General features: G+C 72.7%; 56 protein-coding genes, 2 pseudogenes and 1 riboswitch (1 of these 59 cut by a window edge). Of the genes and pseudogenes, 24 read left to right on the plus strand and 34 right to left on the minus strand.

Going from position 1 to position 54,874, the window contains the following annotated elements; genetic code table 11:
* The 6 genes from nadC to RM590_RS03730 form a co-directional block, all read right to left on the minus strand.
* On the minus strand, nucleotides 1–965 hold the 5' portion of the coding sequence (gene nadC / locus RM590_RS03705; protein ID WP_311702898.1) for a carboxylating nicotinate-nucleotide diphosphorylase. Its footprint begins 85 nt before the window's first position; only the first 965 of its 1,050 coding nucleotides appear in the window; it begins with the start codon at nucleotides 963–965; the stop codon falls past the left edge of the window.
* The gene (locus RM590_RS03710; protein WP_311702899.1) at nucleotides 962–2,677 is read right to left on the minus strand and encodes an L-aspartate oxidase; all 1,716 of its coding nucleotides are present in this window, start codon (nucleotides 2,675–2,677) and stop codon (nucleotides 962–964) included. The genes nadC and RM590_RS03710 overlap by 4 nt, the downstream gene beginning before the upstream one ends.
* The gene (gene panC / locus RM590_RS03715; RefSeq protein WP_311702900.1) at nucleotides 2,674–3,546 is read right to left on the minus strand and encodes a pantoate--beta-alanine ligase; all 873 of its coding nucleotides are present in this window, start codon (nucleotides 3,544–3,546) and stop codon (nucleotides 2,674–2,676) included. The genes RM590_RS03710 and panC overlap by 4 nt, the downstream gene beginning before the upstream one ends.
* The gene (locus tag RM590_RS03720; protein ID WP_311702901.1) at nucleotides 3,543–4,484 is read right to left on the minus strand and encodes a Rossmann-like and DUF2520 domain-containing protein; all 942 of its coding nucleotides are present in this window, start codon (nucleotides 4,482–4,484) and stop codon (nucleotides 3,543–3,545) included. Before RM590_RS03720 ends, panC begins: the two co-directional genes overlap by 4 nt.
* Nucleotides 4,485–4,593: 109 nt before the next feature.
* The gene (locus RM590_RS03725) at nucleotides 4,594–5,271 is read right to left on the minus strand and encodes a response regulator transcription factor (protein WP_311702902.1); all 678 of its coding nucleotides are present in this window, start codon (nucleotides 5,269–5,271) and stop codon (nucleotides 4,594–4,596) included.
* 28 nt (nucleotides 5,272–5,299) lie between these two features.
* Complete coding sequence (locus tag RM590_RS03730; protein WP_311702903.1) at nucleotides 5,300–6,511, minus strand: sensor histidine kinase; 1,212 nt, start codon at nucleotides 6,509–6,511, stop codon at nucleotides 5,300–5,302.
* A gap of 99 nt (nucleotides 6,512–6,610) precedes the next feature.
* Here RM590_RS03730 and RM590_RS03735 point away from each other — a divergent pair, with 99 nt between their 5' ends.
* The gene (locus RM590_RS03735) at nucleotides 6,611–7,594 is read left to right on the plus strand and encodes an SAM-dependent methyltransferase (protein ID WP_311702904.1); all 984 of its coding nucleotides are present in this window, start codon (nucleotides 6,611–6,613) and stop codon (nucleotides 7,592–7,594) included.
* Nucleotides 7,595–7,608: 14 nt separating this feature from the next.
* Here the strand turns inward: RM590_RS03735 and RM590_RS03740 are convergent, their stop codons facing one another.
* Entirely contained in the window at nucleotides 7,609–8,799 is a 1,191-nt protein-coding gene (locus tag RM590_RS03740) for an NADH-quinone oxidoreductase subunit D (RefSeq protein WP_311702905.1), read from the minus strand.
* 104 nt (nucleotides 8,800–8,903) lie between these two features.
* On the opposite strand from RM590_RS03740, the gene RM590_RS03745 reads away from it, so the two are divergent.
* Together RM590_RS03745 and RM590_RS03750 are read left to right on the plus strand one after the other, a co-directional pair.
* Nucleotides 8,904–9,416: a PH domain-containing protein gene (locus RM590_RS03745; RefSeq protein WP_311702906.1), complete on the plus strand. Its 513-nt coding sequence runs from the start codon at nucleotides 8,904–8,906 to the stop codon at nucleotides 9,414–9,416.
* Entirely contained in the window at nucleotides 9,416–10,753 is a 1,338-nt protein-coding gene (locus tag RM590_RS03750) for a PH domain-containing protein (RefSeq protein ID WP_311702907.1), read from the plus strand. Before RM590_RS03745 ends, RM590_RS03750 begins: the two co-directional genes overlap by 1 nt.
* 48 nt (nucleotides 10,754–10,801) lie before the next feature.
* Here RM590_RS03750 and RM590_RS03755 read toward each other — a convergent pair whose 3' ends face one another.
* The 8 genes from RM590_RS03755 to folP all read right to left on the minus strand — a co-directional run bounded on the left by RM590_RS03755 (nucleotide 10,802) and on the right by folP (nucleotide 17,160).
* The gene (locus RM590_RS03755; protein ID WP_311702908.1) at nucleotides 10,802–11,149 is read right to left on the minus strand and encodes a hypothetical protein; all 348 of its coding nucleotides are present in this window, start codon (nucleotides 11,147–11,149) and stop codon (nucleotides 10,802–10,804) included.
* Entirely contained in the window at nucleotides 11,146–11,787 is a 642-nt protein-coding gene (locus RM590_RS03760) for a hypothetical protein (protein WP_311702909.1), read from the minus strand. Before RM590_RS03760 ends, RM590_RS03755 begins: the two co-directional genes overlap by 4 nt.
* Complete coding sequence (locus tag RM590_RS03765; RefSeq protein WP_311702910.1) at nucleotides 11,784–13,148, minus strand: hypothetical protein; 1,365 nt, start codon at nucleotides 13,146–13,148, stop codon at nucleotides 11,784–11,786. The genes RM590_RS03760 and RM590_RS03765 overlap by 4 nt, the downstream gene beginning before the upstream one ends.
* A 36-nt stretch (nucleotides 13,149–13,184) precedes the next feature.
* On the minus strand, nucleotides 13,185–14,669 hold the full coding sequence (locus RM590_RS03770; protein WP_311702911.1) for a hypothetical protein: 1,485 nt from the start codon (nucleotides 14,667–14,669) through the stop codon (nucleotides 13,185–13,187).
* A complete protein-coding gene (locus RM590_RS03775; protein ID WP_311702912.1) occupies nucleotides 14,669–14,956 on the minus strand; it encodes a hypothetical protein in 288 nt (95 codons plus the stop codon). Before RM590_RS03775 ends, RM590_RS03770 begins: the two co-directional genes overlap by 1 nt.
* A gap of 43 nt (nucleotides 14,957–14,999) precedes the next feature.
* Nucleotides 15,000–15,740 carry a hypothetical protein gene (locus RM590_RS03780; RefSeq protein WP_311702913.1) on the minus strand — a complete coding sequence of 247 codons (741 nt, stop codon included), beginning with the start codon at nucleotides 15,738–15,740 and terminating at the stop codon, nucleotides 15,000–15,002.
* Between the two features lie 68 nt (nucleotides 15,741–15,808).
* On the minus strand, nucleotides 15,809–16,294 hold the full coding sequence (locus RM590_RS03785; protein ID WP_311702914.1) for a nuclear transport factor 2 family protein: 486 nt from the start codon (nucleotides 16,292–16,294) through the stop codon (nucleotides 15,809–15,811).
* Nucleotides 16,291–17,160, minus strand: a complete 870-nt coding sequence (gene folP / locus RM590_RS03790) for a dihydropteroate synthase (protein ID WP_311702915.1) — start codon at nucleotides 17,158–17,160, stop codon at nucleotides 16,291–16,293. Before folP ends, RM590_RS03785 begins: the two co-directional genes overlap by 4 nt.
* Before the next feature lie 170 nt (nucleotides 17,161–17,330).
* Between folP and folB the strand changes: the two genes are divergently transcribed.
* The 3 genes from folB to RM590_RS03805 all read left to right on the plus strand — a co-directional run bounded on the left by folB (nucleotide 17,331) and on the right by RM590_RS03805 (nucleotide 18,893).
* The gene (folB, locus tag RM590_RS03795; RefSeq protein ID WP_311702916.1) at nucleotides 17,331–17,690 is read left to right on the plus strand and encodes a dihydroneopterin aldolase; all 360 of its coding nucleotides are present in this window, start codon (nucleotides 17,331–17,333) and stop codon (nucleotides 17,688–17,690) included.
* Nucleotides 17,687–18,298 (plus strand): 2-amino-4-hydroxy-6-hydroxymethyldihydropteridine diphosphokinase, encoded by a 612-nt coding sequence (gene folK / locus RM590_RS03800; RefSeq protein WP_311702917.1) that lies wholly within the window; start codon nucleotides 17,687–17,689, stop codon nucleotides 18,296–18,298. Before folB ends, folK begins: the two co-directional genes overlap by 4 nt.
* Nucleotides 18,299–18,386: 88 nt before the next feature.
* A complete protein-coding gene (locus tag RM590_RS03805) occupies nucleotides 18,387–18,893 on the plus strand; it encodes a DUF3180 family protein (RefSeq protein WP_311702918.1) in 507 nt (168 codons plus the stop codon).
* A 16-nt stretch (nucleotides 18,894–18,909) separates the two neighbouring features.
* Here the strand turns inward: RM590_RS03805 and RM590_RS03810 are convergent, their stop codons facing one another.
* On the minus strand, nucleotides 18,910–20,085 hold the full coding sequence (locus tag RM590_RS03810; RefSeq protein WP_311702919.1) for an ABC transporter ATP-binding protein: 1,176 nt from the start codon (nucleotides 20,083–20,085) through the stop codon (nucleotides 18,910–18,912).
* 41 nt (nucleotides 20,086–20,126) lie between these two features.
* Here RM590_RS03810 and RM590_RS03815 point away from each other — a divergent pair, with 41 nt between their 5' ends.
* The 4 genes from RM590_RS03815 to RM590_RS03830 all read left to right on the plus strand — a co-directional run bounded on the left by RM590_RS03815 (nucleotide 20,127) and on the right by RM590_RS03830 (nucleotide 23,361).
* Complete coding sequence (locus tag RM590_RS03815; protein WP_311702920.1) at nucleotides 20,127–20,858, plus strand: ABC transporter permease; 732 nt, start codon at nucleotides 20,127–20,129, stop codon at nucleotides 20,856–20,858.
* Between the two features lies 1 nt (nucleotide 20,859).
* On the plus strand, nucleotides 20,860–21,588 hold the full coding sequence (locus tag RM590_RS03820) for an ABC transporter permease (RefSeq protein ID WP_311702921.1): 729 nt from the start codon (nucleotides 20,860–20,862) through the stop codon (nucleotides 21,586–21,588).
* Entirely contained in the window at nucleotides 21,585–22,556 is a 972-nt protein-coding gene (locus tag RM590_RS03825) for an ABC transporter substrate-binding protein (protein WP_311702922.1), read from the plus strand. The genes RM590_RS03820 and RM590_RS03825 overlap by 4 nt, the downstream gene beginning before the upstream one ends.
* 109 nt (nucleotides 22,557–22,665) lie before the next feature.
* The gene (locus tag RM590_RS03830; RefSeq protein ID WP_311702923.1) at nucleotides 22,666–23,361 is read left to right on the plus strand and encodes a hypothetical protein; all 696 of its coding nucleotides are present in this window, start codon (nucleotides 22,666–22,668) and stop codon (nucleotides 23,359–23,361) included.
* On the opposite strand, the gene folE is transcribed toward RM590_RS03830, so the two are convergent.
* The 6 genes from folE to dacB all read right to left on the minus strand — a co-directional run bounded on the left by folE (nucleotide 23,345) and on the right by dacB (nucleotide 30,676).
* Nucleotides 23,345–23,962, minus strand: coding sequence for a GTP cyclohydrolase I FolE (gene folE / locus RM590_RS03835; RefSeq protein WP_311702924.1), 618 nt, complete (start codon nucleotides 23,960–23,962; stop codon nucleotides 23,345–23,347). The genes RM590_RS03830 and folE overlap by 17 nt on opposite strands.
* Nucleotides 23,963–24,080: 118 nt before the next feature.
* Nucleotides 24,081–26,081 (minus strand): ATP-dependent zinc metalloprotease FtsH, encoded by a 2,001-nt coding sequence (gene ftsH, locus RM590_RS03840; protein ID WP_311703396.1) that lies wholly within the window; start codon nucleotides 26,079–26,081, stop codon nucleotides 24,081–24,083.
* A gap of 217 nt (nucleotides 26,082–26,298) precedes the next feature.
* Complete coding sequence (hpt, locus tag RM590_RS03845; protein ID WP_311702925.1) at nucleotides 26,299–26,853, minus strand: hypoxanthine phosphoribosyltransferase; 555 nt, start codon at nucleotides 26,851–26,853, stop codon at nucleotides 26,299–26,301.
* Nucleotides 26,854–26,869: 16 nt separating this feature from the next.
* Nucleotides 26,870–27,907, minus strand: coding sequence for a tRNA lysidine(34) synthetase TilS (tilS, locus tag RM590_RS03850; protein ID WP_311702926.1), 1,038 nt, complete (start codon nucleotides 27,905–27,907; stop codon nucleotides 26,870–26,872).
* Nucleotides 27,908–28,065: 158 nt separating this feature from the next.
* Nucleotides 28,066–29,211, minus strand: a complete 1,146-nt coding sequence (locus RM590_RS03855; protein ID WP_311702927.1) for a zinc-dependent metalloprotease — start codon at nucleotides 29,209–29,211, stop codon at nucleotides 28,066–28,068.
* Between the two features lie 64 nt (nucleotides 29,212–29,275).
* Complete coding sequence (gene dacB / locus RM590_RS03860) at nucleotides 29,276–30,676, minus strand: D-alanyl-D-alanine carboxypeptidase/D-alanyl-D-alanine endopeptidase (RefSeq protein ID WP_311702928.1); 1,401 nt, start codon at nucleotides 30,674–30,676, stop codon at nucleotides 29,276–29,278.
* A gap of 109 nt (nucleotides 30,677–30,785) precedes the next feature.
* Between dacB and RM590_RS03865 the strand changes: the two genes are divergently transcribed.
* The gene (locus RM590_RS03865; RefSeq protein ID WP_311702929.1) at nucleotides 30,786–31,280 is read left to right on the plus strand and encodes an inorganic diphosphatase; all 495 of its coding nucleotides are present in this window, start codon (nucleotides 30,786–30,788) and stop codon (nucleotides 31,278–31,280) included.
* A 29-nt stretch (nucleotides 31,281–31,309) separates the two neighbouring features.
* Nucleotides 31,310–31,373, plus strand: a riboswitch (guanidine-III (ykkC-III) riboswitch).
* Nucleotides 31,374–31,382: 9 nt separating this feature from the next.
* Complete coding sequence (locus RM590_RS03870) at nucleotides 31,383–31,697, plus strand: DMT family transporter (protein ID WP_311702930.1); 315 nt, start codon at nucleotides 31,383–31,385, stop codon at nucleotides 31,695–31,697.
* Nucleotides 31,698–31,761: 64 nt separating this feature from the next.
* Here the strand turns inward: RM590_RS03870 and RM590_RS03875 are convergent, their stop codons facing one another.
* The 4 genes from RM590_RS03875 to RM590_RS03890 form a co-directional block, all read right to left on the minus strand.
* Nucleotides 31,762–33,369, minus strand: a complete 1,608-nt coding sequence (locus RM590_RS03875) for a threonine/serine exporter family protein (protein WP_311702931.1) — start codon at nucleotides 33,367–33,369, stop codon at nucleotides 31,762–31,764.
* A gap of 124 nt (nucleotides 33,370–33,493) precedes the next feature.
* Nucleotides 33,494–34,252: a MerR family transcriptional regulator gene (locus tag RM590_RS03880; RefSeq protein WP_311702932.1), complete on the minus strand. Its 759-nt coding sequence runs from the start codon at nucleotides 34,250–34,252 to the stop codon at nucleotides 33,494–33,496.
* A 78-nt stretch (nucleotides 34,253–34,330) separates the two neighbouring features.
* Nucleotides 34,331–34,780, minus strand: a complete 450-nt coding sequence (locus RM590_RS03885; protein ID WP_311702933.1) for a hypothetical protein — start codon at nucleotides 34,778–34,780, stop codon at nucleotides 34,331–34,333.
* Between the two features lie 291 nt (nucleotides 34,781–35,071).
* A complete protein-coding gene (locus RM590_RS03890) occupies nucleotides 35,072–35,983 on the minus strand; it encodes an ABC transporter ATP-binding protein (RefSeq protein ID WP_311702934.1) in 912 nt (303 codons plus the stop codon).
* Between the two features lie 108 nt (nucleotides 35,984–36,091).
* Between RM590_RS03890 and RM590_RS03895 the strand changes: the two genes are divergently transcribed.
* Nucleotides 36,092–37,543, plus strand: a complete 1,452-nt coding sequence (locus RM590_RS03895) for a histidine kinase (protein ID WP_311702935.1) — start codon at nucleotides 36,092–36,094, stop codon at nucleotides 37,541–37,543.
* An 18-nt stretch (nucleotides 37,544–37,561) separates the two neighbouring features.
* Nucleotides 37,562–38,227: a response regulator transcription factor gene (locus RM590_RS03900; RefSeq protein ID WP_311703397.1), complete on the plus strand. Its 666-nt coding sequence runs from the start codon at nucleotides 37,562–37,564 to the stop codon at nucleotides 38,225–38,227.
* On the opposite strand, the gene RM590_RS03905 is transcribed toward RM590_RS03900, so the two are convergent.
* Together RM590_RS03905 and RM590_RS03910 are read right to left on the minus strand one after the other, a co-directional pair.
* Nucleotides 38,228–39,046, minus strand: coding sequence for an ABC transporter permease (locus RM590_RS03905; RefSeq protein WP_311702936.1), 819 nt, complete (start codon nucleotides 39,044–39,046; stop codon nucleotides 38,228–38,230). It lies immediately after the preceding gene.
* Nucleotides 39,043–40,033: pseudogene (locus RM590_RS03910) on the minus strand (ATP-binding cassette domain-containing protein). The gene RM590_RS03905 and the pseudogene RM590_RS03910 overlap by 4 nt, the downstream one beginning before the upstream one ends.
* Before the next feature lie 166 nt (nucleotides 40,034–40,199).
* Here RM590_RS03910 and RM590_RS03915 point away from each other — a divergent pair.
* On the plus strand, nucleotides 40,200–40,811 hold the full coding sequence (locus tag RM590_RS03915) for a PadR family transcriptional regulator (protein WP_311702937.1): 612 nt from the start codon (nucleotides 40,200–40,202) through the stop codon (nucleotides 40,809–40,811).
* 81 nt (nucleotides 40,812–40,892) lie between these two features.
* Here the strand turns inward: RM590_RS03915 and RM590_RS03920 are convergent, their stop codons facing one another.
* A complete protein-coding gene (locus RM590_RS03920; RefSeq protein WP_311703398.1) occupies nucleotides 40,893–41,732 on the minus strand; it encodes a helix-turn-helix domain-containing protein in 840 nt (279 codons plus the stop codon).
* 354 nt (nucleotides 41,733–42,086) lie between these two features.
* On the opposite strand from RM590_RS03920, the gene RM590_RS03925 reads away from it, so the two are divergent.
* Complete coding sequence (locus RM590_RS03925; protein ID WP_311703399.1) at nucleotides 42,087–42,599, plus strand: ATP-binding protein; 513 nt, start codon at nucleotides 42,087–42,089, stop codon at nucleotides 42,597–42,599.
* Nucleotides 42,600–42,752: 153 nt separating this feature from the next.
* Here the strand turns inward: RM590_RS03925 and RM590_RS03930 are convergent, their stop codons facing one another.
* From RM590_RS03930 to RM590_RS03945, 4 genes are all read right to left on the minus strand, one after another.
* On the minus strand, nucleotides 42,753–42,989 hold the full coding sequence (locus RM590_RS03930; protein WP_311702938.1) for a DUF397 domain-containing protein: 237 nt from the start codon (nucleotides 42,987–42,989) through the stop codon (nucleotides 42,753–42,755).
* Between the two features lie 232 nt (nucleotides 42,990–43,221).
* Nucleotides 43,222–44,388 (minus strand): CobW family GTP-binding protein, encoded by a 1,167-nt coding sequence (locus RM590_RS03935; RefSeq protein WP_311702939.1) that lies wholly within the window; start codon nucleotides 44,386–44,388, stop codon nucleotides 43,222–43,224.
* Complete coding sequence (locus RM590_RS03940; RefSeq protein ID WP_311702940.1) at nucleotides 44,388–44,642, minus strand: type B 50S ribosomal protein L31; 255 nt, start codon at nucleotides 44,640–44,642, stop codon at nucleotides 44,388–44,390. The genes RM590_RS03935 and RM590_RS03940 overlap by 1 nt, the downstream gene beginning before the upstream one ends.
* A gap of 186 nt (nucleotides 44,643–44,828) precedes the next feature.
* Nucleotides 44,829–45,911 carry a glycoside hydrolase family 43 protein gene (locus RM590_RS03945; protein ID WP_311702941.1) on the minus strand — a complete coding sequence of 361 codons (1,083 nt, stop codon included), beginning with the start codon at nucleotides 45,909–45,911 and terminating at the stop codon, nucleotides 44,829–44,831.
* 208 nt (nucleotides 45,912–46,119) lie between these two features.
* On the opposite strand from RM590_RS03945, the gene RM590_RS03950 reads away from it, so the two are divergent.
* From RM590_RS03950 to RM590_RS03960, 3 genes are all read left to right on the plus strand, one after another.
* The gene (locus tag RM590_RS03950) at nucleotides 46,120–46,695 is read left to right on the plus strand and encodes a hypothetical protein (RefSeq protein WP_311702942.1); all 576 of its coding nucleotides are present in this window, start codon (nucleotides 46,120–46,122) and stop codon (nucleotides 46,693–46,695) included.
* Nucleotides 46,692–47,588 (plus strand): hypothetical protein, encoded by an 897-nt coding sequence (locus RM590_RS03955; protein WP_311702943.1) that lies wholly within the window; start codon nucleotides 46,692–46,694, stop codon nucleotides 47,586–47,588. Before RM590_RS03950 ends, RM590_RS03955 begins: the two co-directional genes overlap by 4 nt.
* 114 nt (nucleotides 47,589–47,702) lie before the next feature.
* Nucleotides 47,703–48,596, plus strand: a complete 894-nt coding sequence (locus RM590_RS03960) for a DUF3048 domain-containing protein (protein WP_394813797.1) — start codon at nucleotides 47,703–47,705, stop codon at nucleotides 48,594–48,596.
* Here the strand turns inward: RM590_RS03960 and RM590_RS03965 are convergent.
* Nucleotides 48,526–49,749, minus strand: coding sequence for an MFS transporter (locus tag RM590_RS03965; protein WP_311702945.1), 1,224 nt, complete (start codon nucleotides 49,747–49,749; stop codon nucleotides 48,526–48,528). The genes RM590_RS03960 and RM590_RS03965 overlap by 71 nt on opposite strands.
* A gap of 65 nt (nucleotides 49,750–49,814) precedes the next feature.
* Here RM590_RS03965 and RM590_RS03970 point away from each other — a divergent pair, with 65 nt between their 5' ends.
* From RM590_RS03970 to RM590_RS03990, 5 genes and pseudogenes are all read left to right on the plus strand, one after another.
* Complete coding sequence (locus RM590_RS03970; RefSeq protein WP_311702946.1) at nucleotides 49,815–50,774, plus strand: ArsR/SmtB family transcription factor; 960 nt, start codon at nucleotides 49,815–49,817, stop codon at nucleotides 50,772–50,774.
* A gap of 46 nt (nucleotides 50,775–50,820) precedes the next feature.
* Nucleotides 50,821–52,710, plus strand: a complete 1,890-nt coding sequence (locus RM590_RS03975) for an ABC transporter ATP-binding protein (RefSeq protein ID WP_311702947.1) — start codon at nucleotides 50,821–50,823, stop codon at nucleotides 52,708–52,710.
* A gap of 77 nt (nucleotides 52,711–52,787) precedes the next feature.
* A pseudogene (gene mreB / locus RM590_RS03980) lies at nucleotides 52,788–53,780 on the plus strand (rod shape-determining protein MreB); the annotation flags it as partial.
* Nucleotides 53,781–54,012: 232 nt separating this feature from the next.
* Nucleotides 54,013–54,468, plus strand: coding sequence for a fluoride efflux transporter FluC (locus tag RM590_RS03985; protein ID WP_311702948.1), 456 nt, complete (start codon nucleotides 54,013–54,015; stop codon nucleotides 54,466–54,468).
* Nucleotides 54,465–54,821, plus strand: coding sequence for a fluoride efflux transporter FluC (locus RM590_RS03990; protein WP_311702949.1), 357 nt, complete (start codon nucleotides 54,465–54,467; stop codon nucleotides 54,819–54,821). The genes RM590_RS03985 and RM590_RS03990 overlap by 4 nt, the downstream gene beginning before the upstream one ends.
* The last annotated feature ends 53 nt before the right edge of the window (nucleotides 54,822–54,874 follow it).

Genomic DNA, 54,874 nt, shown 5'->3' on the forward strand with positions numbered 1-54,874 from the left:
ACCCCGGCTTCGGCGTAGGCGCGGGCGTTGTCGAGGGTGAGGCGGCCGGACGATTCGAGGGTGGCGCGGCCGGCGACCAGCGCCACGGCCTCCTTGGTGCCGTCGGGCGTGAAGTTGTCCAGGAGGATCAGCTCGGCGCCCTCGGCGAGCACGGGCTCGATCTGGTCGAGGCGGTCGACCTCGACCTCGACGGGCACGCCCGGGAACTCATGGCGGACCCGGGCGAACGCCTCGGCGACACCGCCGGCGGCGATGACGTGGTTGTCCTTGATCAGCGCGACGTCCGACAGCGACATGCGGTGGTTGACCCCGCCGCCGCAGCGCACGGCGTACTTCTCCAGCGCGCGCAGGCCCGGGGTGGTCTTGCGGGTGTCCCGCACCCGCGCCTTGGTGCCCGCCAGGGCGTCCGCCCAGGCGCGGGTGGCGGTGGCGATGCCGGAGAGGCGGCAGAGCAGGTTGAGAGCGCTGCGCTCGCCGGTGAGCAGGTCCCGGGTGCGGGCGGTGACGGACAGCAGGACCCGGCCGGCCTCGACGCGGTCGCCGTCGGCCACGTGCCGTTCCACCTCGAACTCGTCGGTGCACACGATGGACAGCACGGCCTCGGCGACGTGCAGCCCGGCGACGGTGCCGGCCTGGCGGGCGACGAAGTCGGCGGTGGCCACGGCGTCCTCGGGGATGGTCGCCACGGTGGTGACGTCCACGCCGTTGTCCAGGTCCTCCTCGACGGCCAGGTGCGCGATGTCCTCCACCAGCACCGGGTCCAGGCCGCCGGCCGCCAGCAGGTCGGCGAGGTCGGGGTCGAGGCCGCACTCCAGCGGGTCGTGGGCCGGGCCCGCGTCCTCGGCGGCGCAGCCGCAGCCCGCGCCACAGCCTCCGGCGGGCTCCTCTGTGTCGCCCGGCCTGGCGCCGATCGGCAGCAGGGTGAGCTCCACGGGCTGGGCGCGGGGGGTGTCGGGGCTGGTCACGACGTGCTCGGTCTCCTCAGTGGCGACCGCGCCGTTGCCGGGAACGCGGTCGTGTCGGTGGTGTGGATGCCGAGGGCCGAGCCCTCGGCGGCTGGGCGCAGGGTGACGACGAGATGGCGGCCCCACCGGGCATCGTCCCGCTCCGGATGGTCCTCGCGCCAGTGACAGCCGCGGGTCTCGGCGCGAAGCCGGGCGGCGGCGACCAGAACACGGGCGACCAGATGCAGGTTAGCCGTCTCCCAGGTGTCCGCGCCGGGCTCCGCCGGCTTGCGGTCGGCGTCGGTGGCCAGCCCGTCCAGCGCCTCGGCGGCGGCGGCCAGGCTCGCGTCGGAACGCAGCACCCCCGCGCCGCCGGTCATGACGCGCTGGATCGCGGCGCGGGCCTCGGGAGGCAGCAGGCCGGGGCCCTCCGCGACCGGCGGCGGAACGGCGGCGGTGCGCTCGGAGTCGTCGGCCAGGACGGCGGCGGCGATGCGTTCGGCGAAGACCAGGCCCTCCAGCAACGAGTTGGAGGCCAGGCGGTTGGCGCCGTGCACGCCGGTGCACGCCGTCTCGCCACAGGCGTACAGGCCGGGCACGGTGGTGCGGCCGGACAGGTCGGTGCGCACCCCGCCCGAGGCGTGGTGCGCGGCCGGGGAGACCGGGATCGGCTCGGTCACCGGGTCGATGCCGTGGGAGCGGCAGGCGGCCAGGATGGTGGGGAAGCGGCGCTCCCACATCGGCGCCCCGAAGTGCCGGGCGTCCAGGTACATGTGGTCGGCGCCCTGCTCCAGCATCCGCCGGATGATGGCCTTGGCGACGATGTCGCGCGGCGCCAGCTCGGCCAGCTCGTGGGTGCCGAGCATGAACCGGATGCCGTCCGCGTCCACCAGGTGGGCGCCCTCGCCGCGCACCGCCTCGGAGATCAGCGGCTGCTGGCCCTCGGCGTCCGGGCCCAGGAACAGCACCGTCGGGTGGAACTGCACGAACTCCAGATCCGACACCTCGGCGCCGGCGCGCAGCGCCAGGGCGACGCCGTCGCCGGTGGAGACGGGCGGGTTGGTGGTAGCGGAGAACACCTGGCCCATGCCGCCGGTGGCCAGCACCATGGCCGGGGCCCGGACGGCGCCGACGCCGTCGTGGCGACCCTCGCCCATCACGTGCAGGGTCACCCCGGCCGCCCGGCCCTCGGCGTCCTTGAGCAGGTCCAGGGCCAGGGCGTTCTCAACGGTCTCGATCCCGGCCGCCCGCACGGCCGCCACCAGGGCCCGGGAGATCTCCGCGCCGGTGGCGTCGCCCCCGGCGTGCGCGATGCGGCGCCGGTGGTGGCCGCCCTCGCGGGTGAGGGCGAGCCCGCCGTCGGGATCCGCGTCGAACCGGGCGCCCAGGGCGATCAGCCGCCGCACCGCGCCGGGACCCTCGGTCACCAGGGTGTCGACGGCCGTCTCGTCGCACAGCCCGGCGCCGGCGACCAGCGTGTCCGCCAGGTGCTGGGCGGGGCTGTCGCCGTCGCCCAGCGCCGCGGCGATGCCGCCCTGCGCCCAGCGGGTGGAGCCGTCGTCCAGCCGGGCCTTGGTGACGATGACGGTGCGCCGGCCGGCCGCCGCGCAGCGCAGCGCGGCGGTGAGCCCGGCGACTCCGGAGCCGACGACGACCACGTCCGCCGCGATGGACCACCCGGGCGCGGGGGCGGGCAGGGCGGCGGGCATGGGTATGCCGGCGACGGTGGTCATGCCGCGCCTCCGGGGGTGCCGAGGGTGAGGCGCGCGTTGTCGATCAGGCGGGTGGTGCCGACCCGGGCGGCCACGGCCATGATCGCCTCGCCGGCGTGGGTGTCGGGGACCTCGGTGAGGTCTGCTGGGTCGAGCAGGGCCAGATAGTCGAGGTCGAGCGGTGGATCCAGCGCCGCGGCCGCCGCCAGCACCGCGCCGGCGGCGGCCCGGGCGCCGGCGGCCGTGGTCTCCGCGCCGCCGGCCGCGAGGGCGCGGGACAGCGCGAGGGCGGTGGCGCGTTCCGGCGGGGAGAGGTAGCGGTTGCGGCTGGAGCGGGCGAGGCCGTCGGGCTCCCGGACGGTGGCGACGGGAACGATTCCCACCGGGAAGTCGAGATCGGCGACCATGCGGCGGATGAGGGCGAGCTGCTGAGCGTCCTTCTCGCCGAACGTCGCGACGTCCGGGCGGGTGAGGTGCAGCATCTTGGCGACGACGGTCAGCACGCCGTCGAAGTGCCCGGGGCGCGCGGCGCCCTCCAGCCGCTCGCCCATCGGGCCCGCGGCGATCCGGACCAGCGGGGCGCCGGCCGGGTACATCACGTCGTCGGTGGGGGCGAAGACCAGGTCGGCGCCCGCCTCCTGGGCGAGCTTCACATCCGCCTCCAGCGTCCGCGGGTAGCGGTCGAAGTCCTCCCCGGCGCCGAACTGGAGCGGGTTCACATACACGGTGACGACGATCTGCCCGGCCGGGCCGACGCGTTCGCGGGCGGCCCTGATGTTCGCGGCGTGGCCCTCGTGCAGGGCGCCCAGGGTCATCACCACGGCGCGGGCAGCGCCCGGGGTGTACAGCGCGTGCAGCTCCTCGGCGCGGCGCGCCACGGCTATCGTCATCGTTCTCCTCCGTCCGCGCCCTCGGCCCCGTCCGCGAGGACGCCGAGCAACGCCTCGGCCAGCTCCGGTTTGAGCAGACCGTGGTCCAGGGCGCGGTCCGCGGTGACGCGGGCCATCGCCAGGTAGCCGGGCAGCGCGTGCGGGGCGTGCTCGCGAAGCTCGGCGACGTGGGCGGCGACCGTTCCGGCGTCGCCGCGGGCGACGGGGCCGGTCAGGGCGGCGTCGCCGGAGCGCAGGGCGTTGTCCAGGGCGGCGCCGAGCAGCGGGCCGAGCATCCGGTCGGGGGCGCCGACGCCCGCCGTGCGCAGCAGCTCCAGGGCCTGGGCGACGAGGGTCACCAGGTGGTTGGCGCCCAGCGCGAGGGCCGCGTGGTACAGCGGGCGGGCGCTCTCCTCGATCCACTCGGGCTCGCCGCCCATCTCGATGACCAGCGCCTCCGCGGCGAGCCGCAGCTCGGCCGGGGCGGTCACGCCGAACGAGCAGCCGGCCAGCCGCTGCACGTCGACGGCCGTGCCGGTGAACGTCATCACCGGGTGCAGCGCCAGCGGCAGCGCCCCGGCGCGCAGGGCGGGGTCGAGAACGGCGGTGCCGTAACGGCCCGAGCAGTGCACCACCAACTGCCCCGGGCGGACGGCCCCGGTCTCGGCCAGCCCGGCGACCAGGCCGGGCAGGGCGTCGTCGGGCACGGTGAGCAGGACCAGGTCGGCGCGGGCCAGCACCTCGTCGGGGGCGACCAGCGGCACCCCGGGCAGCAGCGTCTCGGCGCGGCGGCGGGAGGCGTCGGACACCCCGGAGGCGGCCACCGGGCGGTGTCCGGCCAGGCTCAGCGACGCGGCGAGCGCGGGACCGACCCGGCCGGCTCCGACGACGCCGACGCGGAGCCGGGCGGGGCGGTCCCGCGCCTCGGTCGTCCGGGGGGCGTTGGCGGCGTCGTTCACTGCGGGAAGTGCCTCTTTCGGTCGAGCGTTCCGGTCCATGAGTCCGGTACCGGACGTCGCTCCATGCTACGGCGGGCCGCCGCCCGGCGGGGGGCGCGCGGAGACGCCGTCAGCGCCCGCCGGCGCGCACCAGGCCGGTCTCGTAGGCGAGAACGACGGCCTGCACGCGGTCGCGCAGGCCCAACTTCGCGAGTATGCGGCCGACATGGGTCTTGACCGTGGCCTCGGAGACGAACAGCGCCTTGGCGATCTCGCCGTTGGACAGCCCCTGCGCGATCCGCATCAGCACCTCCCGCTCCCGGTCGGTGAGCTGGTCCAGCTCGGGGTGCGGGCTCTGGTCGGGGACGGGCAGCATCGTGACGAAGCGGTCCAGCAGCCGGCGGGTGGTGGACGGCGCGACCACCGCGTCCCCGCTGTGCACGGCGCGGATCGCGGCCAGCAGCTCGTCCGGCGGCACGTCCTTGAGCATGAAGCCGGCCGCGCCCGCCTTGAGCCCGGAGAAGGCGTACTCGTCGAGGTCGAAGGTGGTGAGGATCAGCACCTTCGGATCGCCCGGCCCGCCCTGGCCGCCCTCGCAGATGCGCCGGGTGGCCTCGACCCCGTCCAGGCGGGGCATGCGGACGTCCATCAGCACCACGTCGATCGCGGTGGACCGCAGCACCTCCAGCGCCTCCAGGCCGTCCCCGGCCTCCGCCGCGACCTCCATGTCGGGCTGGGCGGCGAGCACCATCTTGAATCCGGTGCGCAGCAGCACCTGGTCATCCACGAGCATCACGCGGATCGGCATGGGTCTTCCCCCTTGGCGTTCGTGTCGGTCATTGGCCGCCCGTCAGCGGCAGCGTGGCACTGATCCGGAACCCGCCGCCCGGGCGGGGGCCCGCCACCAGCACGCCGCCGACCATGCCGACGCGCTCCCGCATGCCGATCAGGCCCTGACCCAGGCCGTCGGCGCCGCGCTCCTCGTACAGCTCGCGCTGCGCTCCCCGCCCGTCGTCCTCGGCGAGCACGGTGAGCGCGTCGCTGCCGTACTCCAGTCTGACGGTCGCGCCGACCTCGGGGCCGCCGTGCTTGCGCGAATTCGTCAGCGCCTCCTGCACGATGCGGTACGCGGTCAGCTCCACGCCGCTGGGCAGCGGCCGGGGGGTGCCGTCTATCCGGAAGTCCACCGGCAGCCCGGTGTCCCGCACCTGGTCCACCAGATCGGCGAGCTGCTCCACGCCGGGCTGCGGCACATAGTCCTGCGCGGCGGCCGAGCCGTCCTCGCTGCGCAGCACGCCCAGCAGCCGGCGCATCTCGGTCAGCGCCTGGCGGCCGGTGCCGGATATCGTCTGGAGGGCGCTGCGGGTCTGCTCGGGCGCGGTGTCCAGGACGTAGGCGGCGCCGTCGGCCTGCACGACCATCACCGACACGTTGTGCGCGACGACGTCGTGCAGCTCGCGGGCGATGCGGGCGCGTTCGGCGGCGACGGCCATCCGGGCCTGGGTCTCGCGCTCCTGCTCCAGCCGGTGGGCACGCTGCTCCAGCTCGGCGTAGTACGCCCGGCGGGTGCGCAGCGAGTCGCCCAGCACCCAGGCGAGGCAGAACGCGATGGCGAGGAAGATCGCCCCGACGGCCGTCTCGGTCGCGGATTCCTCGCGGGACCGGTCCGGCCAGCGCATCGCGGAGACGGCGGGCGCGGCCAGCGACAGGGCCAGCGCGAGCCGGGAGGGCCAGCGCGCGGGGCGGGAGGCGACGGTGAAAGTGATGATGAGGAAGGCGAAGTTCGACGGGAGGGGCGGCACGTCGGCCAGCACCTGGAACAGGCCCGTCGCGATGGCCAGCAGCAGCATCCGCTCCGGCCAGCGGCGGCGCAGCAGCACGACGACGCCCAGCAGCGCGGCGGCGACCAGGCCGGGCACCTCCGGTCCCGTATACCCGCCCTCCTCCGGCAGGGCGATGGTCATGAAGGACAGGAGCAGCAGTACGAACGCCCAGAAGCCGTCCACCCACGTGGGGTGGCGGCGGAGGAATTCGTAAAGCCGGTTCACGTAACCCAGAGTAGGCAACGTGTGCGGCTCGGGAGTCAACCGGACGGCCGATACGTGAAGCCGTCAACTACTCCTCAAGGTGGACGATGGGTGGGGACGATGGTCAGGGACGAGGGTGAGCCGGTCGGCTGGCGGGCCGCGGCGGAGCGGGCGCTGTACGGCCCGGCGGGGTTCTTCGTGCGGGAGGCGCCCGCGGCGCACTTCCGCACGGCGGTGCACGCCTCGCCGCTGTTCGCCGGGGCGGTGGCGCGCCTGCTGGAGCGGGTGGACGAGGCGCTGGGCCGGCCCCGGGAGCTGGCGTTCGTGGACGTCGGGGCCGGCCGGGGCGAGCTGGTCGCGGGGGTCCTGGCGGCGCTGCCCGCCGGGGTGGCGGCCCGGCTGCGCCCGTGCGCCGTGGAGCGCGCCGCCCGCCCGCCGGGGCTGGACCCGCTGATCGAGTGGCGCGCCGAGCCGCCGCCGGACGCGGTGGGGCTGCTGTTCGCCAACGAGTGGCTGGACAACGTTCCGCTGGACGTCGCCGAGACCGGGCCCGACGGGGTGGCCCGCCAGGTGCTGGTGGACGCCGCCGGCGAGGAGCGGCTGGGCCCGCCGGTCACCGGGGCCGACGCGGAGTGGCTGCGGCGCTGGTGGCCGCTGTCCGGGGAACCGGGGGCGCGCGCCGAGATCGGGCTGCCGCGCGACGTGGCGTGGGCCGGGGCGGTGGCGAGCCTGGCGCGGGGGCTGGCGGTCGCCGTCGACTACGCGCACACCCGGGAGCGGCGCCCGCCGCTGGGGACGCTCACCGGCTACCGCGACGGCCGGTTGGTGCGGCCGGTGCCGGACGGAAGCTGCGATCTGACGGCGCATGTGGCGCTCGACGCGTGCGCCGGCCCGGGCGCCGTGCTGCTGCCGCAGCGCGCCGCGCTCCACGCGCTGGGCGTGAACGGCGCGCGCCCCCCGCTGGCGCTCGCGCGTGAGAACCCGGCGGCGTATCTGCGGGCGCTCGGCCGCGCCGGCGAGGCGGGCGAGCTCACCGATCCGGCCGGGCTGGGCGGCTTCACCTGGCTGGTGCAGCCGGTGGGCATCCCGAGCCCGCTCAACTGAACGGGCGCCGGGCGCTACTTGTCGATGTCGCCGACCACGAAGAAGAACGACCCCAGGATCGCGACCATGTCGGCCACCAGCGTGCCGGGCAGCAACTCGCTCAGCGCCTGGATGTTGTTGAACGAGGCGGACCGCAACTTCAGCCGGTACGGCGTCTTCTCACCCTTGGACACCAGGTAGTACCCGTTGATGCCCAGCGGGTTCTCCGTCCAGGCGTAGGTGGCGCCCTCCGGCGCCTTGAGCACCTTGGGCAGGCGCTGGTTGACCGGGCCGGGCGGCAGCTCGGCCAGCCGGTCCAGACAGGCGTCGGCGAGCTCCAGCGCGTTCTTCGTCTGGTCGAGCAGCACCTCGAACCGGGCCAGGCAGTCCCCGGCGTCCCGGGTAACCACCCGCAGCACGTCGCCCAGTTCGCCATAGGCGAGATACGGCTCGTCGCGCCGCAGGTCGAAGTCGACGCCGCTGGCCCGCGCGATCGGCCCGGACACCCCGTACGCGTGCACGGTCTTCGCGTCCAGCACGCCGACGCCCCGGGTCCGGCCGCGGAACACCTCGTTCCCCAGCACCAGATCGTCGAACCGCCCCATCCCGGCGCGCACCGCCGCGACGGCTCCCCGGGCGCGGTCCGTCCAGCCGGCCGGCAGCTCCTCCTTGAGGCCGCCCACCCGGTTGAACATGTAGTGGATCCGGCCGCCGGAGACCTCCTCCATGACGTGCTGAAGTCCCTCGCGCTCGGTGAACGCGTAGAAGATCGGCGTGATGCCGCCCAGTTCAAGCGGATAGGAGCCGAGGAACATCAGGTGGTTGAGGGCCCGGTTCAGCTCGGCCAGCAGCGTGCGCAGCCACACGGCGCGCTCGGGCACCTCCATGCCGAGCATCCGCTCGACCGCCAGCACCACGCCCAGCTCGTTGGAGAACGCGGACAGCCAGTCGTGCCGGTTCGCGAGAACGATGATCTGCCGGTAGTCGCGCGCCTCGAACAGCTTCTCCGCGCCCCGGTGCATATAGCCGACCACCGGCTCGGCCGCCGAGATGCGCTCCCCGTCGAGCACCAGACGCAACCGCAGCACGCCGTGCGTAGCGGGGTGCTGGGGCCCGATGTTGAGCACCATGTCGGTGCTCTCCGCGGTGCCGGCCGCGCCGCCCCCGATGCCGACCGTCGTGTGCGTGGTGCCCGTGCTGCCGCCGCTGCCCGTGGTGTCCGCCATCACGTCTCCCAGTCTCCGTCGCCCGCCGCGCGGCGGGCCATCGGGCGTCACCGCGCCAGTCTTCCACTCTCCCGCCCCGGGCGAAGCTCGTAAGCTTGACGGCTATGGACACGGTGGCTGAGGGACCGCGGCCGGACGGGGGGTCCGAGGCGACCGGCGAGGAGTGGCGGCCGGTGCAGCCCGCGCTGCTGCGGATGCGGCGGCTGGTGCTGGCGCTGTGGGCCGCCCCGCTGGTGCTGGTGGCCGCCGGGCTGCCGCCGCTGCTGGGCGCCGCCGCCTGGGCGCTGCCCGCGGTGCCGCTGCTCGGCGCGGCGCTGTGGGGCTGGCGGGCGCTCGGCCGCAACTGGCGTTCCTGGCGCTATCTGGAGCGCGACGACGACCTGCTGATCAGCCGGGGCGTGCTGTGGCGGCAGCTCACGGTGGTCCCCTACGGGCGCATGCAGCTCGTCGAGGTCACCTCCGGCCCGCTGGACCGGAGGTTCGGCCTGGCGCGGCTCCAGTTGCACACCGCCGCCGCGGCCACCGACGCGACCATCCCGGGCCTGTCCCCCGCCGAGGCGGAGCGGCTGCGGGACCGGCTCACGGAGCTGGGCGAGGCCCGTTCGGCGGGACTGTGATGCCCACCGACGGCGCGGAGTTCCCGGCCGGGCAGGGGAAGCGGCTGCACCCGCTCACGCCGTGGCGGCGCGCCTGGGCGCCGCTGGCCGGCCTGTTCGCCGTCTTCGTGCAGAACGCCGAGGAGCTGCGCGAGTGGGGCGACTCCCTCGGCCTGGGCTGGCTGCTCCTGATGCTGTTCGCGGTGCTCGCCTGCGCGGCCGGCTACGGCTATCTGTCCTGGCGCGTCACCCGTTATCTGGTCACCGACACCGAGCTGCGCATCCGCACCGGGCTGCTGTTCCGGCGCGCGGCCCATCTGCGCCTGGACCGCATCCAGGCCATCGACATCACCCGGCCGCTGCTGGCCCGGGCGCTGGGCGTGGCCAAGCTCAAGATGGACGTCGTCGGCTCCGGCTCGGCGGACGAGCTGGCGTTCCTCGACGAGAACGAGGCGCGGGACCTCCGCGCCGAGCTGCTCGCGCGCGCCGCCGGCATCGCGCCCGAGGCGGCGCCCACCGCGGGCGAGGCCCCGGCCCAGGAGCTGTACCGCACCGACTCCCGCACGCTGGCCTGGTCGCTGGCGCTGCTCGGCAGCACCTGGGGGTTCCTGCTGACGGCCGCGGTCGTCACGCCGCTGATCTGGACGGCGACCTCCAGCGTCTTCGCCGCCGCGCTCGTCGTGCTGCCGATGCTCGCCGCCGTGTGGCGGGTCAGCCTCGGCAGCTTCCTCACCCAGTACGACTGGACGGTGAGCGAGTCCCCGGACGGGCTGCGGCTCGACCACGGCCTGCTGCAACGGGAGCACGCCACCGTTCCGCCCGGCCGCGTGCAGTCCGTGCGGATCCTGGAGCCGCTGCTGTGGCGGCCGCGCGGCTGGGTGCGCGTCGAGCTGGAGGTCGCCGGCGGGGGCAACGAGGGCGGCCTGCTGCTCCCGGTCGCCCCCCGCCCGGTGGCCGCCGCCCTGATCGCCCGCATCCTGCCCGCGGTGGACATCGACGAGGCGGTCGCCGCCGTGCGCCCCACGCCCCGCCGCGCGCGCTGGGCGATCCCGGTGTGGCGCGTCGGCTACGGCCACGGCGTCACGGAGGCGGTCTTCGTGGCGCGCCACGGCCGGCTGCGCCGGGTGCACACGCTGGTGCCGCACGCCAAGGTGCAGAGCGTCCGGCTCACCCAGGGGCCCTGGTCGCAGCGGCTGGGCCTGGCCCATATCCATGTGGACCACGGGGCGAACGGCACGGCGACGGCCCGCCTCCAGGACGCGGACTACGCCGCCCGCGAGGTGGCCGCCCAGGCCACCCGTTCCCGGCTGGGCCGCCGCACCGCCGCCCCGGAGCGGTGGCTGACCGGACGAAGCTGACGGGCGGCGGGACGGGGTCCCGCCGCCCGCGCGATCGTGCCGAGAGCGTTACGAGGTCTGGCCGCCGCCCGCCGCGACCAGCTTCAGCAGGGCCTCGGCGGCCGTCTTCACGTGGCTGGTGTCGCCCGGCAGCACGAAGATGCCGCGCGCGCCCCAGCCGGGGGAGACGTTGTACTTGGTGCCGTTGACCGTGAGGGCGACCGTCTTGCCGCGGGTGAACCGCACGAGGTTCCCCGAGATCTGGGACAGCGGCGCGCTGTCGATGGGCTGCTGGTCGCTGCCGAGCAGGGTCAGCACACCCTTGTCGACGACCACGAAGCCGTGCTGGGCGACGGGCTTCAGCCCCTTGCCGATCTGCACCTGGTCGAAGACGTACTCCGGCTCCGCGCTGCTCATGACTCGCCTCCTGGCGATTCGTTGGGAGTGATGGTCAGGGTGGCCGCCATCTCGTCGGCGGTCTCCACCATCGCCGAGCCGATCGCCGGGGTGAACCAGGTGACGGTGAACTCGACGAAGCCCTTGTCGTAGCCCGGGGGCAGCACGTAGTACGAGATGTACTCCGTGAGCATGTTGCGCCCGTCGTCGCCCGGCTCGTTGTGCACCAGCTCGTGCACTCGGCAGGTAGGGCCGGCGGGCAGGTCGATAACGCTGATCCCGGGCTGGCGGAAGCGGTACGGCTGTGGCTGGCGCGCCAGTTCGGCCATGGCCTCCACGGTGCGGTGCCCCGAAGGCGCGGGCACCGGCGCCACGAACGCGGTGATCTGCACCAGGGGCCGCAGATCGGGCGCCTCCGGGGGCACGAAAACGACGACGGGCGATGCCTCTCGCTCCAGCGCGCCGTCGCGTATCGCCTTCAGCTCCGGGTACGCGCCCTCGGCGTACTCCTGGTCGATCTCCCCGCCGCGGTCGGCGATCGCCTGGGCGGCCTGCTCCGCCACATCCGGAGACTTCATGTCGAGCTGAATCCAGTGCTCCGGCGGGTAGTCGAACCCGGCCACCCACTCGGTGCTGGATTTGCTCAGGGTGTGGGTCACAGCGTCGCCGCTCCTTCTCCTCCGTTTGACGGCATTCCCCGGAACTCCACGTTCGATACCGGGGCGGGGGGCACCATGCGGTTCAACGACCATTTCCGAACGGCGCCCCGAACCACATATGGTGCGAATCCAATGGCGAACGACAGGCCGAACATGATGTAGTACGGCGGCCATTCGATGTCCGCCCTCACCGCACCGATGAACATGGGATAGACACCGAACGCGGCCACGGACGGGGAGAACACCGAGATGGCGAAGGTGTCGTTCAGCGCGTAGTTGGCCATGCGGAACCGCTTCGCGGTGTGGTCCCGTTCCTGCCGACCAGGGAAGGCGCCGAGCGCCTGCCGCCGCAGGTTCAGCCCCACGGCAGCGCAGAAGGCGCGCAGGTGCGTCAGCTGCGGATCGCCGGCGAACCATGTGTCCCAGTGCAGGAACGCCTGCACCACCTCGCGCCCGTCGGTCAGCGCCACGCCCCAGGGCCGCCCGTTGTCCTCCAGGACCACGACCTCCCGCAGGCCGAGCACGGGATCGGCGGGCGGTTGAATCAAACGCTTGACGTTCTGCGCGGTGCGCAGCTCCAGTGCGTCCCCGACCAGCCGGATCGAGGCCCGTTTCCGGAACACCACGGGGACCGGAACGCCGGGGCTCGGCCGCAACTCGGCGACGGCCGGCTTCTCCCGGCGGGCGCTGAGGATGCCCAGCAGCAGTGACCACCCGGCCTCCAGCAACGCGAATGCGAGGAATGCCCCGGCGACCATCACCTGCCCGGCGCGGTCGCCAATGCCGCCGGTGAAGAAGGTCGCCAGCACCAGCACGACGAGCTGAGCGAATGCCAGAATCGTGAGCAGGGGTGAGCCGGCCATCCGAGGCCCGGGGCGTAGCGTGCCGGCGAACCGCCGCGCCCTCGGCGGCTCCTTGACCGATTCGTGGACGGGCACGCCGAAGTGCCGCAGGAACGGCCCCATTCCCGAGAGCTCCAGGAACTCCTCGGCCTTGAAGTTGTTCTTGACAGCGGGGAATGTGTCGGGGCGGTCCATCGTGATGACGGCGGCGCCATTGGGTACCCAGTCGCTCAGCGCGAGGCAGGCGAGTGCCTGCCCCGCGCTGTCGCACAGGTGCAGACAGCCGCCGAGGTTGTTGATGGGGCCCTTGCTTATGCCCAGCCAGCCGTTACGGGCAGCCGAAGGACAGAGACTGCCCTTGACGTGGACCGCCGAGGCGACCCCCTGCGGGCCCAGCGGCCAGGAGTGGGTACGGTCCCCCCGCACCACCAACTGGCCACCCTCGACCGTAATCCGCGCTCGCCGCAGCACACCCCAGCGGACCAGCGGACGTTGCCCGGCAAACAAGGCCGGCTGCACCGTATTCACTGAACGAGGGCCTCGCTCTCGCTGTCGTCAGTACGAACCGGCTGGCACCGGGTCGCTCACCAGTGTGTTCTCACCATCCCCAAGACCCGGCCAGTTCCACAGGGAGTCCACACCCTCCACTTCGAACAGACCAAAGTTGCCCGAGGCGGCGCCGAGGGCCGCGGAACCGGCCACGACACCACTGGCCGCACCCAGGCCGCCTACATCGGCGCCCGCGTTCGCGGCGCGGCCCAGCGCCAAGGCGTCCGAGGCGATGTCGGCCTGACCCAGGAACTGGTGCATGCCGCCCTGAAGGGCACTGCCGAAACCGGACTGGCCGATGGTGGACCCAATGTTCCGAATACCGGAAAAGCCCTGGCCGAGCGCGCTACCCCAGTTGTTGGTGGTGATGGTGCGCCAGTTCTGCACCATCTCACCGCCGAGGCCACCGAAAGCTTCCCGGCCCCAGCCGAGCAGGCCGGACGGGCGCGTGAACGTCTGGCCCGCCCGGGCCGCCAAGTCGGCGCCGTCGCCGACGATGCTCGCGGCGTGGGCGTTCCGCGCGGCCCGGTTTCCGGCGGTGGAGATCCGCATCACGTTACGGAAGGCGTCCATGCGCGCGAGCGAGCCCGCGCGGCCCACCGTCGAGGTCAGGGCACGGCCCACGCCAAAGGTCACGATGCCGATGATATCCAGCGCGAAGTTGAGCCACTTGCCCTGGAGGGCGTTGCCGATCGCCGAGAAGATTCCCGCCACCAGCGCGATGGTGCCCAGGATGCCGGCCAGCGCCTGGCCGATGACCGGGATCCAGCCGACGAGCAAGGCGAGCACCCCGCAGATGGCGGCGATCCTCCCGGCCCATTCGCCGATCATGATCAGGAAGTCCCGGAGACCGTCGAAGAACGCGCCGACGTGGTCCCAGAAGCCGTCCTTCAGCCCGTCACCGCCGATGAAGTCACCGATGGCGTCGGCCGCCCGCTGGGCGGCGGCGTCCTTGTCCTCGACGATCTGCCGGATCCTGCCGCGCAGCCGGTTCAACTCGGCCTGGGCGTTCTCCATCTGGCTCTGGAGGCTGGTGACCTGGTCGTTGGCCGCGTCCGCGGCGTCCTCGTTGTCCTCCTCGGCCGCGGCGTCGTCGGCCTCCTGCTGCGCCGTGTCGATCCGGGGGCCGAGGCTGTCGAGCTGGTCCTGAACGGTCTGGGCCTGGGTGCGCAGGGTCAGGCTCTCGTTCTGCGCCTCCTCGAGCGCCGGCCAGTAGCCGTTGAGCGCGTCGGCGGCGGCGTCGTAGCGGCCCCAGGCATTCCATATGTCGTCGGAGAGCTCGGTGGCCTTCTCCCGGAACGCCTCACCCGCGGGGGACTGCCAGCCGTCCTGGGTGTTGGTCACCTCGCCCAGCAGGTCCTTGGCCCGCTGGATCGCGTCCGCGGTGCTCCGGTAGCGCCGGGCGGCCTCCTGCACCATCTCCCAGTCGCCGGGGACCGGGTCGCTCCCGTCCTCGGTCAGCGGGTACCAGTCGGCGGGGCGGGTAGCCATCAGCTTCCCCCCTCAAGCGCGTTGACGAGCTCGCGCTCAAGGCCGTCATAGCCGTCCGCGGCTTGCTGCGCCTTCTCGACGAAGCTCTGCAGACCTTCCATCAGCTTGTTGCGGTGAACTCGCCAGTTCTCCGCGAACTGCTCCAGCTCGTGGGCCAGATCGTCATGGCTGACGTCCTCGGCGTAGTCGGACGCGATGTCCTCGGAGTGCTCGAACTCCGTGGCGACCTGTCGCAGCTTCGTGGCCAGGTCGCGGACATCATCGACGGTAACTGTGAGGTCGGCCATTCCCCCTCTTTCTCAACTCGCGGGTCAGGTCAGCCGCCCGCTACTAGGACCACCGGAACGAACCGGCTATGGCATCGAACATCTGCACCTGCGCGTCCGCGAGTTCGGGCAGCGGGGCGCTGAACGTCAGCACCAGCCACGCGGTCGAATTGGGGACGGGCAGATAGAACTCCAGCAATGTGTTGGGACGCTCCTGCGGCTGCCCCAGTTCCTTGGAGTCCTCGCTGAGTTCCTGCCGGCGGCAGCGCACCGCCTCGCCGGAGAGAAGCTTCACGATGGAGACGTCCGCGTCGTTCTTGTGCTTGCTCCGCAGTCCGTCGGCCAGCAGCTCCGCTGGCATCGGCCCGGGCAGCGACGGGTCTTCCGGCTCCGCGGTGACCAGGAGGCTGGCCGGGATCGGCACGCCGAGCGTCGCATGTGTGGAGAGGTAGATCTCGATGGCGCCCCGCTCGGCGGCGGTGTTCATGACGTTGGTCAGCAGATCGCGCAACTCGTGCCGCTTGGTGGCGAATTCATCGCGATTCGGATAGGCGTGATCCACCAGGGCCCGCACCGACTTCAGCCGCTTCTCCTCCGAGCGCAGCGGCACGCGGAACCAGTCGGTCGGGGTGATCATGCGGTAACTCTTGGGCGGCTTGGCGGTCTCGGCCTCGGGCTTGGCCCCGGCCTCGTCCCCGGTCGTCTCCTCCGCCTCGCTCGCCGCCTCCGGCTGGCCGCCCTCGGCCTCGTCCCTCACACGTCCATCCGCCAGCGCCACGCGGAACTCCCCGGTTCTTGCAGCCACGAAACATATTTTGTGGTGACCGTATCCAATCAGCGGACAGCCGGGCAACGGGGGCGTGCGGGGCGCGGTCAGCCGATCTCGGTGACTCCGCCGTCCCCTTCCCCGTCGGCCTCCTCGCCTTCTTCTTCCTCCCGGTCGATCAGCACGGGAGAGCCATGGTGCGACCACACTTTCCACACGCCGCCCTCGGTGCGCCGGAAGACGTTCGTCGCGACGACGAGGCCGCCCACGAGCGGGCCCGCCGTGCCGTCCTCCTCCGCCGGGCCGCCGCTCAGGATGTTCTCCGTGCAGGTCACCAGCGCCGTGTCGCCCAGCACCGACACCTCGACATCCGTCAGGAAGAACTGGATGTACTCGGTGTTCGCCATGATCAGCGCGTAGGAACGGATCACCTCGCCCCGGCCGTTGATCACCGGCCAGCCCGGATGCACGACGCTGACGTCCGTATCCAGCCAGTGCTCGGCCATCGCGTCCAGGTCGCCCTGCTCCAGGGCGTCGTAGAGCGCGGTGTTGGCCGCCTCCACCGCCTCGATGTCCGTCCGGGCGCCGCTCATGACGCGAAGCCCTCCGGGTCCCGCGTCGCCGCCACCACCCGCACCGCGTCGGCGCTGGCCCGCACTTCGTGCACCCGCACCGCCCAGGCGCCCGCCGCGGCGGCCAGCGCCGAGACGGCCGCCGTCGCCGCGTCGCGGTCGCGCGCGGGTGGTGGCGCGCCGCCCGGCCCGGCCAGCACCCGGCCGAGGAACCGCTTGCGGGAGGCGGCGATGAGCAGCGGCGCGTCGAGCTCCGCGCGCAGCCGCGCCATGTCGGCCATCAGCGTCAGGTCGTGCTCCGCGCGCTTGGCGAAGCCGAGCCCGGGATCGACGACGATCCGGTCGGCGGCGATGCCGCCCGCCACGGCCCGCGCCAGGCTGTCGCGCAGCTCGGCGATCACCTCGCCGGTGACGTCCGCGTAGACCGCGCGGTCGTTCATGTCGACGCTCTGGCCGCGCCAGTGCATGACGACGAACGGCACCCCCGCGTCGGCCACCACCGGCACCATCCGCGCGTCGGCCCGGCCGCCGCTGACGTCGTTCACCAGGCGGGCCCCGGCCGCCACCGACTGCTCGGCCACGGAGGCCCGCATCGTGTCCACGCTCACCACGACGCCGCGCTCCGCCAGCTCCCGCACGACCGGGATGACCCGGCGCAGCTCCTCGGCCTCGTCCACCCGGGTCGCGCCCGGCCGGGTCGACTCGCCGCCGACATCGACCAGATCGGCGCCCTCGGCCACCAGGTCCAGGCCACGTTTGACCGCGGCCTCGGCGTCGAACCAGCGTCCGCCGTCCGAGAAGGAGTCCGGTGTGACATTGACCACCCCCATGACCGCGCAGCGGTCCCACCGGGGCAGACCGGTCACCTGGCCGTGCGAAAGGCTCATGGCACCAGGGTAGGGGCAGGGCCTATCCGGAGTCCCCGCCACCGGCTGCCGTCCGGCGGGAACAGCGAACGGGCGGGTGGTGCTGACCAAGTGGCCCGGGTGTCGCAGGTAGATTCGAATCCCCGGGTGGCCCGTGCCGGCCGACCGCCGACCGAAGGGGAGTGATCACCGTGGACCGCATCGCGCTGCGCGGCCTGCGCGCCAAGGGCTTCCACGGGGTGCTCCCCCGGGAGCGCGCCGAGGGACAGCCGTTCGTCGTCGACGTCGTCCTCGGCGTCGACACCCGTCCCGCGGCCGAGACCGACGACCTGGCCCGGACGGTGGACTACGGCGTGGTGGCCGAGGAGATCACCGCCGTCATCGCCGGTCCGCCCTGTGATCTGCTGGAGACGCTGGCCCAGCGCATCGCCGATCAGTGCCTGACGCACCACGCGGTGCTGGAGGCCGAGGTGACAGTGCACAAGCCGCGGGCGCCGATCTCCGTTCCCTTCGACGACGTGACCCTCACCATCAAGCGGAGCCGAGCATGACCCCCAGTAATGCCGCGTCATCCCCCGATCCCACCGTGCAGCCGGTGCCCGCTTCGGTGGTCCGGCAGGTGGACGCCGCCGACAGCACCCTGCACAACCCGAAACGCGCCGTCCTCTCCCTCGGCAGCAACCTGGGCAACCGGCTGGAGACCATCCAGGGCGCGATCGACGCCCTCGCCGACACCCCGGGGATGCGCGTCAAGGCGGTCTCCCCCGTCTACGAGACCGAGCCGTGGGGCGTCGACCCCGGCAGCCAGCCCTCCTATTTCAACGCCGTGGTCGTCATCAAGACCACGCTGCCGCCGTCCTCCCTGCTGGAGCGCGCCCAGGCCATCGAGGAGGCGTTCGAACGCGTGCGGGACAGCCGCTGGGGGCCGCGTACGCTCGACGTCGACATCGTCACCTATCAGGGCGTCGTCTCGGACGACCCGGAGCTCACCCTGCCGCATCCCCGCGCCCATGAACGGGCCTTCGTGCTGGTGCCATGGCACGATGTCGAGCCGGACGCCGAGATTCCCGGGCGCGGAGCGCTGGCCGACCTGCTGCCCGGGCTGGCCGGACAGGGCGTGACGCTCCGCCCGGACCTCGGGCTCGTCCTGCCGGACTGACGGACTTCCGTCTGCTTTTCTTCGACAACGCACGACACCAACACACGACGACGGCTGCACGACTTCACGACGAGGGGCGCGAACAGCGGTGAACGAACTGCGGATCGGGACACTGGCCGGGCTGTTCGCCGCCGCGGTCGGTCTGAGCTGGGCCGGCGCCGGGCTGTGGGAGTCGTTCGGGAACACGCCGCCCGCCGTTCCGCTGCTCGCGCCCGTCTTCCTCGGGCTGATCGCCGCCGCCCTGCTCGCCACGGCGCTGTCGCTGCGCGCCCGGCTGCGGGCCCAGCGCGAGCGGCGGCCCGGCGCCCGGCCGGTGGACCGGCTGATGGCGGCCCGCGCCGTCGTCTTCGGCCAGGCGAGCGCGCTCGTCTCCGCGATCGTCGCCGGCGGGTACGGCGGCTTCGGCCTCTTCCTGGTGATGGAGCGCCTGGACGTGCCCAACCGCCGCGACCAGGCGATCTACGCGGGACTCGCCGTCCTGGCGGGGGTCGCGGTGGTCGCGGCGGCCCTCTTCCTGGAACGGGTCTGCCGCCTCCCCGACGGCGACGAGAACGGCGACGGGGACGGCCACGGCCCGATGGGCTCGCCCGTCTGACCCCTCCCGGCCCGGCTCACGCCCCCGGAACGGTGTCCAGCTCCACCTCGGCGCGCGCGATGTCCCGCACGTCCGCGTCGATCGAACGGCGCAGCGCCTCGTGCAGGCTCGCCGGGGTCAACACCCCCAGGAAACGGTCCTCTTCGTCCAGCACCGCGATCCAGCCCGCGTCGTACTGGAGCATCGTGCTGAACGCCTTCTTCAGCGACGCGCCCAGCGGCAGCCACGCCTCCATGCGGCGCGCGTGCCCGGCCACCGCGTCGCCGTCCACGGGCGGGGCCGGATCGTTCCCGCCCGGTATCGCCACCCAGCCGTGCAGGCCCTCGTGCTCGTCCAGGACCACCGCCCAGCGCACGCCCTGCTCGCGCATCCGGGCCGTGGCCGCCGCCATGGAGTCGGACAGGTGGACCACCGGCGGCTGCTCCAGATCGCCCTTCTCCACCGGGGTCACCGACAGCCGCTTCAGCCCCCGGTCGCTGCCGACGAACGACGCGACGTAGTCGTTGGCCGGCGCGCCCAGCACGGCGGCCGGGGAGTCGAACTGCTCGATCCGGCCCTGCCCGTACACCGCGATGCGGTCGCCGAGCCGCACCGCCTCCTCGATGTCGTGGGTGACGAACAGCACCGTCTTGCGCACCTCGGCCTGAAGCCGCAGGAACTCGTTCTGGAGGTGCTCCCGCACCACCGGGTCCACCGCGCCGAAGGGCTCGTCCATCAGCAGCACCGGCGGGTCGGCCGCCAGCGCCCGGGCCACGCCCACCCGCTGCCGCTGCCCGCCCGAGAGCTGGTCGGGGTAACGGCCGCCGTACACCGCCGGGTCCAGGCCGACCAGCTCCAGCAGCTCGGCGGCCCGCCGCCGCGCCTCCGACCGCCGCGTGCCCAGCAGTTGGGGCACGGTCGCGGTGTTGTCCAGCACGGTCCGGTGCGGGAAGAGGCCCACCTGCTGGATCACATAGCCGATCTGGCGGCGCAGCCGCACCGGGTCGTAGGACGCCACGTCCCGGCCGTCCAGCAGGACGCGCCCCTCGGTGGGCTCCTCCAGCCGGTTCACCATGCGCATCGTCGTGGTCTTGCCGCAGCCCGAGGGGCCGACCAGCGTGACGAGTTCGCCCTCGGCGACCTCCAGGTTCAGGTCGTCGACCGCGACCGTTCCGTCGGGGTAGCGCTTGGAGACGTGCTCGAACCGCAGCATGTTCATCATTCTGACAGGTTCACCGTCTAGGGTGTTGGAACATGAGTGCGGTCGGCGGGGAGAACTGCCTGACGAGGAACGAGTGGATCTGCGGCGAATACCTGCGGAGCCGCTCGTCCGAACTGACCGACGCCACCGTCGAGCACGTCCTCATCACCCTGGCCGCCGTCTCCCTCGCCGTGCTGGTGGCGTTCCCGCTGGCGCTGCTCGCCCGCCGGTGGCGGCTGGCCGCCGGGCCGATCCTCAGCCTGACGACCATCCTGTACACGATCCCGTCGCTCGCGATGTACGCGCTGCTGCTGCCCGTGTTCGGCATCTCCGTCTCGGTGGTCGTCTGCGGTCTGGTGCTGTACTCGCTGACGATCCTGGTGCGGAACATGCTGACGGGCCTGCGTTCGGTCCCCGAGGACGCCCGCGAGGCGGCGCGCGGCCTCGGCTACGGCAAGGTCCGGCTGCTCTTCGGCGTCGAACTGCCGCTGGCGCTGCCCGCCCTGATGGCCGGTGTGCGCATCGCGACCGTCTCCGCCGTCTCGCTCACCACGGTCGGCGCGATCGTCGGCCACGGCGGCCTGGGCAACCTCATCTACAGCGGCATGGACAGCTACTTCAAGGCCCAGGTGCTGGCCGCCTCGGTGCTGTGCGTCCTGCTCGCCGTCACCGCCGATCTGCTGCTGCTCGTTGTCCAGCGGCTCCTCACGCCCTGGACGCGAGACAGAACCGCCCGGCGCGAGCTGCAACGCGACTCCGTGCTGGACGCCCCCGGGAGGGTGTGACATGGGCGCGATCCCCGACGCCTGGACCTGGCTGACCACGGGCGCCAACTGGTCCGGCGACTCCGGCGTCCGGCACCGGCTGGCCGAGCACCTCTATCTCACCGGCGTCTGCCTCGCCCTGGCCTGCGCGCTGGCGCTGCCGCTCGCCCTGTGGCTGGGGCACGGCGGCGGCCGGCGGTTCGGCGGCGCGCTGGCCATCAACATCTCCAACGCCGGCCGCGCGGTGCCCACCTTCGCCGTTCTGGTGCTGCTCACGCTCAGCCCGCTGGGCCGGCACGGCGATCTGCCCACGATCATCGCGCTGGTGCTGTTCGCGGTGCCGCCGCTGCTGACCAACGCCTACATCGGCGTGGCCGAGGCGGACCGCGACGTGGTGGAGGCCGCCCGCGGCATGGGCATGTCCCGCGCGCAGCTCCTGACGCGCGTCGAGGTGCCGCTGGCGTTCCCGCTCATCATGACCGGCGTGCGCACAGCGGCCGTGCAGGTGGTCGCGACGGCGACGCTCGCCGCGCTCGCCGCCGGCGGCGGCCTCGGCCGCATCGTCACCGCCGGTTTCGCCACCTACGACACGGCGCAAGTGGTCGCCGGAGCCACGCTGGTCGCGCTCCTGGCCCTGGCCGTGGAAGCGGTGCTGGCCCTGGCCCAGCGCCTGTTCGACCCGGGCCGTCGCCGACACCGCGACGTGCCCGCATCCCCCCGATCCCGACCCGTTGGACGGAGACCCTCGTGACCCCGACATCCCACCGCAACCGACGGGCGCGCCTGGCCGTCGGCACCCTCACCGCCCTGACCCTGTCGCTGGCGGCCTGCGGCGGCGACAGCCTGGAGGAGGAGGGCGGCGGCGACACCGGCGAGGAGAGCGGCGGCTCGCTGACCGTCGGCGGCGCCAGCTTCACCGAGGCCACCATCATGACCGAGCTGTACGCGCAGGTCCTGGAGGAGGCCGGGTACTCCACGAGCATCACCACCACCGAGGGCCGCGAGCTGTACGCGCCCGAGCTGGAGAGCGGTGCGATCGACGTCGTCCCCGAATACGCGGCGACGCTGGCCGAATACCTCAACGCCCAGGTCAACGGCCCCGACGCGGAGCCCGTCGCCTCGCCCGACGCGGACGAGACGGTGGCGGCGCTGCGCGAGCTTGCCGAACCCCGGGGGCTGACCGTTCTGGACGCCGGCGAGGCCGTGGACCAGAACGCGTTCGCGGTGAGCGAGGAGTTCGCCGCCGAGCACGGCCTGGAGACGCTGTCCGACCTCGGCGAGGCGGGCCTGCCCGTCCGCCTCGCGGCGGGCGAGGACTGCCCGACCCGGCCGTTCTGCGAGCCGGGCCTGGAGGAGACCTACGGCATCGACGTCACCGAGGTGGACCCGCTGGGCGTCGGCACGGTCCAGGCCAAGCAGGCGGTGGCGGACGGCGAGGACGACCTCGTCCTGGTCACCACCACGGACGCCACGCTGGAGGACTTCGGCCTGGTACTCCTGGAGGACGACCGGAACCTCCAGCTCGCGGACAACGTGCTGCCGGTCGTCAACACGGAGTCCGCCGGTGACCCCGAGATCGCCGAGGCGCTGGGCCGCCTCACCGAGGTGCTCACCACCGAGGACCTGATCGAGCTCAACCGGCAGGTGGACGCCGAGCGCCGCAAGGCCGACGAGGTCGCCCGGGACTATCTAGCGGAAAAGGGCCTCGTGGCGAACTGACCATAACGGCCACGGCACAACCGACCGGGCGCCCTCCCGCGCGTCCACGGCGTCACGGTAAGTTTCGCCCATGGCACGTGGACGTCACCGATCCTCAGCGCTGCACCGAGTGCTGATTCCGGTTGCTCTGGGCGGCCTGGCGCTGGCGTGCGCCGGCGCGGCCTGGCTGCTGGGCGACGGGGACGCCGTCCTGTTGCGCGTCCTCGTCGCCGCGGCCGCGGTGTGCACGGTCGTGTGCGCGGTGCTGCTGCGCCGGTGGGACGTGGAGGCGAGCCGGCAGGTCGCCAAGGAGCGGGCCGCCAAGGCCGGGATGAGCTGGCGGATCGAGGAGCGGCAGGCCGAGCTGGAGGAGGCCCAGGAGCTGATCGCCACGCTGGAGGAAAAGGTCCGCGACAAGCGGTCCGACCTCGGCCGGCTCCGTTCCGAACACGCCGATCTGCTGCGCCGTTACGCCACCGCGGAAACCGAGCGCGCCAAGGCGCTGGAGGGCCGGCGGCAGCTCGCGCTGGAGGCCGCCGCGCCGGCCAAGGAGCTGCCCGCCCAGGCCGCCGACCACCGCACCGCGGGGGGCGCGCCGACGCCGCTGACCTACCGCCGGGCGTACGAGGCGCTGTCGGGGCTCACGCGCAGCGCGGCCCGCCAGCGCGAGGCGCGTCAGGAGCAGTCGGCCGAGGCGCCCGCGCCCCGGCCCGCGCCACCGGCGGTCGCCCCGCCGGCGCAGCGCACCGGCGGCTTCGACTTCTTCGGCGCCCGCGCCCCGCGCAAGAGCGGCCAGGAGACCCGGGAGACTAGCGGGCGAGGATGAGGCTCATCGCCTCGGCCCGGGTCGCGGCGTCCCGGAGCTGACCGCGCACCGCCGAGGTGGTGGTCTTCGCGCCGGGCTTGCGCACCCCGCGCATCGTCATGCACATGTGCTCGCACTCGACCACGACGATCACGCCGCGCGGCTCCAGGATCCGCATCAGGGAGTCGGCGATCTGCGTGGTCAGCCGCTCCTGCACCTGCGGGCGGCGGGCGAACACGTCCACCAGCCGCGCCAGCTTGGACAGCCCCGTGATCTTGCCGCTGGTGGAGGGGATGTAGCCGATGTGGGCGTGGCCCACGAACGGCACCAAATGGTGCTCGCAGGACGACAGCACCTCGATGTCCTTCACCAGGACCATCTCGTCGTGCCCCAGGTCGAACGTCGTGGTCAGCACGTCCTCGGGCCGCTGCCACAGCCCCGCGAAGATCTCGCGGTAGGCCCGCGCCACCCGCGCCGGGGTGTCCCGCAGCCCCTCCCGGTCCGGGTCCTCACCGACCGCGATGAGCAACTCTCGTATGGCGCTCTCGGCACGCTTCTCGTCGAACTCGCCGATCGGCCCCTGTCTGGGCTCCTGGTTCCCCAGCGTCACCGGGTCGGTCATGTGCTCCTCGTTCCTGTTGCCGGCACGCCCCTCGTCACACGCGGCCGCGCCCCTCACAGTAGAACGTGAGGGGCGCGGGGGGCATTCCGGCCATCGGGTGGCCGCCGGTCACCGACGGTCAGTCGTCGCCGCGGCGGTCCTCCACCGACTCCAGCGGCGGCGTCTCGTCCACGCTGCCGTTCGCCAGGCTGATCTCCTTGGTGGGGAACGTCACCGGCGGACGGGTCGAGGGGGTGCGGCGCGCGGAGCCGGTCCACGCCGGGCGCGGCGGGCGCTTCACGACCGGCGCGAAGATCTCCGCGAGCTCCTCCTTGTTCAGCGTCTCCTTCTCCAGGAGCGACAGCACGAGGTTGTCGAGAACGTCGCGGTTCTCCACCAGGATCTCCCAGGCTTCGTTGTGCGCGGTCTCGATCAGCTTCTTGACCTCCTCGTCCACCAGCCCGGCGACCTCCTCGGAGTAGTCGCGCTGGTGGCCCATCTCCTTGCCGAGGAACGGCTCGGAGCTGTCCTGGCCGAACTTGATCGCGCCAAGCCGCTCGGTCATGCCGTACTGCGTCACCATCGCCCGGGCCGTGGTGGTCGCCTTCTCGATGTCGTCGCCGGCGCCCGTGGTCGGGTCGTGGAAGACCAGCTCCTCGGCCGCGCGGCCACCCATCATGTAGGCGAGCCGGTCGAGCATCTCGTTCCGCGTGGTGGAGTACTTGTCCTCCTCCGGCAGAACCATGGTGTAGCCCAGGGCCCGGCCGCGGGACAGGATCGTCACCTTGTGCACTGGGTCGCTGTTCGGAGAGGCCGCCGCGACCAGGGCGTGCCCGCCCTCGTGGTACGCGGTGATCATCTTCTCCTTCTGGCTCATGATCCGTGTGCGCTTCTGCGGGCCCGCCACCACCCGGTCGATGGCCTCGTCCAAAAACTTGTTGTCGATCATCTTCGCGTTCCCACGGGCGGCCAGCAGGGCGGCCTCGTTGAGCACGTTGTTCAGATCGGCACCGGTGAACCCGGGCGTGCGCCGGGCCACGGCCGACAGGTCGACGTCGGGCGCCACCGGCTTGCCCCGCTGGTGGACCTTGAGGATCTCCAGCCGGCCCTGCATGTCCGGGCGGTCCACGGCGATCTGCCGGTCGAACCGGCCAGGGCGCAGCAGCGCCGGGTCGAGGATGTCCGGGCGGTTGGTGGCGGCGATCAGGATCACGCCGCCCTTGACGTCGAAGCCGTCCATCTCGACCAGGAGCTGGTTGAGCGTCTGCTCCCGCTCGTCGTGGCCGCCGCCCATGCCGGCGCCGCGGTGCCGGCCGACGGCGTCGATCTCGTCGACGAAGACGATCGCCGGGGCGTTCGCCTTGGCCTGCTCGAACAGGTCGCGCACCCGGGAGGCACCCACACCGACGAACATCTCGACGAAGTCGGAGCCGGAGATGGAGTAGAACGGCACGCCCGCCTCGCCGGCCACGGCCCGGGCCAGCAGCGTCTTGCCCGTACCGGGCGGACCGTAGAGCAGCACGCCCTTGGGGATCTTGGCGCCGACGGCCTGGAACTTCGCGGGCTCCTGCAGGAACTCCTTGATCTCCTGGAGTTCCTCCACGGCCTCGTCCGAACCGGCCACATCGGCGAACGTGGTCTTCGGGGTGTCCTTGGTGATGAGCTTCGCCTTGGACTTGCCGAAGTTCATCACGCGGGAGCCGCCGCCCTGCATCTGATTCATCAGGAAGAGGAAGACGATGATGATCAGGAGGAACGGCAGGATCGACAGCAGCATGCCCACGAACGGGTTCTGCGACTTGGGCGAAACGGTGTAGCCGTCCGGAATCTGGTCGTCCTGGAACTTCGCCTGGAGGTTCCGGGCCAGATCCTCGCCCTGGCCGTCGATGTAGTTGGCCTGGACCTTGTTGCTGCCCTCGATCTCCTGGCCGCTCTTGAGCTCGACCCTGATCGTCTGCTCATCGCCGGTGGTGAGCTCGGCGGACCTCACCCGGTTCTGACTGATGGCCTGGACGACCTCGCCGGTGTCCACCTTCTTGTAGCCCTCGGACGAGCTGAACACCTGCATCAGCAGAATCACGGCGAGGACGGCCAGCACGATCCACATCACTGGCCCACGGAAATAGCGCTTCACGTCTATCCATACGGGGCGGCGCGGCCCCGTCCCTCCTGCCACGTAGAGGCACAGCCCCCGGATGGGATCTGCTGTGCGCGCGGTGTCGGCCGTTGTGCGCCCGGCCTTGTCTCAGCTGACCTACCGCGACGGTACCCCAGCACTGCTGCCCAGCGCTGCCGGGCGTCGGGAAGCCATCGCTTCTCTCCCGACTCAACGGTAGGGCATCGCGTGGTGTTCCCGGCTATCCGTTGTAAACGTGCGGGGCAAGGGTGCCGACAAAGGGAAGATTGCGGTACTTCTCCGCGTAATCGAGCCCGTAGCCCACGACGAACTCGTTGGGAATGTCGAAACCCACCCACTCGGCGTCGATATCGACCTTCGCGGCGTCGGGCTTGCGCAGGAGGGTGCAGACGCGGAGCGAGGCCGGCTCGCGGGAGCCGAGATTCGACAGCAGCCAGGACAGCGTCAGCCCCGAGTCGATGATGTCCTCGACAATCAGCACGTGGCGGCCCTGGATGTCGGTGTCCAGGTCCTTCAGGATCCGCACCACCCCGGAGGACTGCGTGCCCGCCCCGTAGGAGGACACGGCCATCCAGTCCATGGTGATGGGCGACGACAGGGCCCGCGCGAGATCGGCCATGACCATGACCGCGCCCTTGAGGACCCCCACCAGGAGGAGATCCTTGCCCGCGTACTCCGCGTCGATCTTGGCGGCCAGCTCCCCGAGCTTGGCGTCGATCTCTTCCTTGGTGATGAGCACCGACTCCAGGTCGGCCCCCAGGTCCGTCTCGTGCACCCGTGCCACTGTCTCTCTACTGGTTGGCCTGCTGGAGGACCAGTCTGCCACCCTGCCGCTTCGCCTCGACGCGCCCCGGCAGATTCAGCGGACGCTGCCCCCGCCAGGCGGTGATCAGGCGGTCGGTCTCCTCGATGTGCCGGGCGAACAGCGAGCCGGCCGGGGCGCCGGCGGCGATGGCCGCGCGGCGCAGCACCCGGCGCCGGACGGCCGGGGGCAGGTCGTGCAGCGCGGCGATCTCCAGGGTGCCGTCGGGGCGGGTCGCGGCCAGTTGGGCGTCGCGCGCCCAGGCGTCCAGGGCGTCCGCGTCGTCGCGGGAGAGCTGCGCGGTGCGGGCCAGCGCCTCCACGACGCCGCGGCCCAGCGCCTTCTCCAGGACCGGAAGCGCCTCGTGCCGCACGCGGGAACGGGTGAAGGAGGGGTCGGCGTTGTGCGGGTCGTCCCAGACGGGGAGGGCCTGGACGAGACACGCCTTGCGAGTGGTCTGCCGGTCGATGGCCAGGAACGGGCGCCGGTAGCGGTGGGCGGCGTCCTTGGCGCCGGACAGCCCGCCGGAGACGGCGGCCATGCCGGACAGCGAACGGGTGCCCGAGCCGCGGGCGAGCCCGAGCAGAACGGTTTCCGCCTGGTCGTCACGCGTGTGGCCGAGGAGCACGGCGCGGGCCCGGTGCCGCTCGGCGGCGGCGTCGAGCGCGGCGTAACGGGCGGTGCGGGCGGCGGCCTCGGGGCCGCCGGCGCGGCCGACGGCGACGGTGGCCTCCTCGACCGGGTCGAGGCCGAGGGCGGCCAGGCGCTCCGCGACTTCGCGGGCGCGGGCGTCGGAGCCGGGCTGGAGGCCGTGGTCGACGGTGACACCGCCGGCCCGGACGCCGGCGCGGGGGGCCTCGAAGGCGAGAGCGGAGGCGAGGGCCATGGAGTCCGCGCCGCCCGAGCAGGCGACGAGGACCAGGGGAGCGCCCTCGGGGCGGGCGTCGGAGCGGGCGTCGGCGAGGACGTCGTGCAGAGCGCGGCGGACCGCCAGGCGTATCGCAGCGACCGCGGGGTGGGGACCCATATCCGAATCACTTCTTTCTGGGGGGAGCTCGGGTGCTCGGGAAGCGCTGTCACGCTGGGTGCGTAAATGGTGACAGAGGAGGCCCGTTACCCGAGCATCGCACGCCAGGCATGCCGCCACGGTCCCTCATACGAGTGATTTTGGAGGGATTATGCAACCTACGCCGCACCCGGCCGCACGCGGGCGACCCACTGATCGGGGCGGGAGATCTCGTCCTTGGTCGGCAGAGTGTTGGGCGAGGTCCACACTTTGTTGAACCCCTCCATCCCGGACCGCTCCACGACCGTGCGCACGAACCGCTCCCCGTCCCGGTACTGCCGGAGCTTGGCGTCCATCCCCAGCAGCCTGCGCAGCGCGCGGTCCAGACGGCCGGCTCCGGTCTGCCGCCGCCGGGTGAACTTCTCCCGGATCTCCGCCACCGACGGCACCACCGCGGGGCCCACGCCGTCCATCACGAAGTCCGCGTGGCCCTCGAGGAGGGACATCACGGCCGTGAGACGGTCGAGGATCTCGCGCTGCCGCGGGGTCTGCACCAGATCGACGATGCCCAGGCCCGCCTCGGCGTCCCGCCCCTGCCGGGCCTCTTCCTGGGCGCGCTGCCCGGTCACCGACTGGGCGGCCTGCCGGAAGCGCTCGACCAGCGTGGCGGGGTCCACGTCGGCCTCCGCCAGGAACGCCTGGATCTCGCCCTCCATGTGATCCCGCAGCCAGGGCACGGCGGTGAACTGCGTGCGGTGCGTCTCCTCGTGCAGGCAGACCCAGAGCCGGAAGTCGTGCGGGTGGACGTCCAGTTCCCGTTCGACGTGCACGATGTTCGGCGCGACGAGCAGCAGCCGGCCGGCGACCCCGGTGCCGGGGCCCCCGCCGCCCGGCAGCGCGGGCGTGGCCGGGGCGAACGTCTCGTACTGGCCGAGCACCCGGGAGGACAGGAACGACAGCAGCATGCCCACCTCGACGCCGGTGACCTTGCTGCCGACCATGGTCAGCGCGGAGCCGCCGGGCATGCTCGCGCGGCGCTCGCGCATGCGGGCCATCAGCGGCTGGAGCACCTCGCGGAAGCCGGCCACGTTCGCCCGCACCCAGCCGGGCCGGTCGACGACCAGTACCGGGGTGTCCACGGCGCCGGAGTTCAGGCCGGTGAAGGAGCGGACGTGCTCCTCCGAGGCGGTGGCGTGCCGGCGCAGCTCGGCGACGATGGCCCGCGCCTCGTCCCGGCTCACCTCCGGGCCGGACCGCGTCATGCGCGTCGCGGTGGAGACCGCGAGGTTCCAGTCGACCAGGTCCGTACCGCCGAGACTCGTCATACCGCCAACGGTACGGCGCCCGCGCGGAAAGCGGATAGGGCACGGGAGCCCGCTGGCGGGCCCCCTAACGGCAGTCGCAGGTGGCCAGCGCGGTGGCGGCGTCGTCCAGGGCGGTCTGGGCCTCCTCGGCGTTGGTGGTGTCCGAGGCGAGGAAGGCGAAGGCGAGCACCCGGCCGTCCGGGGTCACCGCCGTGCCGGCCAGGGTGTTGACGCCGGTCAGCGTGCCGGTCTTGGCGCGGACGACGCCCGCGCCGGCGCCGGCGGACTCGTCGTAACGGCCGGCCAGGGTGCCGGTGAAGCCGGCCACCGGCAGGCCGGTCAGCGCTGGGCGGAGCGCGGGCCGTTCGGGGTCGGCGGCGGCGGTCAGGGCCTGGGTCAGCAGCGCCGCGGTGACCCGGCCGTCGCGGTCGAGGCCGCTGGCGTCCGCGATCCGCACCCGGTCCAGGGGCAGGCCGAGCTCGTCGAGCTGGGCGGTGACGGCCCGCTGGACGCCGCGGACGTCGGCCTGGTGGCCGGTGGCGATGGCGGTGGCGCGGGCGAGGGCCTCGGCGAGGTCGTTGTCGCTGTGCGTGAGCATCCGCTCGACCAGGGAAGAGAGCGGCGCGGAGCGGTGGCTGGCGAGCCGTTCCGCGTCGTCGGGGGCGGTGCGTTCGGCCGGGTCGCCCTTCACGTCGATCCCGGCGTCCGCGAGGTGGTCGGCGAAGGCTCGGGCCGCGTCGGCGGCCGGGTCGGCCGAGCGGGCTGCGGGGCCGTGGTGGCTGTCGTCCAGGCGACCGGCGTTGAGCTGGAGGGGGGTGATGGTCGCGATGTTGTCGTTGCCTGCCCCGATTGGGTGAACTTGCTCGTCGGGGTAGCGGGAGATGTCGTAGCCCACGCGGGCGGTCGCGACGCCCTGCTCGGACAGCGCCTCGGCGGCCCGCCGGGCCAGGGCCCGGAGGTTGGCGTCGGTGAGCGTGGTGTCGCCGCCGCCGACGAGCACGACGCGCTCGTCGTCCGCGTCCCACACCGCCTGGGTGGTCAACCGGTGGTCCGGGCCCAGGGCGTTGAGGGCCGCGACGGCGGTGACGATCTTGACGGTGGAGGCGGGCGTGCGGCCCGCGCCGGCTTCGTGGGAGTACAGCGAGGTGCCCGTGGTGAGGTCGACGACGGAGCCCGTGGCCTGGCCGCCGAGGGCGCGATTGTCCAGCAGTGATTCGAGGGCACGTTCGACGGCGGCGGCGGAGAGCTCGGCCCCGGAACCGTCGAGTGGGGCGAGCACCGGCTCGGCGGCGGGTACAGTACCGGCGATGCGTTCCGTATCCGACTGATCACGGTCGGCGTCCGCGGCAGTGGCGCGCTTGCGTTCCGCCGCGCGCTGGCCGCCTTCCCACGGGCCGGTCAGGGCGACCGCCCCGGCGGCGACCGCCAGCCCGGTCACCGCCGCGCCCGCGGCCAGCCGCCAGGCGGCGCGGTGCTGTCGTAGCATTTCCGCTGCCCTGCGCACTGTACGGACCAGCCCCTTTCGCGTGCGGACACCTGCGTGAGGGACACTTAACCACCTGTTGCGTGCACAGATCGGTTTAAGGAGTGTCCCCGTGGAGTTCGACGTCACCATCGAGATTCCGAAGGGTTCGCGGAACAAGTACGAGGTGGATCACAAGACTGGACGGATCCGGCTGGACCGCCATCTGTTCACCTCGACTGTGTACCCGGCGGACTACGGGTTCGTGGACGGCACGCTGGGCGAGGACGGAGATCCGCTGGACGCGCTGGTGCTTCTGGACGAGCCCACGTTCCCCGGCTGTCTCATCCAGTGCCGGGCCATCGGCATGTTCCGGATGCGCGACGAGGCGGGCGGCGACGACAAGCTGCTGTGCGTCCCCGCTTCGGACCCGCGGATGGAGCACCTGCGGGACATCCACCACGTGAGCGAGTTCGACCGGCTGGAGATCCAGCACTTCTTCGAGGTCTACAAGGACCTGGAGCCCGGCAAGTCGGTCGAGGGCGCCAACTGGGTCGGCCGCGCCGAGGCCGAGATCGAGATCGAGGCGTCGTTCAAGCGCGCGGCGGACGCGGGCGAGAGCCACTGAGCGAGCCGATTCGCCCTGTGAGAGCCTGATCGGAGAGCTCGACCAGTTCCTGGACGAGGTGCGCCGTACCCAGCCATGACAAGACGGCGCGGGGAGTCTGAGATGGCCTGGTTCGTTCTGGTGGTCTCCGGTGTGCTCGAAGCGGTGTGGGCGACGGCGCTGGGCAAGTCCGAGGGGTTCAGCCGCCCGCTGCCGACCGTGGTGTTCGGGGTGGGGCTGGCGCTGAGCATGACCGGTCTGGCCTTCGCGCTGCGCACGCTGCCGGTGGGCACCGGTTACGCGGTGTGGGTCGGCATCGGCGCGGTGCTCACGGCCGCCTATGGGATGGCGTTCGAGGGCGAGCCGGTGAGCGCGCTGAAGGTGGTGCTGCTCGCGACGATCGTGGGCTGTGTCATCGGGCTGAAGCTGGCGCACTGAGCCGGTGGTTGAGGCGCGGCCGGGCCGGTGTCGGCCCGGCCGCCTCCTTGCCCGGTGGCCTGCCTCAGAATCCGCGGGTGCGCTTGGCGCCCCGGCGGCCGATCGGCGTGGTGAGGCCCGGGGTCTTGATGAAGAGCCGGGCGATCTCGTTGCCCAGGTTCACGCCGATGGCGATGGCGAGGGCGAGGGTGACGGCCGTGAGCAGGTTCTCCACGCCGGTGTCCACGTCGCCCTGGGCGAAGCCGAGCAGGCCGAGGTAGACGGCGCCGCCGGGCAGCAGCGGGCCGATGGCCGCGGTGACGTAGGGCAGCGACGAGGTGAACCGGTACCGCGACTGGAGCTGCCCGAAGAGGCCGACCATGCCGGCGCCGACGGCCGTCGCCGCGAACGGCGAGAGGTCGGCCGTGTCGTGCATGGCCCCGTAGACCAGCCAGGCGACGCCGCCGTTGAGGGTGGCGGGGATGACCGTGTTCTTCGCCTGCTGCAACAGCACGCAGAACGTGAGGGACAGCAGGAGGGCCGCGCCAAGCTGCACCGTCGGCCGGATGGCGCGGACGGTGACCTCCGGGTCGAGCCGGACGCCGGACGTCTCGCCGATGTAGAGCACGGCGAGCACGCCGCAGACGATGCCGACGCTGAGGTAGACCACCTCCAGGAGGCGGGCGGAGGCGGTGAGGTAATAGCCCGTCAGCCCGTCCTGCACCCCGGCCACCAGTGCTCGTCCGGGGATGAGCGCGAAGAGCCCGCCGGTGATCATCGCCGCCGCCTGCACCTCGTCCCGGCCCGTGGTGTGGCCGGCCGCCCAGACCACGCCCATCGCGGCGGGCGCCATCGCGGCGGCGACGAACTGGTAGAACTCCGGCAGGCCGCGGCTGGAGGCCAGCCAGGCCAGCCGGTCGCCGAGCATGGCGCCGAGGGCGGCGAGCAGGAACACCTGCCAGCCGCCGCCGACCAGCGTGCTGGCCGCGCCCGCCAGCAGCCCGGAGGCGACGGTGAGCTGGCCCTTGGAGTAGGGGTGCCGGTTGCGCCGGATGGTGGCCAGCCGTCCGTACGCCTCCTCCAGGGTGACCTCGCCGGAGGAGATGTCGTCGACGAGCTGGAACACCGAGGCCAGCCGCGTGTAGTCGGTGCCGCGGCGGCGCACCGTGCGGCTGAGCGACACCGGCGGGTCCACCAGCGAGGGCTGGTGGGTGACCGAGATCAGCGTGAACGTGACCGTGGCCTCGCAGCGGTCGAGCCCATAGGCGTGCGCGACGCCGAACATCGCCGCCTCGACGTCCTCCGCCCCCTCGCCGCCAGCCAGCAGCAGCTCGCCGATGCGCAGCGTCAGGTCCAGCACGCGGGGCACCGGCGGAGCGGCCTCGCCCTCACCGCGCGGCACATACTCGGGCGCGGGCCGCTCGGCCAGGGGCATCCGGACCAGGGTGCGCATCCGGTCCTGCCAGGGCGTGCCCCGGGCCCGGGCGAGTGCCGGTATGCCCTGGGCGGGGGTGAACTCGCTGTGCGGCTCGGGGCGGGGCCCCACGGTCAGGCCCTCGGGGACGGCGAACTCGGAGCTGGGGTGCTCGTCCTCGGGCGACGGCACCTCCAGCCCCTCGGGCACGGCGAACCCGGAGGTCGTCTCCGAGTCGGCCGGCTCCTGACCACCCGGCCGTGCGCTGTCCCCGGCCACGTCCGATCCGCTCCTTCGCTCACACTTTCGAGGGCCGCCCGCCTGCACGCCCTCTCGCGAGCATAGGTTGATCTCCGGCCGACCGCCCGAAGGGAGGCGTCGGGAGCCGCATGTCCGGCCGCCGCTAGGAGCGGCGCCGGGCGTTGGCCAGGATCGCCTCCCGCAGGTAGGCGGCGAATCCGGGCCGCACCGCGTCGATGTTCCGCGTGAAGCGCTCGTCCGAGACGTACAGCTCGGCGAGCCCCCTGTGGATCTCGTAGCTGCACTCGTAGAAGTGCCCGCAGATGTGCTGCCGGTGCTCCTCCGCCAGGTCCATGGCCGCCTCCGAGTGGGGCTCGGCTCCGGTCTCCATGAGAGCGGCGAAGCGCGCGTTCAGATCGTCACCGGCGCTCTTGATGCGCTGCCAGTCCTCCTTTCCGTAGCGGGCGGCCCTGCGCTGGGACTCCCGGTATGCCTCGCTGCCGCCCCAGCGGCGCTCGGCCTCCTCGGCGTGCTCGTCGGGGTCGAAGTCCCCGAACACCTCGAACCTCTCCTCGGGCGTGAGGTGGATGCCCATCTTTCGTGCCTCCATGGCGCGTTCGACGGCCGCGGCCATTTCGCGCAGCTTGCCGATCCGATACGTCAGCAGGTCGTGCTGACGGCGCAGATGCTCCTGGGGATCCGCTCGGGGATCGTCCAGGAGGACGGCGATCTCCTCCAGCGGGAAGCCGAGCGCCCGGTAGTAGAGGATCTGCTGCAACCGGTCCAGGTCGCTGTCGGCGTACTTCCGGTGTCCGGCGTGCGTGCGCGCGCTGGGCACCAGCAGCCCGATCTCGTCGTAGTGGTGCAGGGTCCGCACCGAGACTCCGGCGAATCCGGCGAGCTGACCGACCGAATAGCTCACGTCCGTCTCCGTTGCTGTCGGGTACGCGCCCACGGTGTCTCCTCACGCCACGTGAGGTGCAAGCCCGATGGTCCCGGGTCAGGCGTCGCGGACTCGCAGCAGGGTGTATCCGGCGGCCAGGGCGGCCAGCGACCAGGCCAGCAGCACCGCCACCGCCGGGCCCGCCCCGTAGGGGTCGGTGTCCTGTGTCATCAGCACGGTGCCCGCGGCGAAGGGCAGGAAGTCGGCGGCCGTCTCCAGCCAGTCCACGCCGGTGAGGCGCAGCACGTCCGGGACGGCGAGCAGCAGCATGATGACCCCGGTAATGGTGCCCGCCGCGCTGCGCAGCATGGTGCCGACACCCGTCGTGAGCGCCGCCAGCGCGGCCAGGTAGCCCGCCGTGCCCAGGGCCGATGCCGCCGCCTCTGCCCCGGTGAACTCCCCGGTCTCGCCCATGAACGGGGCGGCCGAGGCCGTGCCGGCCAGGCTGAGGAGCAGCCCGCCCACGGCTATGACACCGGTGACGACGACCGTCTTGCCGAGGAGCATCCGCCCCCCGCACCGGTATGGCGTGCAGGGTGGTCCTGATGGATCCGCTGGCGTACTCACCGGTGATGGCGAGCGTGGCGAGCACGACCACGGCGAGCTGGGCGAGCATCACCGAGTCTGCGGCGGCGTGCGGGGCGGCGCTCACGGTGTCGAAGCCGTTCTCCGCGCTGGCCTTGGCCGATATGCTGACGACGGCCGAGACGCCGATGGTGAGCGCGACCGCCGACAGCAGGCTCCAGAAGGTGGACCGCACCGTCCACAGCTTGGTCCACTCGAAAGCGAGAGAGCCCTTCATTTCCCCGCACGCTCCCCGCATTCGAGACTGTTCGCCGTCAGCTCCATGTATGCCTGCTCCAACGTCGCCCGGCGGGGGGTGAGCTCGTGTATGGGAACACCGTGCCGGAAAGCTAGATCTCCTATTTCCTCCAGCGATCCACCGGACACGATCATTTCGTCGGGTGCGGAGGATTCGACGGTCATGCCGGAACTCAGAAGCTCTCGGCGCAGCGCGTCCGGGCGCGGTGTGCGGACCCGGACGGCGTTCCGCGAACTGCTGTGCAGGACATCGCCGATGGGGGCGTCGGCTATCAGCCGGCCCCGGCCGATGACCACCAAATGATCCGCGGTGTCCTGCATCTCGCTCATCAGGTGGCTGGAGAGGAAGACGGTGCGCCCCTCCGCGGCCAGGGAGCGGATCAGCTCGCGGATCCAGCGGACGCCGTCCGGGTCGAGGCCGTTGACCGGCTCGTCGAAGAGCAGTACGCCGGGGTCGCCGAGCAGCGCGGTGGCGATGCCCAGGCGCTGGCTCATGCCGAGCGAGAAGGATCCGACGCGTCTGCCTGCCACGTCCGACAGCCCGGCCAACTCCAGGACGCGCGCGACGTGGTCGGCGGAGATGCCGTTGCTCCGGGCGACGCCGAGCAGGTGGCCGCGGGCCGTCCAGCCGGGGTGCGCCGAGCGGGCGTCCAGCAGGGCGCCGACCTCGCGCAGCGGGTGGCTCAGCGCGCCATACGGCCGCCCGCCGATGAGGGCGGTGCCCGATGTCGGGGCGTCCAGGCCCGTGATCAGGCGCATGGTGGTCGACTTCCCCGCGCCGTTGGGGCCGAGGAATCCGGTGACTTGGCCGGGCTTGATTTCGAGGGAGAGCCCGGCGACGGCCGATTTCTCTCCATACCTCTTCGTGAGGTCACGCAGAACAATCACGCTTCGACGCTACGGTTCCCGGGCGCCAAGAACATCTGGTCGATGGGCAATTGATGTCCTTACTTTCGTCAGTTACCGGGGCCGGGAGGGCTTGCTAGCGTGACCGGAATGAAATACCGGTTCCCTCGCCCCTCGCTGAACGTCCCCGACGGCAGCCCGCTGCTGGCGCTCGCCGCGGGGATCAGCCTGCTGCCCCTGGTGGAGGGGGTCGGGTACGGCACGCCGGGGGTGCCCGCCATCGTGCTCAGCCTGTTCGCCGGGCGGCGGATGGCGCGGCTGCGGCACGCACAGGTCGTCTTCGCCGGGGCGGCCGTGGCGGGACTGCTGACGGCGGTGGCGCTGGGCGGTCTCGGCGGCTGGGTGACCCTGTGGATCAGCGTCCTGCTCGTGCAGTTCGGCACCGTTCTGCTGCCCTGGTGGGCCGGGAGCTGGTGGCGGCAGCGGGCGGAGCTGGTGCGCGCGGGCTGGGAGCGGGCCGATCAGCTCCAGCGGGAAAAGGTGCTCGCGGCGGAGCAGGCCCGGCTGCGCGAACGGGCGCGGATCGCCCAGGACATGCACGACTCGCTGGGCCATGAGCTCAGCCTGATGGCGCTGATGGCCGGGGGCCTGGAGCTCGATCCCGGGCTGGACGAGGCCCACCGGGAGACAGTCGCGCGGCTGCGGTCCGGGGCTGTCGCCGCGACCGACAGGCTGCACGAGATCATTGGGCTGCTCGGCGAGGCATCGCCGGGAGCGGGCGCGGTGGAGCCGGCGGGAGAGAGCATCGTCGCCCTGGTCCGGCGGGCCCAGTCCTCGGGCGTCCCGGTGGTGCTGGAGGAGAGCGGCGGCCCGCCGGAGGAGGCGGAGGACTGGTGGTCCCCGGCCACCCGGCACGCCGCCGCGCGGCGCGTGGTGCAGGAGTCGCTGACGAACGCCGTCAAGCACGCGCCCGGCGCGCGAATAACGGTCCGGGTGAGGCGGTCGGCCGAGGAGACGGTGGTGTCCGTGACCAATGGGCCGCCGCCGTCCCCGAGCGGCGGGGCCGCGCGGTCCGGCCGGAGCGGGACGGGGCTGATCAGCCTGGACGAGCGGGTCCGGCTGGCCGGCGGGACGCTGACCGCCGGGCCCGGCGAGGACGGCTTCGAGGTGGTCGCCCGGCTGCCCCGGGTGCCGCCGCCGGCCGCGCCGGACCAGGTGCCCGACGCACCCGGTGAGCTGCGGCAGGCCCAGGGGCGGGCGCGGCGTCATCTGCTGCGGGCGTCGGCGGTCCCGCTCGGTGTGGGAGGGGTGCTGGTGGTGGTCCTCATCGGCCTGTACGTGTACACGGTCCTGACCACCTCGCTGGAGCCCTCGGACTTCGAGCGGCTGCGGCCGGGGCAGCCGCGGGCCGAGTTCGCCGACGTGCTTCCCCAGTCGGTGGAGAATCCCTCGCCCCTGCTGGAGGAGCCACCGGTGCCGCCCGGGGCGGCCTGTGAGTACTACCGGGCGGACGACAACGTCCTCGATCTGTCGGAGAGCATGTACCGGCTGTGCTTCGAGGACGAGGTGCTGGTCGCCAAGGACACCCTCTCCCGGCGATAGGAGGAGCCGATGACTGATGTGTTGCGGGTGCTGATCGCCGATGACGAGGCGATGATCCGGGCCGGGGTGCGGGGCATCCTCGCCTCGGACCCGGCCATCGAGGTGGTGGCCGAGGCCGCCGACGGCCGTGAGGCCGTGGAGCTGGCCCGCGGGCACCGGCCGGATGTGGCGCTCCTCGACATCCGGATGCCGGGGACGGACGGGCTGGCGGCGCTGTCCGAGTTGCGGGCGCTGGTGCCGGGCACGGCCGTGATCATGCTGACCACGTTCGGCCAGGACGAGTACATCGCGCGGGCGCTGGACGAGGGGGCCGCCGGTTTCCTGCTGAAGGCGTCGGATCCACGGGAGTTGATCGCCGGGGTGCACGCGGTGGCGGGCGGGGCCGCGTGCCTGTCGCCGCGGGTGGCGCGCCGGGTCATCGCCGAGCTGCGGGACGGGGCCGGGGCGCGCGGACGCCGGGCCCGGGAGCTGGCGGCGGCGCTCAGCGACCGGGAGCGGGAGGTGCTGGGCATGCTGGGCGCGGGCCTGTCCAACGCGGAGATCGCCGGCCGCCTGCACCTGGTGGAGGGCACGATCAAGGCCTATGTCAGCGCGATCCTGAATCGGCTTTCCGTGCGGAACCGGGTGCAGGCGGCGATCATCGCCTACGAGGCGGGGCTGGTCGGCGGGGAGGAGCCGAGATGATCAGAGGCTCAGCCCTCGGGTGTAGCGGCCGACCGCCAGCGGGACGAAGACGGCGAGCAGCACCAGCGGCCAGGCCACCGCCAGGGCAATGGCGTGCTCGGCCGCCCAGGACCCGCTCTCCCAGCCCGCGGGGTTGGCGAACAGCTCACGGACCGCGCCCGCCGTGGCGGACATCGGGTTCCAGTCGGCGATCGCCCCCATCCAGTCCGGCATGGTCTCCGGCGAGGTGAAGGCGTTGGAGAGAAACGCCACCGGCCAGACCAGGGTCTGGACGGCCTGCACCATCTCGGGCTTTCCGGCGACCAGGCCGAGATAGATTCCGGCCCAGAGCATGGCGAAGCGCAGCAGGAGCAGCAGCCCCACGGCGGCCACCGCCTCGGTGAGCGTGCCGTGCCAGCGCCAGCCGATGGCCCAGCCTGCGCCGAGCATGACCAGCAGTCCGGCGATGGAGCTGAGCATGTCGAGCAGGCTTCGGCCGACCAGCACCGCGGAGGGAGCGATGGGCATCGAGCGGAAGCGGTCGAGCACGCCCCGGTTGATGTCCTGGGTGAGCGCGACCATCGTGCCCTCCAGGCCGAAGGCCATGGTGAGGGCGAGCATGCCGGGCACGAGGTACTCGGTGTAGTCGCCGCCGCCCTCGACGGACATGCCGCCGCCGATGAAGTAGGCGAACATCACCAGCATCATCACCGGGAAGGTCAGCCCGACGACGACCTGTCCGGGCTGGCGGGCCCAGTGGGCGAAACCGCGGCGGGTCATGGTGGCCGAGTCGGTCACCAGGCGCCGGGAGCGGGTCAGGGGAACGCTGTGGGTGGTCATGCCGCGGCCTCCCGCTGGTCGTTGGTCAGGTGGAGGAAGACCTCGTCGAGCGTGGGCCGGCGCAGGGCGATGTCCCGCGCGTCGATTCCGGCGGCGCCCAGGGCCCGCACCGTGTCGCTCAGGGCTGCCATCCGGTCGGTGACCGGCGCGCTCACCAGGCGGCGGTCGGGGTCGGTGCTGACCTCGCCCGCCCGGGCGGCCATGCCCACCAGGGAGGCGGCGGCGTCCAGTTGGGCGGCGTCCCGCACGACGACGTCGATCCGGTCGGCGCCGACGGCGGCCTTCAGCTCGTCCGCGGTGCCCTCCACGACGCGACGTCCCCCGTCGATGATGGAGATCCGGTCGGCGAGCTGATCGGCCTCCTCCAGGTACTGGGTGGTGAGCAGGACGGTGGTGCCGCCACCGGTGAGGGAGCGGACGGCGTTCCACACCTCCGTGCGGCCGCGGGGGTCGAGGCCAGTGGTCGGTTCGTCGAGGAACAGGATGTCGGGCCGCATGATGAGGCTGGCGGCCAGGTCGAGCCGGCGGCGCATGCCGCCGCTGTACTGGCGGACCGCCTTGCGGCCGGTGTCCGCGAGGCCGAAGCGCTCCAGGAGTTCGTCGGCGCGTGCGACCGCGGCGGCCCCGCCGAGGTGGTACAGGCGGCCGAAGAGCTCCAGGTTCTGCCGGCCGCTCAGCTCCTCGTCCAGCGCCGCGTGCTGGCCGAGGAGCCCGATCCGGTACCGCACCTGGTCCGGTTCGGCCGTCACGTCGAAGCCCGCCACCCGCGCTCGGCCGCCGGTGGGGCGCAGCAGGGTGGTGAGGATGCGGACGGCGGTGGTCTTGCCGGCGCCGTTGGGGTCCCAGGATCCCGTGGACCGTGCCGCGCCGGACGGTGAGGTCGAGCCCGTCGAGGGCCGTCTTGGTGTTCTTTCCGCTGCCGAAAGTCTTTCTCAGGTCCTCGACGAGGACGGCCGTCGAGTCGTCGCGTTCCTTGCCGGTGGGCACCGGTTCCCCTTCCACGCGTGAGTCCAGAGGCCAGGTAGTCAAATTTGATTAGCCGACCGGAACCGGGAGAGTAGCCCCCCCGGGCACACTAGTCAAACTTGATTAGCCGGGCGTCGGTGAGAGACTTCTCGGAGGCACAGCCTCGGCGGAGGAGGGCGAACGACGGATGTCGGTCATGCGACTGCTGGTCCTGGGAGCGGTGCGCCAGCACGGCCGGGCGCACGGCTACCAGGTGCGCAACGATCTGGAGTTCTGGGGCGCGCACCAGTGGTCCAGCGCCAAGCCCGGCTCGATCTATCACGCGCTGAAACAGGCGGCGAAGGAGGGCCTGTTGCTCGCGCACGAGATCGCCCCCAGCACGGCCGGGGGCCCGCCGCGCACGGAGTACGAGCTGACCGCGGCCGGCGAGGAGGCGTATCTGGAGTTGCTGCGCGAGTCCCTGCGCGCGCACGACCAGCGCATCGACGTGCTGACCAGCGGCGTCGGCTTCATCGTGGACCTGCCCCGGGAGGAAGCCGTCGCGCTGCTGAAGGAGCGCGTCGCCGCCCTGGATTCCTGGCGCGCGGAGGTCCTCAAGGACTGGACCCCGCAGGCCTCGCCCGCCGAGTGGGGCCACATCGGCGAGATCATGCGCCTGTGGGTCCACAACGCCGAGTGCAGCATCGAGTGGACCCGCGGCCTGATCCAGCGCTTGGAGGACGGCGCCTACGTCATGGCCGGCGAGGGGGAGCGCAGCGTCGAGGTCCTGCCGGAGGGCGTCGAGAACCCGTTCGCCTGACAGCACAAAGCGGACCCCGCTCGCCGCGCCCACCGGAGCGCCGTGAGAAGAAGGCCGATGAACGCCCATCCCCCGGGCGGATCAGACGAGTTGCAGGAGGCCGCTGATCAACTGCCGCGTTTCGGCCGGGTCCAGCGCCTCCGCCGCCAGCCTGTCCAGCACCACCTGGTAGGCCGCCACCTCCTCCCGCTTGTCCAGGTACAGCGCGCCGGTCAACTGCTCCAGATACACCAGGTCCGGCAGCTCCTGTTCCGCGAAGCGCAGCAGCGTGAACGCGCCGGACTCCGCGACATGGCCGCCCCGGACGAACGGCACCACCTGGAGCGTGATGTTGGGGTACTCGGAGAACTCCAGCAGCACCCGCAACTGGCCGGCCATCACCTCGCGCCCGCCATACGGCCGCCGCAGCGCCGCCTCGTCCAGCACGCAGTGCAGATGCGGCGCGCTCTCCGACACCAGCAGCTTCTGCCGGGCCAGCCGCAGCGCGATCCGCCGGTCCACCTCCGACCGCGACGGCGCGCCCTTGTGGCCGTTCACCACGACCGCGTGCGCGTACTCCTCCGTCTGCAACAGCCCGTGCACGAACTGGAGTTCATATGTGCCGATCCGCTCCGAGGCGGCCTCCAGTCCCACATACGTCTGGAACCAGCTCGGCAGCACATCGCTGTAGCTGTGCCACCAGCCCGCCTGACCCGAGGAGCGGGCGAGGCCGAGGAGCGGCTCGCGCTCGGCCTCGTCGGTGACCCCGTAGAGCGTGAGAAGGTCGGCCACGTCGCGTGGCTTGAAACTGACCCGCCCCAACTCCATTCTGCTGATCTTCGACTCGGACGCCCGGATCGAATAGCCCGCCTCCTCGCGGGTCACCCCGCAGGCCTCGCGCAACCGGCGGAGCTGCGAGCCCAGGAGGATCCGGCGGACCATCGACCCGCTGGCCTCCTGACCGCCGGTGACGTTGGTTCCCGTTCCCCCCGCCATCCGCTGAGTACTCATGCGCTCACTGCCCTCCACTTCTGCCCGTGCGAAGTCTGCCATCTCGGTGCTTCGTTCGGTGTGCGCTTGATTACAGTCGATCAAATTTTTTCGTGCACGTGCATCTGCCCTTGCATTTGCCGTAAGCCTTGGGAAGCATGAGTTCTACGCGCCGTGAAACCGGCGTGGCAGTACGGCCTCGCCGCGGCCACCGGACGACGACGGCGAGGAGAACGGGGGTTGTCCATGACGTTCAGCCTTCCGACGACAGCAGTGCCGCCGCCGCAACGCCAGGAGTGCCGCGCCATGGGGACCGAGGGAACGCCCATGCTCGACCTGTTAAGGCACCAGGTGCTGCCCGTCGACATGCGCACCCTCTCCGGCACCGCCACGCTCGCCCTCGCCTCGCGCCCCGAATCGGTGCGCCGGGCCCGGGACTTCACGCGCAGCACGCTGCACGGCTGGCGGCTGCCCGAGCAGTTCGACGCGGTCGCGCTGGTCGTCTCGGAGCTGGTCACCAACGCGCTGAGACACGGCGTTCGGAGCGTCAACGGGTCCTCCGGCGAGCACGCCGGGGACTATGAGCCGGCTCCGGCGCCGACCGCGGTCGAGCTGGAGCTGATGCGCTACTCGGGCCGACTGGTGTGCGCGGTACACGACCCCAGCGAACTGGCCCCGCGCGTGGGCGAGATGGACGGCGCGGCCGAGTCCGGCCGCGGGCTGCACCTCGTCGAGTGTTTCAGCGATGGCTGGGGCTGGCGCCCGTTGACGGGCGAGCGGCCCGGGAAGGTCGTCTGGGCGGTGTTCCGCACCGGCTAGCGACAGGAGTGGGACCGGTGACGCCCGAGGGCGCCCGGAATCCGCGCGAAAAGCGCGAAACGACAGGAAGTGGGACGGTACAGCCCGCCGGTCGGGCGGGCTTGCCGGTCACGGCAGCCCCACCGGTCAACGAGACCGGGCCGATCAGGCGCGCTAGCCGATCAGGTGGTCGAACTCGCCGTCCTTGACCCCGCGCAGCAGAGCCTCGACCTCCGCCTGCGTATAGACGAGCGCGGGCCCTTCCGGGAAGCGGGAGTTGCGTATCGCGACGTCCCCGCTGGGAAGCTTGGCGAACTCCGCACACGTTCCCTGTGAGTTGCTGTGGCTGCTCTTCAGCCACAGCACGCCCCGGAGCTCATGTGCGGCGATGCCGTTGTACGCGTCGGGCACTGGTCTCTCCCGGTCGTGCGAGTGGTGCAACAGGAGCCCCGGCATATGCCAAAGGACTCAACTGTCCACGAGCATAACCGCGTTCACTTGCATATGCACGGGATAATGCACGTGCACGACGGGGCGTCGTCACGCCGTCACACGTGGTCCAGGCCACTCGTGGGACGGACGGCACCCGCGACCGGTTCCCCCTCGACGCAGGAATGGCGCGATTTCGCGGTTGGCGAGCCGGTCAGGAGACGCGGTCGGCAGCCGGGTCGAGCAGGTCGTCGAACGCGGACGCCAGCCCCCGCCAAGCCGTCCGCCCGGCGGCGAACTCGGCGTCGGTCAGCAGACAGGACGCAAGCACCCCGCGCACCGCGTCGCGGTCCAGCCCGGGCCCGGTGAAGACCAGGTGCTGCATGCGGTCGCCGCACTCCGGATCCCACTCCAGCGCGGCGGCGGCCCGCCGCACCGGGGGCGCCATCTGCCACGCCGCGTCCGGCACCGCGGCCAGCCAGGGCCCGGCGTTGTCCACGCACAGCGCCCCGCCGGCGGCATCCCAGGACAGCAACGTGTCCGGCCGGTCCGCCAGCCAGAACCGGCCACGGCTGCGCGGTGCCGCGCAGGTGAGTTCCTCCAGCGCCGCGTACAGCCGCCCCGGGTGGAACGGCCGCCGGTGCCGCCACACGAGCGTGCCGACCCCGTACTCCTGCGCGTCCTGCGGCAGCAGTGCGGTGGCCGGATGTTGTCGCTCGGCCGCCGCCGCGACATCGAACCCGGCCGTGGCCGCCCCCGGGAACGCCGGATCCCCGACCGCGATCCGCAGCGCCGTCGGGTGGAGCTGCGCCAGCAGCGCGTGATCGCCGTCGTCGGCCGGGTCGGGCCCCTCGGCCAGCGCCAGCACCGGGGCGTATTCGAGCTGCCTCGCCCACGTGTCAGCCACGGTCCGCCGGTCGGTCACGGCGGCGGCGAGCCCGCCCTTGGCGAGATCGTCGCCGCACGCCAGATACGGCAGCACCAGCGCGGGATCGACGGCGGTCACCACCCCGGCCAGATCCAGCGTGTCGGCGCCGTGCTCGACGATCACCTCGGCCATGGACTTCGGCTCGACCGAGTCCCACAGCTCCACCACGGCGAGCGAGCACGCCCCGCTGTCGGCCAGGCGCAGCAGCTCCGGCACCAGGTCCTCGCGCAGCGCGCAGCACGCGCAGTCGTTGACCAGCGGCGCCACGCCGCGGTCGAGCACCCGCTCGGCGTCGCGCACGGTGCGCGCGACGGTGCCGCGCCGGGCGCCGGACAGGTCGTGGTGCAGGGCGACGCTGCCCGGCCGGGCCCGCAGCAGGCGCAGCACGGCGGCGCGGCGGGCGTCGGCGTGCAGCCCGCCGACGATGACGACAGGCAGCCCGGACGACTGCATCAGCGTTCCTCGCGCTTGCCGTAGCGGCGCTCGAACCGCTCCACGCGGCCCGCGGTGTCCAGCACCCGCGCCGTTCCGGTGTAGAACGCGTGGCTGGCCGAGGACACCTCCACATCGATCACCGGGTAGGTGTTGCCGTCCTCCCACTCGATGGTCCGGTCACTGGTCGCCGTGGAGCGGGTGAGGAAGGCGTACCCGGCGGCCCGGTCACGGAAGACGACCGGCCGGTACTCGGGATGGATTCCCTGCTTCATCGTTGCGCTCTCCTTCCCTGGGGTCCCGTACGGGTACCCCGTGGCCGCCCCGGCTTTCAGCCGACCCGTGCGCCACTATACAGAAACGGGAACCATTTTCAACAAGGCGCCGATCGGGTGCGCGAACGGCCGTCCCACCCCCGGAGCGAGTTGCCCCCGGGGACGGAACGGCCGCGCTTAGGGCTGTTACTCCCCCGCGGGTCCGGGCAGCTCGACGCCGGGGGCGACGGGCGTGCCGAAGTCGGGCGTGCCGTCCGCGTTCCACTCGATCCGCTGGGCGCGCGACGTGCGCGTGCCCGAACAGCCGTCCGTGGCCGAGGCGTTGGCGTGGTACACGATCCAGGTCTCGGTGCCGTCGGGCGAGGTGAAGAACCCGTTGTGGCCCGGCCCGTAGACCCCCGCCGCGTCGTTCCGCTCGAAGACGGGGTCCGGATACTTGGTCCAGGAGGCGGGGTTCATCGGGTCGGCACCCGTCAGCTCCATCAACCCCAGCTTGTAGTCCGGGGTGTCGCAGTGCGAGGCGGAGAAGACGAGGAACGTCCGGCCGTCGTGGCGCAGGATGACGGGCCCCTCGTTGACTCCGGCGCCCGACCGCTCCCAGGCGTGGGTGGGCGTGGCGATGCGCACGCCCCGGCCCGCAGAGGTCCAGGGGTTGGACATCGGCGCGATGTAGAGGTTCTGCGTGCCGCCCTCCCAGAACGAGTGCAGCAGGTGGAGCCGGCCGTCCGGCATCGTCAGATAACTGCTGTCGATCATCCAGCGGTTGTCGCCGTACGGGTCGACCTGGCCCCGGTAGGTGTAGGGCCCGAGCGGGTCGTCGCCCGCGCTCTCCAGTACGTGAACGTGCTGGTTGTCGATGTTGGCGGCGACGCCCGCGCTGTAGGTCAGGCACCAGCGCGGGCCGTTGGGCCCGTCGAGGCGGTGCAGTTCGGGCGCCCAGAAGTTGCAGCAGCGGCTGGGCTCGGTCTCCTCGTAGATCGTCACCGGATCGGCGGTGCGCAGCCCGGCGAGCGTGTCGGCGCTGCGCATCTCCCAGTGCGAGGCCCAGGTGGTGCCGAGGTGGTAGTAACGCCCCTCGTGCTGGACGATCCAGGGGTCGGCGGCGTTCTCCGTGACGATCGGGTTGGTGAACGCGGCGGCGGGCGCGGGCTCCTCGCCGGCGGCGGCTGGTCCACCGGTCTGGAGGAGGGCGACCGCGCAGCCGGCCATCGCCAGCAGGAAGGCGAGGAGGCGGCGTTTGCGGAGTCGGGCGTGTATGTGGGGGGACATTGCGGCTCCTTGCGTCCGATATCTCGAACTCTCTTCGTGGTTACGGACGTTGAGGAAGCTAGGAGTACCCCTGGTGGGAGGCAAGGTCGCCGGCAGAGGCCGGCGGGGTATGACCGAATCACGACACCGCTACGGTCACGGCGGACGCCCTCCGTCCGGACGGCCGCTCACGCTAGGGTGACGCGCGAACACAGGAGGCTGAACGGCAATGCGACGCACCGGGACCACGCTGGCCACCTTCCTCGCCACGGTGGCACTGACCACGGCGGCGATCAGCGGCTGCTCCTCCTCCGACGGGAGGGACGAGCCGGAGGAGCCGATCGAGGGCGTGCAGACGGAGTCGGCGGAGCCGGCCGAGGACGACGCGGCGGCGGCGGAGACCGAACTGGCCGATCTGTACGACCGGTACTGGGCCGCGGTCGTCCAGTTGGAGAACGGCGCGGAGCTGGACCCAGCCCTCTTTGACGGCATCACCACGCAGCGGGTGACGGAGTCGGAGCTGGTCCGGGTGCGCGCCTTCCGGGACAACGGCATCCAGCGCGCGGGCGAGCCGGTCATCGAGAACGTCACCATCGAGGTGGACGGCGAGAGCGCACGCATCGAGTCCTGCAAGAACGAGGCCGACTGGGATGTCGTCACGAGCGAGGGCGAGGCCATCCCCGGCGTGGTGCCCGAGGAACTGCTCGTGCCGCACCCGCACATCGTCACCGCGGAACGCTCGGCCGACGGCTGGCTCATCAGCGAAACGCTCGCCATGGAAGAGGCGAGAATCTCGTGTTCATGACCATCGAGGGCGGCAGCCGCCGCTGGGCCAGACTCACGACCGTGGGCCTGCTGACGCTCGCCGCCCTCTGCGCCACGAGTCTCCAGCACGCCATGGCGGACCGATCCGACCCGAACTGCTACGACAAAACTCCGGGAGGCCGCATCATCTACATCTGCGGGGACAACCAGCCGGGCGAGGACGGCCAGGACGGCGACGACGGCGAAGGGAGCGGTGGCACGGGCGGACAGCCGCAGTGCGACTTGAGCCTCGTGAAGCAGTACAGCGAGACGTGGTGCGAGGGCGAGAACGCCTGCTGGGCCAACATCCCGTCCGCCGTGTACCCCACCCCCGACACCTGGCCCGAGGAGCCCCCGACCGAGGACTCGGTCTACATCTTCAAGGAGTGCCTCGGGCCGGACGGCACCATCGTCTACAGCGACTGGAGCTGGCACGTCCCCGATCAGCCGTCCGTGGAGGAGCTGGCCCGCCAGGCCTTCGGTGAACTCGCGGCCCCCGACTTCTCCCTCGCCTTCAGTCCGCCCGAGCAGTCCATCATCTTCGTCGACACCTGGTGGTGGGCCGACGGTCCCGGGGAGGGAGAGATCATCGGGAGTTCCGCTCTCGGTGTCGTCGCCGTGGGCACGCCCAGTCACATGGACGTCGATCCCGGTGACGGCAGCGGGACGATGACCTGCCCGTTCGTCACCACCGAGAGCGACGACTGCTCACACACGTACAACCGCGCATCGAACGATCCCGGTTACACCGCGCAGGCGCGCCTCGTCTACGACGTGCACTTCGAGCAGAACGGCAACCCGCTGGATCTGCCCGGGCTGCCGGACACCCTGGAGGGGCCCTGGGTGGAGGCCGTCGTGCCGGTCGTGGAGTCGCAGGCCGTCGTCGTTCACTGACCCCCCGCCGTCGGGCGCACACCCCGACAATCCATGGTGAACTGGACATAAGGGGTGATATCGGTGGGCAGAAAAACGCACGCCCTGGCCGTGGCCGTCGCGCTCGGAGCGCTGATGGCCGGCTGCCAGGCCAACGAGGACGACCGCGACGACAACGACGCGGAGGACGAGCGGGTGTCGCCGTTCACCGGCCGACAGGTCACGGAGGACGGGCCCGTTCTCGCCGTCAAGATCGACAACGCGCCGCAGGCCCGGCCGCATACCGGGCTCGACGCGGCCGACATCGTCTATGTCGAGCCGGTGGAGGCCGGCCTGAGCCGGCTGGTGGCCGTGTACTCGACTCAACTCCCCGAGCTGGTCGGGCCGGTGCGCAGCGCGCGGGAGTCGGATCTGGAGCTGCTGCGGCAGTTCGACGAGCCCGCGCTGGCGTACTCGGGCGTGCAGAGCCGGCTCCAGCCGCTCATCGACGACGCCGAGCTCTTCCCGGAGCCGCCGGAGGCGGCGCCCGACGCCTACCGGCGGGACGAGAGCCGGGCCGCCCCGCACAACCTGTACGTCCGCCCCGAGACGCTGCTCGACGCGGCACCGGAGGCGAGCCGGGCCGACGACATCGGTTTCACCTTCGGCCCGGCGCCGGAGAGCGGCGGCGAGCCGACGGCCGACTACAACGTGACCTACCCGAGCGCCGCGTTCTCCTTCTCCTGGTCGCCGGACCAGGAGCGCTGGGCCGTCGCCATGGACGGCGCGCCCACCGACCTGGGCGCGCCCACCGTCGTGGTGCAGAAGGTCACCGTGCGCCAGTCCGAATACCACGATTCCCGGGGGAACTTCACGCCCTACACCGAGACCGTCGGCTCCGGCGAGGCGGTGGTGCTGCGCGACGGGCAGGCGTTCCCCGCCGAGTGGGAACGGGACCACGAGCGCGAGGGCACGGAGTTCACGACGCCGGACGGGGAGCCGATGAACTTCGCGCCGGGTCCGGTGTGGGTGGTGTTCGAGCCAGCCTGACCAGGCCGGGCGTCAGCGCCAGCGACACCAGCAGCGAGGCCGCCGCCATGACGCCCATCGCCGGGCCCGGCGCCACCCAGTGCGCGACGCCGCCGGCCAGCGTGGCGCCCACCGCCTGGAACGTCATGGTGCCGGCGGACTGGAGGCCCAGCGCCTGGCCGCGCATGTCCTCGGGGGTCCGCGCCACGAGCTGTTCCTGGAGCAGCAGCGAGGCGCTGTAGCCGGTGCAGGCCACCAGGGCGAGGACGGCGGCCAGCGGCAGCGGCGGCCCGCCCGGCAGGGCGAACAGCAGGAACGGCGCGGCCAGCAGCAGCCGCATGGGCGTGATCAGCCGGGGCCGGAGGCGCGGCGGAACGAGCCGCGCCATCGTCACATCCCCCAGCAGCATCCCGAGGGCGGCGGCCAGGAACAGCGCCCCGGCCGCGTCCGGCGCGTAGGGCACGAACAGCGCCTCGCAGCCCACGACGAGGCCGTTCGGCACCCACAGCGCGAGATAGAGCCGGCGGCGCTCGCGCGTTCCCCACAGCTCGCGGTTGACGCGCCAGGTGTCGCGGGCCGAGACGCCCCCGGTGCCGGCCGGGGGCCGGTCGGTCAGGCCGAGGCGGGTCACGGCGGCGGCGGCGAGAAAGAGGCCGGCCGCGACGAGCAGCGCGCCGCGCGGGGAGAGGAACGCGATCAGCACGCCGCCCGCCGCGAACCCGCCGATCTGGGTGAGGCCGCCGGCCATGCCGAAGAGGGACCGGCCCAGCACATAGCCGCCCTCCGGCAGAAGGCGCAGCAGCAGTCCCCAACGGGCGCCGCCCGCCACGGAGTTCACCAGCCCGGTGGCGAGGATGATCAGCAGCGTGACGGCCACCGGCAGCCCGGGCACCGCCAGCAGCGCGACGCCCAGCGCCAAGAGCGACGGGCCGGCCGTCAGCAGCGCGCGCGGCCGGCGCCGGTCGGCCACCGCCATCAGCAGCGTGGCGCCAAGGACTTGGGAGAAGGAGGCGCCGAACATGCTGAGCGCGGACAGCAGCGGCGAGCCGGTGGCCTCGAAGACGAGGGTGCCCAGGGCCAGCCCCTCGATGGTGCCCGCGGTGATTCCCAGGCCGGACGCCGTGAAGAGCGGGGTGAACTCGGGCACGGCGAACAGTTCGCGGTAGGTGCGCATGCCGGGCAGTCTCCGGGCGCGGGGCCGGGGGCCGGTACGTTTTCGGGTGGAGGCGAAACGACGCGATGGGCGACTGGCTGATCAGGGCGGATGTGCTGGCGCGCGGCCGGTTCACGGTGTCGCCGCTGGCGGAGACGGTGGCGGCCCTGCTGACGCTGGCGGGGGCGGGCTGCCAGCCGGGCCGTGAGCCCTGGCTGCGGGCACACGGACCCGCGTTCCGGGAGCTGCTGGCGCGGGACCGGTTCGCCGCGCTGTTCGTGCGGGCGGCGCTCCGGCCGCGCTGGCTGCCGGACTTCCTGGTGACCCCGCCGCGGCCGGCGGACCGGACGTTCGCCGACGAGCTGCGGTGGCTGCGCGCGACGCCCGACGAGGCGGTGCTGGCCCAGCTCGCCGAGGGCGCGGACGGCGCGCCGCCGCCCTCCGGGCTGCGCGTTCCGGGGCTGGGGGAACGGATCGCCGCGCTGCTGGACCAGGTGTGGACGCGGAGCGTGCGCGGGGACTGGCCGCGCCACCGGCGGGCATTCGAGGCCGACATCATCTCCCGGACGCAGGCGCTGAGTTCGGGCGGCTGGGCCGCGGCGCTGGACGGCCTGCGGCCGGGCATGCGATGGCTCGGCGACGGGCGGCTGCGGATCAACGCCTACCCCTATCCGCCGCGCGAACTGGCCACGGCGGAGCTGCTGTTCATCCCGACCACCACGACGCGGGGCTGGGTGGCCTGGGACGAGCCGCACCGTTACGCCGTCGTCTACCCCTGCGCCGGGCTGCTGGCCGGCACCGACCCGGAGGGCGCGCCGCCGCCGGCGCTGCGAGCCCTGCTGGGCGGGACCCGGGCGGCGATCCTCACCGAGTTGGCGGCGCCCCGGAGCACCACCCAGCTCGTGGCCCTCACCGGCTTCGGCCTGGGTTCGGTCGGCGGCCATCTGAAGGTTCTCCGGGACGCGGGCCTGGTCACCCGGCGCCGCTCGGGGCGGCTGGTGCTGTACTACCGCACCCGGCTGGGCGACGAGCTGGTGGCTCCCTGAGCTCCACTTGACTTCAAGTGTCGTTGAACTTCTAGGCTGCGGCGTCATGAGCATGGAGATGACCGCCTGGAACGCCCTCTACAACGCCCGGCACGCCAAGGACGACAAACGGCCGTTCTCCCGGGAGACCTTTCGCCGCATCGCCCGGTTCGCCCGGCCGCACCGGGCCGCGCTCACCGCGTTCCTGCTGCTCAGCGTCGCCACCGCGCTGCTGGCCGTGGCCACGCCCGTGCTGGCGGGCCGGGTCGTCACCGCCATCACGGACGGCGCCGCCGAGCGCACCGTGGTCACGCTGGCCGCGCTGATCGCCGGGATCGCGGTGGCCGAGGCCGGGATCGGGCTGCTCGCCCGCTGGCTGTCGGCCCGCATCGGCGAGGGGCTGATCCTCGATCTGCGCACGGCGGTCTACGACCATGTGCAGCGGATGCCCATCGCGTTCTTCACCCGGACCCGGACCGGCGCGCTGGTCAGCCGGCTCAACTCGGATGTCATCGGCGCGCAGCGGGCGTTCAGCGGCACCCTGTCCGGCGTGCTGAGCAACGTCGTGATGCTGCTGCTCGCGCTCGGCGTGATGCTCGGCATCAGTTGGCGCATCACGCTGCTGGCGCTGGTTTTGCTGCCCGTCTTCGTGCTGCCCGCCCGCCGCATGGGGGCCCGGCTGGCCCGGCTGTCCCGGGAGGCCGCCAACCACAACGCGGTCATGTCCACCCAGATGACCGAGCGCTTCTCGGCGCCCGGCGCGACGCTGGTCAAGCTGTACGGGCGGCCGGAGGAGGAGTCGGCCGAGTTCGCCGCCCGGGCCGCCCGGGTGCGGGACATCGGGATCCGCACCGCGATGCTCCAGATGATCTTCATCACCTCGCTCACGCTCGTCTCCGCGCTCGCCCTCGCGCTGGTCTACGGCCTCGGCGGCTGGTACGCGCTGCGCGGCAGCCTGGAGCCGGGCGCCGTCGTCTCGCTGGCGATGCTGCTGACCCGCCTCTACGCACCGCTGACCTCGCTGGCCAGCGCCCGGGTGGAGGTCATGAGCGCGCTGGTCAGCTTCCAGCGGGTCTTCGAGGTGCTGGACCTGAAGCCGCTGATCGAGGAGCGCCCCGCCGCCCGCCCGGTGCCGGACGGGCCGGTGGCGGTGGAGTTCGAGAACGTGGACTTCGCCTACCCGGCGGCCGACCGCGTCTCCCTGGCGTCCCTGGAAGAGGTCGCCACCCTGGACACGCGCGGCGGCGAACAGGTGCTGCACGGCGTGACGTTCACCGCCGAGCCCGGCCGGCTCGTCGCCCTCGTCGGCTCCTCGGGCGCCGGCAAGTCCACCATCGCCCAGCTCGCCCCCCGCCTCTACGACGCCGACCGGGGCACCGTGCGCGTCGGCGGCGTGGACGTGAAGGACCTGACGGCCGCCTCGCTGCGCGAGACGCTGGGCATGGTCACCCAGGACGGCCACCTCTTCCACGACACCATCCGCGCCAACCTGCTGCTCGCCCGCCCGGCGGCCGACGAGGCGGAGCTGTGGGACGCGCTGCGCCGGGCCCGGCTGGACGGGCTCGTGGCCGCGCTGCCCGACGGCCTGGACACCGTCGTGGGCGAACGCGGCTACCGCCTGTCCGGCGGCGAGCGGCAGCGCCTGACCATCGCCCGGCTGCTGCTGGCCCGCCCCCGGGTCGTCCTCCTCGACGAGGCCACCGCGCACCTGGACGCCACCTCCGAGGCGGCCGTGCAGGAGGCGCTGGCCGAGGCCCTGGCCGGCCGCACGTCCGTGGTCATCGCGCACCGGCTGTCCACCGTGCGGGCCGCCGATCTGATCCTGGTCGTCGAGCAGGGCCGGATCGTCGAACGCGGCACGCACGACGAGCTGTTGGCGGCGGGCGGCCGGTACGAGGAGCTGTACCGCACCCAGTTCGAGACGGGCGTGGAGGCCAGCGGAGAACCCGTCACCTGACGGCCCGTCGCGCCGCGCTCCCCCGGTCGGCGCACTCCAGCGGGCGGACCCCCACGCGGGCACACAACATGATCGGTATGACCCTCAGTCTTGATCATCTTCGCCGCTGCGCCGTGGCCGCGGACCTCGGCGCCGCCCGTACCCGCGTCTATGTGAGACAGACCGGCCTCATCGTCGACGAGCCGTCGGTCGTGGCCATGAACATCAAGACGGGCGCGCTGATCGCCGTCGGCGCGCCCGCCGAACGGATGGCCGGCCGAACGCCGGCGAACATCCGTGTCATCCGTCCCATCAACGGCGGCACCGTCGTCGACATCGAGATGGCCCAGCGCATGCTGCGCGCCATGGTCGGCAACAAGCTCCGCCGCACCTGGCGGTTCCGGCCGCTGCTGCGCGCCGCCGTGTGCATCCCGCACGACGCCGACCCGCTGGCCCGGCGGGCGGCGCTGGAGACGATGATCGGGCTCGGCGCGCGCCGCGTGGAGCTGGTGGACAGCCTGATCACGGCCGGCATCGGCTGCGGGCTGCCCGTCGAGGAGCCCGAGGCCACCCTGATCGTGCAGGTCGGCGCGGCCACCACCGAGATCGCGGTGCTGTCGCTCGGCGCGATCGTCGCCGCCGACAAGGTGCAGATGGGCGGCGAGACCATCGACCGCGCCCTCGTCCAGCACCTGCGCAACCGGCACGAGCTGCTGCTGCCCAGCCAGGCCGTGCGCCCGCTGCACCGGGTGCTGACCGGGCCGTATCCCCAGGTCACCGAGGTGTCCGGGCGGGATGTGGCCACCGGGCTGGCGCGCACGGTGAAGGTGGATCCGGAGGAGCTGCGCGCGGCGGTGCAGCCGCCGGTGACCGGGCTGCTCGACACGATCCGCTCGGTGCTGCACCGCTGCCCGCCCGACCTGGTCGCCGATCTCGCCGAGCGCGGCGTGATGCTCACCGGCGGCGCGGCGGTGCTGCCCGGGCTCGACACGGCCATCCGGAACAACTCCGGGATGCCGGTTCATGTCGCCGAGGAGCCCGGGCTGTGCGCCGTGCAGGGCCTGGGCGCGCTGCTGGACGGCAAGTTCAAGACGGCGTTCCGCCCCGGGCGCGGGCCGAAGGTCGCCGCCGGCGCGCGGCGGCGGCGCCGGGCGGCGCGCGCCAGTGAGACCGAGCCGCACACGGCGCGCACCGAGCCGGTGACCGCGCCCGCGCAGCCGGCGGCCGAACAGCCGCGGCAGGCCGAACAGCCGCTCAAGGAGACCGCGGAGGTCGCGCTGCCCTGAGCACGACCCTGAGCACGGCCCCGTATCATGCCCGGCCATGAGCGACCTGCCCGAGCTCCCGTCCGCGCCCCGGCGTCCCCCGCCGGGGCGCGGACGGCTGTCGCTGCTGGCGGTCGTCGCCCTGGGCGGCGGCCTCGGCAGCGCCGCCCGGTACGGCGCGGGCCGGCTGGTGGCCACGCCGCCGCACGGCTTCCCCTGGACCACGCTCGGCGTCAACGTCCTTGGCTGCGCGCTGATCGGCGTCCTCATGGTCGCGGTCACCGAGGCGGGCAGCGCGCACCGGCTGGTGCGCCCGTTCTTGGGCACCGGCGTGCTGGGCGGGTTCACCACGTTCTCCACCTACACCCTGGACGTCGAGCAGCTCTTCTCCGCCGGGCGGCCCGGCCCGGCGTTCGCCTGCCTGCTGCTGACGCCGGTCGCGGCGTTGCTGGCCGTGTGGCCCGCCGCGGCGGCGACCCGCCGCCTGCTCGGCGGGCGGGGGGCCCGCCCGTGACCTGGCTGCTGGTGATCGCGGGCGGCATGGTGGGCGCGCCGCTGCGCTTCGTTCTCGACCACGCGGTGCGGGACCGCAGCCGTTCGGCGTTCCCCTGGGGCACGTTCACCGTCAACGTCACGGGCTGTCTGCTGATCGGCCTGTTCACCGGCGTGGCCGCCGAGTTGCGCCCCCTGCTCGCCTCGGGCCTGTGCGGCGCGCTGACCACGTACTCGACGTTCTCCTGGGAGACGCTGAAGCTGGCCGAGGGCGGCGCCCGGCTCACCGCGTTCGTCAACGTCGGGGCGAGTGTGCTCGCCGGTCTGGGCGCCACCTGCGCCGGAGTCGCAATCGCCGAGGCCTGGTGGGCCTGACGGGCCCCGGCCGCGGGGCCGTGGCTGACCGCCGGGGCCCGGGGCGCTCGTGG

Origin of the sequence: Streptomyces litchfieldiae, assembly GCF_031845365.1 — a bacterium.
Lineage (GTDB): Bacteria > Actinomycetota > Actinomycetes > Streptomycetales > Streptomycetaceae > Streptomyces > Streptomyces litchfieldiae.

Bases quoted from the DNA above. Each gene is read 5' to 3' on its own strand.
- RM590_RS03710 (WP_311702899.1), bottom strand. From the start codon at position 2,677: ATGACCACCGTCGCCGGCATACCCATGCCCGCCGCCCTGCCCGCCCCC.
- RM590_RS03770 (WP_311702911.1), bottom strand. From the start codon at position 14,669: ATGGCTACCCGCCCCGCCGACTGGTACCCGCTGACCGAGGACGGGAGC.
- RM590_RS03955 (WP_311702943.1), top strand. From the start codon at position 46,692: ATGACCATCGAGGGCGGCAGCCGCCGCTGGGCCAGACTCACGACCGTG.
- panC (WP_311702900.1), bottom strand. From the start codon at position 3,546: ATGACGATAGCCGTGGCGCGCCGCGCCGAGGAGCTGCACGCGCTGTAC.
- RM590_RS03885 (WP_311702933.1), bottom strand. From the start codon at position 34,780: ATGCTCCTCGGCAAGACGGTCGTCGTCACCGGTGTCATAGCCGTGGGC.
- RM590_RS03960 (WP_394813797.1), top strand. From the start codon at position 47,703: ATGGCCGGCTGCCAGGCCAACGAGGACGACCGCGACGACAACGACGCG.
- RM590_RS03810 (WP_311702919.1), bottom strand. From the start codon at position 20,085: ATGCTGCGGTTCGAGCACGTCTCCAAGCGCTACCCCGACGGAACGGTC.
- RM590_RS03965 (WP_311702945.1), bottom strand. From the start codon at position 49,749: ATGCGCACCTACCGCGAACTGTTCGCCGTGCCCGAGTTCACCCCGCTC.
- RM590_RS03740 (WP_311702905.1), bottom strand. From the start codon at position 8,799: ATGGCGGACACCACGGGCAGCGGCGGCAGCACGGGCACCACGCACACG.
- RM590_RS03855 (WP_311702927.1), bottom strand. From the start codon at position 29,211: ATGACGAGTCTCGGCGGTACGGACCTGGTCGACTGGAACCTCGCGGTC.
- RM590_RS03895 (WP_311702935.1), top strand. From the start codon at position 36,092: ATGAAATACCGGTTCCCTCGCCCCTCGCTGAACGTCCCCGACGGCAGC.
- RM590_RS03925 (WP_311703399.1), top strand. From the start codon at position 42,087: ATGGGGACCGAGGGAACGCCCATGCTCGACCTGTTAAGGCACCAGGTG.
- RM590_RS03785 (WP_311702914.1), bottom strand. From the start codon at position 16,294: ATGAGCGGCGCCCGGACGGACATCGAGGCGGTGGAGGCGGCCAACACC.
- RM590_RS03775 (WP_311702912.1), bottom strand. From the start codon at position 14,956: ATGGCCGACCTCACAGTTACCGTCGATGATGTCCGCGACCTGGCCACG.
- RM590_RS03870 (WP_311702930.1), top strand. From the start codon at position 31,383: ATGGCCTGGTTCGTTCTGGTGGTCTCCGGTGTGCTCGAAGCGGTGTGG.
- RM590_RS03750 (WP_311702907.1), top strand. From the start codon at position 9,416: ATGCCCACCGACGGCGCGGAGTTCCCGGCCGGGCAGGGGAAGCGGCTG.
- RM590_RS03935 (WP_311702939.1), bottom strand. From the start codon at position 44,388: ATGCAGTCGTCCGGGCTGCCTGTCGTCATCGTCGGCGGGCTGCACGCC.
- RM590_RS03815 (WP_311702920.1), top strand. From the start codon at position 20,127: ATGAGTGCGGTCGGCGGGGAGAACTGCCTGACGAGGAACGAGTGGATC.
- RM590_RS03755 (WP_311702908.1), bottom strand. From the start codon at position 11,149: ATGAGCAGCGCGGAGCCGGAGTACGTCTTCGACCAGGTGCAGATCGGC.
- folE (WP_311702924.1), bottom strand. From the start codon at position 23,962: ATGACCGACCCGGTGACGCTGGGGAACCAGGAGCCCAGACAGGGGCCG.
- RM590_RS03920 (WP_311703398.1), bottom strand. From the start codon at position 41,732: ATGGTCCGCCGGATCCTCCTGGGCTCGCAGCTCCGCCGGTTGCGCGAG.
- RM590_RS03970 (WP_311702946.1), top strand. From the start codon at position 49,815: ATGGGCGACTGGCTGATCAGGGCGGATGTGCTGGCGCGCGGCCGGTTC.
- RM590_RS03820 (WP_311702921.1), top strand. From the start codon at position 20,860: ATGGGCGCGATCCCCGACGCCTGGACCTGGCTGACCACGGGCGCCAAC.
- RM590_RS03950 (WP_311702942.1), top strand. From the start codon at position 46,120: ATGCGACGCACCGGGACCACGCTGGCCACCTTCCTCGCCACGGTGGCA.
- folK (WP_311702917.1), top strand. From the start codon at position 17,687: ATGACCCCCAGTAATGCCGCGTCATCCCCCGATCCCACCGTGCAGCCG.
- RM590_RS03735 (WP_311702904.1), top strand. From the start codon at position 6,611: ATGGTCAGGGACGAGGGTGAGCCGGTCGGCTGGCGGGCCGCGGCGGAG.
- tilS (WP_311702926.1), bottom strand. From the start codon at position 27,907: ATGGGTCCCCACCCCGCGGTCGCTGCGATACGCCTGGCGGTCCGCCGC.
- RM590_RS03975 (WP_311702947.1), top strand. From the start codon at position 50,821: ATGAGCATGGAGATGACCGCCTGGAACGCCCTCTACAACGCCCGGCAC.
- RM590_RS03725 (WP_311702902.1), bottom strand. From the start codon at position 5,271: ATGCCGATCCGCGTGATGCTCGTGGATGACCAGGTGCTGCTGCGCACC.
- RM590_RS03905 (WP_311702936.1), bottom strand. From the start codon at position 39,046: ATGACCACCCACAGCGTTCCCCTGACCCGCTCCCGGCGCCTGGTGACC.
- RM590_RS03985 (WP_311702948.1), top strand. From the start codon at position 54,013: ATGAGCGACCTGCCCGAGCTCCCGTCCGCGCCCCGGCGTCCCCCGCCG.
- dacB (WP_311702928.1), bottom strand. From the start codon at position 30,676: ATGCTACGACAGCACCGCGCCGCCTGGCGGCTGGCCGCGGGCGCGGCG.
- RM590_RS03940 (WP_311702940.1), bottom strand. From the start codon at position 44,642: ATGAAGCAGGGAATCCATCCCGAGTACCGGCCGGTCGTCTTCCGTGAC.
- RM590_RS03745 (WP_311702906.1), top strand. From the start codon at position 8,904: ATGGACACGGTGGCTGAGGGACCGCGGCCGGACGGGGGGTCCGAGGCG.
- RM590_RS03945 (WP_311702941.1), bottom strand. From the start codon at position 45,911: ATGTCCCCCCACATACACGCCCGACTCCGCAAACGCCGCCTCCTCGCC.
- folP (WP_311702915.1), bottom strand. From the start codon at position 17,160: ATGAGCCTTTCGCACGGCCAGGTGACCGGTCTGCCCCGGTGGGACCGC.
- RM590_RS03915 (WP_311702937.1), top strand. From the start codon at position 40,200: ATGTCGGTCATGCGACTGCTGGTCCTGGGAGCGGTGCGCCAGCACGGC.